Below are 57671 nucleotides of genomic sequence, written 5' to 3'. Positions count from 1 at the left end.
GCGGTGCCGTCCAGTTTCAAGAGCCCGAATTGGCTGAGCGCGGAATCCCTGCAACTTAACGAAACGTGGTCCGGGGCCGGCCTGCAAGTCAAAGTCGGCGAGCCGTTGACGCGGACGTTGACGCTGACTGCCAAAGGTTCGACAGTCGGGCAATTACCCGAGCTATTGGGTAAAACGGCTATCGACGGCATTAAAACCTATCCCGATCAACCCTTGCTAAAAGAAGATAAGCAAAGCGACGGCCTGACGGCGGTACGCGAGGAAAAAATCGCCTTCATCCCATCCAAGCCCGGCGAATACACGCTACCTGCATTGGAAGTTGCCTGGTTTAATACCAAAACCCAGAAAGTCGAAACTGCCCGCTTACCCAGTGTAAAGATTACTGCGTTGGCTAGCGGCGAATCGGCGCAGGCGGCGACGCCACAAGCCGCCATCGCGCCGCCGGCACCGGCAAGCGAAGTCGGCCTCGCTTCGCCAATCACGGTCACGTCCGATGCCGATACCCGTTTTTGGCAGGCAGTTTCGGCAATGTTGGCGCTGGGCTGGTTGTTGACCGGTGTATTGTTGTACCGCCGTCCTTCAGTCAAGCCTAGTTCGGCCAAAAACAGCGGATTGTTGGCGGAAAACGCGGTGGAGAAGGCATTAAAACGCGCTTGCTGGGAAAATAAGCCGCAAGCGGCCAAGCAGGCTTTGTTGCAATGGGGGAAAGCCGAGTTTGCGGTGGACAGTCTGGCCGCGCTGGCGGGCCATTGCTCGCCGGCTTTGCATGCCGAAATTCTGGCATTGAACCGTCTGTTGTATTCCGGTCAGAACCAGGATTGGCAAGGTCAGAATCTATGGCAAGCGTTTACCGATAATCCGGCGGCGCTGGCGAATACCGGGGCAGCTGACGACGGTTTGGAGCCTTTATATAAAATCTAACACTCAAAGCCGGTAAGTATCGACTTAGCGGCGTCGCGCTATTAGCTAGGTACGATTATTTAAATGCTCCAAAGCCAAGTACAGCGCGGCAATCGAGCGGGCTTCGCTGCACTCGCCGCTGGCCAGCAAGGTATCGATGCGTTTCAGCGGCCAAGGTACCACTTGCAATTCTTCCGGTTCGTCGCCGACCAATTTTTCCGGATAGAGGTCTTCGGCCAGAATGATGTCTATGGTGTGTTCCAAATAAGCCGGTGCCAGCGATACCCGATGCAGATGGCGTAATTTGACCGCGCCGTAACCGATTTCCTCTTTCAATTCCCGGTTCGCGGCGTCCAGCATATTTTCGCCGGCATCGAGTTTGCCTTTCGGTAAACCCAATTCGTAGCGATGGATGCCGGCGGCATATTCCCTAACCAGCAGCACCGTGTCGGGGTCCAGCATCGGCACGATCAGCACTGCGCCATTGGCCGAATTGCGAGCCAAGCGTTCATATTGACGACGCTCGCCATTGCTGAACTCCAAATCCAGCGCTTCAATACAGAACTGGCGCGTTTGGGCGAGGACGGTCTGTTTGAGGATTTTCGGTCTGTTGGGCATCGGCTGTTTTGGCAACGCGGTTTATGGAAGTTTATAGCGTCGTCTAAGATATGTCGGCAGCTAGTCTGTCGCTAGTATGCCCGACTCTTCAGCCGTCCGCCAACTTGAAAAAGCCGACTATATCTTGTAGTTGTTCGGCTTGGCCGTTTAGTTCTTCCGCCGTGGCCGCCATCTCTTCGGAAGCTGCCGCGTTTTGTTGGGTTACTTTGTCTAGCTGCCGCATCGCTTGGTTGATCTGATTGATGCCGGCGGACTGTTCGGCGGAAGCGGTATTGATCTTCTGCACTAACTCAGCGGTTTTAACGATATCGGGTAACACATTGCTGATTAGTCCTCCCGCTTTCTCGGCAATTGCCACGCTATTGGATGCCAGTGTGTTGATTTCTTCGGCCGTGGTGCGGCTGCTTTCCGCCAGTTTGCGCACTTCCGCGGCGACTACCGCGAAACCTTTGCCGTGTTCGCCGGCCGAGGCGGCTTCGATGGCGGCATTTAAGGACAATAGATTGGTTTTGTAGGCGATGTCTTCGATCAAACCGATTTTTTTGGCGATATGTTTCATGGCCTTGACGGTTTCGATCACCGCTTCGCCGCCTTGCTTGGCTTCGCTCGCTGATTTGCCTGCCATCTGTTCCGTAATATGGGCGTTTTCGGCGTTGTGCTGAACCGAAGCGCTAAGCTGTTCGATGGAGCTGGTAGTCTCGTCGACACTGGCGGCTTGCTGGGTAGTAGCTTGGCTGATCGATTGGGCAGTGGCGCTGACTTCTTTGGACGCCGAGCTCAATACATCGGCATTTCCCAACACTTGCCTGACCACGTCGCTCAGTTGATCGCGCATGGTTTTTAAATCATATAGCAAGCTGGATTGGTCGCCGTCCCGCAGTTCGATAGCGACGGCAAGATCGCCGGCCGACATGGTTTTCACCGCATCGGCGGCATATCCTGGTTCGCCGCCAAGCTGCTTCATCAAACCGCGGGTTATCAGATATCCGGCCATGCTACCGATAATGACTGATATAACCGCCAACAGGGCAATTAGGTTCACGCTTTGCTTAACGGTTTGTTTGGCCTCCACCCCGGATTTTTCCATAAGTACGGTTTGAAATGCAATCAACGCAGTTACCGAATTTAGATAAGTGGTTTGTAGTTTGCGGACTTCAGTCAGCAGAAATTCCGCGGCTTCTTGCTGCTTCCCTTCGTCGGCCAGTTTGATAAATTGGTCTTGCGCGGCAATGTAAGGCGTGCGGGCTTCCATGACTTTGCTTAGCGCGGCTTTGCCTTCGACGCTGCTGATAGTCTGGTCGAGTTTGTCCAGGTTTTCCTTGATAACCTTACGAGCATCCCGGATGCGGCCCAATTCCTTTTCTATGGTGGCTTTATCTTTTACAATCAGCGTGTTGCGCATGGATCGGGCAATGATATTAATGTTATCGATGACATTATTGGCCCAAACCGTTTTCGGAAATTTGTCGTTGACCATGTTATCGATATTGGCCAAAAGATTGTTCATGCCATAGATACTTATGCCGGAGATAATTGCCAACAGCAGCAGTACTCCGCCAAACCCCAGGCCCAAACGGGTCCTAACTTTCAAGGTGCTCATTGTTAACTCCTAGCTACGGGATGTCATAACGAAAACGCGGTAAAACTTTTAAACTTTCTCCCATTAGACATTAAGCCTAGCTTAACTTCCGGGTTTTCCGGTTAGAATTAAAACGATACCGGCCTGTGTATGCCCACGCTCGATGCGATGCATATGTTTCGCGATGGTGGCCTGGTCAGTGTGGATAGTTGCGACTCGGCGATATGTCGAGCTTTTACAAGGAAAAACGGCGATGCTCGACTGGAACCAAATCGATACCGTGCTGCTGGATATGGATGGCACCTTACTGGATTTGAATTTCGATAATCATTTTTGGCAGGAGTTTGTGCCGTTGCGCTTTGCCGAGTTGCACGGCCTGTTGCTCGATGAAGCCAAACGGCAGTTGGCGCCGCGGTTTAAAGCGATGGAGGGCAAATTGGAGTGGTATTGCCTGGATTTTTGGAGTACGGAGCTAGCGTTGAATATCGCCGGATTGAAGCAGGAATTGGCCGGTTTGATTGCGGTGCACCCCCATGTCACCGAATTCTTGGATGCGGTGCGAGCCAGCGGCAAGCGCTTATTACTGGTGACGAACGCGCATCGCGACAGCTTGAATCTTAAGATGGAAAAAACCTGTCTACATCAATTTTTCGACGAAATTATTTCGTCGCACGATTTTGGTTTTGCCAAGGAGCAGCAAGGTTTTTGGCAGATCCTGCAAGACAAACATCTGTTTGAAAAGGATAGAACGCTGCTGGTGGACGATAGCGCTGCCGTATTGACGTCCGCTCGGACTTTCGGCATTGCTTATCTGGTGTCGATCAGCAAGCCGGATAGTCAGCGGCCGGTCAGGCAGGTTGCTGAGTTTGCGGCGGTGGAGGATTTTCGGGCGTTGATGCCTGGTTTGTAGCGGGTGCGGGACGCGGCGCCCTGTGTTCTCTGGGTTTGTGCTCAGAACGCGGCGGGCGTTTGTCACGCTGCATGACCCGTTCACGCGGTTCGCGGCGTTCCGGTTTTATCACGTCTTCCACCATCAATTCCGGGGTGATGGTTTGCACCGGCACTTTTTCGCCGATGTAGTCTTCGATGTCCGGCATCGAGTAAGCGTATTCCTCGCAAATGAAGCTGATAGCCTCGCCGCTGGCGCCGAAACGGGCGGTACGGCCGATGCGATGCACGTAATCCTCGACATCCTGCGGCAAGTCGTAGTTGAACACATGCGACACATCGGGGATGTGCAAACCACGCGCGGCGACGTCGGTAGCAATTAATAGCGTTACCCGGTTTTCTTGGAAATCGTTGAGCAGGCGCTGGCGTTTTTCCTGCGGTACGTCGCCGCTGAGCATAGCGGTTTTATGGCCGTTGGCTTGCAGATAATCGTCCAGCTGTTCAGCGCAACGTTTGGTGTTGACGAAGACGATGCTGCGCTGCGGTTGATGCTGCTTCAGCAAGCCCAGTAACAGCGGGATTTTTTGTTCGTTGGCCGGGCAGTAAGCTACCTGATTGATGGCTTTGGATGTGACTTCCTCGGATTCGATGCGAATCAGTACCGGATTGTTCATGTGCTCGTAGGCCAGTTCGGTGACTTTGTAGGACAGTGTGGCCGAAAACAGCATGTTTAAACGTTTTTCCGCGGGCGGCATGCGGCGCAGCAGGAAGCGGATGTCTTTAATGAAGCCCAAATCGAACATGCGGTCGGCTTCGTCCATCACGGTGACTTGAATATTGTCCAGCGTAAAAGCGCCCTGCCGGTAAAAATCAATGATGCGGCCCGGCGTGCCGATGATAATGTCGACATTGCCTTTGATTTTATCCAACTGTTTTTGGTAGTCGGTGCCGCCGTAGATCAGCGCAAACTTCAGGTTCAGATACTTGCTCAAGGCCACTGCGTCTTTGTGTATCTGGATCGCCAGCTCGCGGGTCGGTGCCAGGATTAAAGCGCGCGGATTCTTGATTTTTTCGCTTTCGTCGTTGATCAGATGCTGAAAGGTCGCCAGCAGAAACGTGGCGGTTTTGCCGGTGCCTGTTTGGGCCTGGCCGGCAATGTCTTTGCCCCTTAACGACAAGGGCAAGGATTTATCCTGAATGGGTGTGCAGTTGATGAATCCTGCTTCTTTCAGACCTTTGATGATGGAGTCGGACAGCTCCAAATTGCTAAAACGCGTTTCCGTCAAATGTGTTTTCTTCATAGCGCGATAGGATAAACTAAAAAGCCGCGCGGTTGAAATCGATTGACAATTAAAGCGCGGCGAAACTATAGTCTTGACTTTGTAAACTAATGGAGAATGGCGTGAGCGACCTAGTCCTTCATGTATCAGATGCTGATTTTAATGAAACTGTGTTGAAATCCGGTGCGCCGGTGTTGGTCGATTATTGGGCGGAGTGGTGCGGGCCCTGCAAGATGATTGCCCCGGTTTTGGATGAAATTGCATCCGAATATCAAGGCAAACTCACTGTTGCCAAATTGAATATCGACGAGAATCCTAAAACTCCGCAACACTACGGTGTGCGTGGCATTCCGACCTTGATGATTTTCAAGGGCGGCGAAGTGGAAGCGACCAAAGTCGGTGCGTTAACCAAATCTCAGTTGGCTGCGTTTATCGATAGCAACATCTAAATCAGCTGAATCAACCGGATTTATTAAAAATGTTTTTGATAAGTCCGGTTATTGCGCTAAAATTTTCTCCGCTTGCTTCTTCGCATCCTGAACATCCCTAATTTATCCAACAACCACCTTCCGCTGTAAACGGCTTTCTGCTGTTTTGCATTTCTTTCATTTCCCTTAATCAACATGAATCTTACCGAGTTAAAACTTAAACAAGTTACTGAAATTATCGCGATTGCCGAGTCCTTGGGGCTGGAAAATATCGACAGAGCCCGAAAGCAGGAACTGATTTTTGCAATCCTGAAAAAACAGGCGAAAAGCGGCGAAGATATTTTTGGCGATGGTGTTTTGGAAATACTGGCGGACGGTTTCGGTTTTTTAAGGACTCCGGGGTGTTCGTATCTGGCGGGACCGGACGACATCTACGTATCGCCCAGTCAAATCAGACGGTTTGGCTTGCGCACCGGCGATACCGTCAGCGGTAAAATTCGCCCACCGAAGGAAGGCGAACGTTATTTTGCGATGTTGAAGGTGGAAAGTATCAACTTCGAATCGCCCGAACAATCCAAAAATAAGATTTCCTTTTCCAACCTTACCCCGCTGTTTGCCAATAAACGTTTCCGATTGGAACAAGGCAACGGTACCAGCGAAGATTTAACTGCCCGCATCATCGACTTGATTGCCCCTATTGGTAAAGGCCAGCGCGGCCTGATCGTTTCGCCGCCGAAAGCCGGTAAAACCATGATCATGCAAAGCATCGCCCACGCGATCGCCGAGAATAATCCCGAATGTTATCTGATCGTGTTGTTGATCGACGAGCGTCCGGAAGAGGTCACCGAGATGGAGCGTTGCGTGCGCGGCGAAGTGGTTTCCAGTACCTTCGACGAGCCGGCGACCCGCCACGTGCAAGTAGCCGATATGGTGATCGAAAAAGCCCGCAGGATGGTGGAGCACAAGCACGACGTGGTTATCCTGTTAGACTCGATTACCCGTCTGGCCCGCGCGTACAACATGGTAGTGCCGTCTTCCGGCAAATTGCTGTCCGGCGGTGTTGACGCCAATGCGCTGGAAAAACCCAAACGCTTTTTCGGTGCGGCGCGGAATATCGAAGAAGGCGGCAGTTTGACCATCATCGCCACCGCACTGGTGGAAACCGGCTCGCGGATGGACGAGGTGATCTTCGAAGAGTTCAAAGGTACCGGTAACATGGAACTGCATCTGGAGCGGAAAATTGCCGAAAAACGGATTTACCCCGCGATCAATATCAACCGTTCCGGCACGCGTCGTGAGGAATATCTGGTCGATCCCGACGAGCTGCAAAAAACCTGGATTTTGCGCAAAATTCTGCAACCAATGGACGAGTTGGCGGCATCCGAGTTTTTGTTGGGCAAACTCAAAGACTTTAAAACCAACGCTGCATTTTTTGATTCGATGAAGCGCTAAGCGCAAAACGCCTGTACCGACGAGCGTTTTAGCGCTCGTCGCAAACTCGTCAAACATCTCCACCTCTGTTTTTTCTCTTTTTTGTTATAAAACACAAAAGCCTAGCCTTAGTCTGATGCGCGGGCAGCAGCGCATCAGCACATTTGATGGTTATCGATGCGATTAATTTTGTTATATTGCGCGACGACCTTAAATGAGGAGTATGGCCTTGCGCACAACCAGCAAATTTTTTATGCAATTCGTCCGATTGGCGGGCCCTTTCTGGTGCTCGGAAAATAAGACCACTATCCGGACTTTATCGGCGTTTTTGGTTGCGTTGACAGTGGCGCAGATTGCGGTGTCGGTCATTATTACCGAGTGGAGCGCCGACTTATTCGATGCGCTGGAACAGCGCTCGATGTCGAGGCTGTTTACGCAAGTAGGACTAATCGTATTGATTTTTATCGCCAACATGGCGATTACCGCGAGTCATCTGGTTGTCAAACGCCGTCTGCAATTGAGTTGGCGCGGTTGGCTAACCGACAAATTGATCGGTCAATGGATGCGCGACGGCCGTCATTATCTGGTTACGCACATTCCGGGGCAGCATGACAATCCCGACGGTCGGATTGCGGAAGATATCCGGATTTCCACGGAATATGCCATCGATTTATTACATACCTTCTTTTATTGCCTGTTATTGCTAACCAGTTTCACCGAAATTTTGTGGACTCTATCCGGCACGGTCACCCTGAATCTGGGCGTACTTGAAGTACCGATTCAGGGCCATTTGGTCTGGTTGGCGCTGATTTATGCGGCGAGTGCATCGACTTTGGGTTGGTGGATAGGCCGGCCCCTGACCATGGCTACCGACAACAGGCAGACCGTGGAAGCCAATTTCCGTTTTGCGTTAGTCAAGGCCCGCGAAAATGCGCAAGCAATTGCCTTGATCCACGGCGAGCGCCATGAGAATCCACATTTTCACCGCTTGTTCGGAAATATTGTCGATGCCTGGAATCAGCAAACTCATGCCTGGCAGCGTATAACCATGTTTAGCTCCGGGTACTCGATATTGTCGATGGCGTTTCCGATTCTGGTGTCGGCGCCGCGCTATATTTTGGGGACTATCAGTCTGGGCGCGTTGATGCAATCGGCACAGGCTTTTCAGCAAATGGTCGCGGCCCTGTCCTGGCCGGTTGACAACATGGGGAAGGTGGCGGAATGGCGCGCCTCCGTCGAGCGGGTATTGGGCTTGAGCAAGGCTTTGGAGCAACTGGAACGCGAAATAGCCAAGCCCGATCCGTATCGGATTCGTTTGGTGAAAAGCGACAAATCTGTATTGGCATTTCGCGATTTATGCATTTCGCGTTTGGACAGAATCGTCTGCGTGTCTACCCTCAACGAAGAAATCAAGGCTGGAGAGCGTGTATTGATTGCCGGTAATGCGTTTTCCGGCAATAAGCTGTTCAAAGCGATTGCCGGCCTGTGGCCATGGGGAGAGGGCGCAATCGAATTGCCGGATGATGAGACTATGTTTTTTATGCCGCCGCGGCCCTATTTACCGACCGGTACCTTGCGCGCTTCGATTTGTTACCCTTCCGACCCCTCGGCCTTCGATCAGCAGGTATTGGAAAATACGTTGGAATTGGCCGGTGTGAAAGAGCTGAAAGAACAGCTCGATCAAGTTGCGGATTGGGAGAAGAACCTTGAGCGCGAACAGAAACAGCGTTTGGGCTTGGTGCGCTTGTTGTTGCACAAACCTAAGTGGATTTTAATGCAAGAAGCTTTCGATTCGCTTGATCCCGAAGGCGAAGTGGATATGGTCAACCTTATCCATAGAAAACTTTCGGATTCTGCGGTGCTGACCATTACCAAGCAGCCTAATATACAAGCTTTGTATAAGCGCCGGATTACGCTCTGTTAAGCGGTAGCCGGGTCGATGCTCATACCCCCGGCATGGCTCGGGTGAGCTGGGTTATTCACGACGGCTTTGTCATTCAATGATTCCATCGTGGAGAGGGGCAGTTTTCAATTCGATATCATGTGCGTCGGCTACGCGGCTGCTCACTTGGCGGTATTCGAGAAGTTTTTGGTCTGGTTTTTCTGGGGCAATGAAGCCGCATTCATGCCGCAACGGGGTCTGCGGACCGGTATTGAACAAGTGTGGTTGCCGAACAAGTTTGCTTGAAAACCTTTGGCAACGAAATTTTTTCGTACTGTAAGTGGGGATTTTCAATTCTGAATCGTCTTATAGATAAGGGCGGAATGGCTGTCGCTTTAGCGAGGCATGAGTTAGCCTAAAGTAATGATCTCAGGTGCATTATGAAAACAAGACGATCTCGATCCAAAGCGAACAGCATGTCTCAGGAAGCGTTAGACGCCAGCTTCCCCTCGGCACGCTATTTCCAGGTTCACTTCGAATATCTACATGAAACCATTAACGATTTGAAGCAGCAGGTTAATCAGGCCAACCAACAAATTACCGAACTCCGGCAGCAACTGCACGCCGGTGCATTAGGCGATATTGGCGCGGCAAACTATGTCGTCGATAGTCAATCGGTGAGCAATCTGCGCCAATCCTAACGCATCAGTTTTGCTGTTTGTAACCATCGCTATTTTTCTCGACCCAGCGTGCGCTACCTGACTCTAAGGTTTCTCGCTTCCAAAACGGCGCCTGACTCTTCAAATTTTCCATAATAAAACGACTGGCGTCAAAAGCGTCGCCGCGATGTTCAGACCATACCGCGACCAGCACCAGCGTATCGTTGGGCCATACCTGACCGAGGCGATGAATGACCAGCGCATCCAAAAACTGCCACTGACTTCGCGCCTGTTCAATGATGTGTAGTAATTGCTTTTCGGTCATGCCTGGATAATGTTCCAGATACATGCTGCGGACGTTATCGCCCTGATTGAAATCGCGCATACTGCCGACGAATACGCTAGTGGCGCCGTATTTTCCGGCCATACCATCGGCTTGCGATTGGTAGTCGGTGAGTTCTCGCCAGGGGTCGAAGGTTTCGGTATATAGCTTGATAGTCATCTCAGCCTCCGGTAACAGGCGGGAAAAAAGCCACCTCGTCGCCATCGTTAGCCTCGGCGTCTAAGCCGACATATTCCATATTGATAGCCGCCAATACGGCATCCGGCAGCGGTGTATTCGGATTGGCCCGCCGCCATATGTCCCTTGCGGGGAGCGGCGCTTCAATGTTTAGCTCGTCGCAGTCGCGGCCAACCGAATCCTTCAAACTTGCAAAGTAAAGTACTTTAATCGACATCTTTATTCACCCGGTAATACAATGCGTGGAATTTCCACTCGCTCAGTATGCCATGTCCGAATCGTCGCTCACTCATTTTAATGCCGCCGGTGAAGCCCATATGGTTGATGTCGGCGACAAAGCTGTCACGCAACGGCAGGCCGTTTGCGAGGGTTATATTGAAATGCAGCCGGAAACGCTGGCTCTGATTGTGGCAGGTAATCACAAAAAGGGGGATGTATTGGGCATTGCGCGGATTGCCGGCATTATGGCCAGTAAAAAAACCGCCGATCTGATTCCTTTATGTCATCCCTTGCCGATTACTCACGTCGAGATTAACTTGCAGCCGCATACCGAGTTGCATCGGGTATATTGTCGAACAACGGTGAAAACTGCCGGCCAAACCGGCGTGGAAATGGAAGCACTCACTGCGACTCAGATTGCCTTGTTGACCGTGTACGATATGTGCAAGGCCGTTGATCGCGGTATGGTGATACAAGGTGTTAGGGTATTGGAAAAGCGCGGCGGCAAATCGGGGCATTGGAAAATATAGTAAAAATTAGGTATTCAATTTTGCCGGGAAAATAGTTTCTACCAATTCTATGCCGGCTTAACGCGTGTATCTTAGAGTTTTTATGGTGCCGAATATAAATACGGCATTTAAAATTCTTTTGTTATCATCATACTTTTATTCAACCTATGCCATTGCTATGAAACATTTACATCTTTTATTTGTAACGCTCGTTATTATCAGTTTTATTTGGCGAGTGTATTTGGCCGAGAAAAAGCCTGAGTTGTTGGCGGAAAAGTGGCTGAAAATTTTGCCGCATGGTTTAGCTACCGGCTTATTGCTGTCCGGAATAGTCTTGGTAGTGCAGGGCAATTGGTTGTCCACTTCCTATGCTTGGATTGTCGGCAAATTGTTCTTAATGCTTGTATTTATTGGCCTGGGTATTTTCACAATGCGAGAACAAGGTAAGCGGCGTTGGATATTCTTTGCGGGTGCGATATTTTGTTTTGCGTACATTATAAAAGTCGCTTTTGCCAAACAATTTCTATTTTTTCTTTAAACCAATTCGGCATAGAGCCCAGGTGTGCCCAATTCTGTGTTGTAAATTAGGCGGCGCGCCGATTCCAAGGATTATAAGTATGGGTTTAGCAAGCCCGTGTAACCAGCCAACGATCGTCAGGTGACAATTGATGATCAAGTTTGAATAATATAAAGCTCTACCGAATATCCAGAAATAATCTGTCCGCGGAATTGTCGTAACTTGAAGGGTGCGGTAATTTTAAAAGTGCCGTGCTCGCCGCATATCTTTAAAGCTTTGGGATCTTATTGATAGTGCGTCACGGTAATTTTTTAATAAAAAGCGTATGGTATTTCCACTGCAAAATACCGGAGAACAACATGAAAGCCTTAATTAGCTCAAAAAACTACATGCCATTGTCGCAGCAGATTCATCATTCCTTCTTTTCCGCAAAAGGCTATGATCCGTTCGGCAATTTAAAATCGCATGACGGGTACGCAATGCACGACTCGTATTTTCAATATAATAAGCACATTGCGTCGGCGATAACTCATCAAAATTGCCAAATTACCTTTCTCAGTAAATTTACCAATTTCTGAATATACTTGACGTATTGGCTAAATCGGCCGATTAATAGGGGCGGATTCAAAACCGAAGTGCAACACCACGCTATTAATGAATGAGATTTGACGGTTGTGAGCTGTTCAGCAGTAATTCCCTGTAGACAGCAAGCGGGCAGCGTACCCCAAGACCTTTTCGAGGGCGAGCGTTAATTTGATCGGCAATCGTATCCAGTTGTTGCTGGGTGTAGCCTGATAGATCGGTGCCCTTAGGTAAATACTGACGGATCAAGCCGTTCATATTTTCGTTGGAGCCGCGCTGCCAAGGGCTATGGGGATCGCAGAAGTACACGGCAATGCCGGTATTCGCAGTTAACTGCTTGTGTAAAGCCATCTCGCGGCCTTGGTCATAGGTCATGCTCAACCGCATTGGTTGAGCAATGCGGTTGAGCATGTCGGTAAAGGCTTGCAGCACGTTAGCGGCACTGGCAGGCTGCGGATGGGGTAGTTTGATCAACATTAGCAAGCGACTGGTCCGCTCCACCAAGGTACCCACCGCACTGGCGTTGGCCGCGCCTTTGATGAGGTCGCCTTCCCAATGTCCCGGAAACTGGCGATCTTCGATGTCGGGTGGTCTTAGATGGATGCTGAGCATGTCGGGTATCTGGCCGCGACGGTCTTGTCCTTTGCTGCGGGGGACACGTCTGTTTTTAGCCTGGCGCAGGCAGGCAATCAGGTCACGTTTTAGTTCGCCGACCGGTTGCGCATAGATGCAGTTGTAAATGGTTTCGTGTGACACGCGATACTCATGGCCTTTGGGATAAAGCTGTGCCAGCACCAGTGCGATCTGCTCCGGCGACCAGCGAAGTTGCAGAAAATACTGGACGACGCCAAACAGCAGTCCCTCAGCATGCAGCTTCTCTCGTGGACGCGATTGACGCCGACGACGTTGACAGGTTTGCTGTGCCTGGACACTGATGTAATGATCGCCCGCACCATTACGACGAAGCTCTCGGCTAATGGTACTGGCGGACCGTTGCAGAACCCGTGCTATCGCCCGAAGACTGTAGTTTTGTTGCTTCAGGCTGCTGATCGTGATGCGATCTTCAGGCTGAAGCTGTTGATAATGTTTTGAGGTGGATTCCATGTGCATACCTTACTGGTGTTTGGGGTGTTGCACTTCGGTTTTGAATCCTCCAGGTTTTTGCCTGAAATGCGAGGCCAAATCAGGCGCGGTCTGTTTATTTTTCCGGTTTCTGTTCCGGTTCGCGGTTGATAATTTTTTCGTCAATGATTTTGTGTAGTAAGCGGATCAGTTCTGCGGAACCGTCTGAATCGGCATCTACCGCATCCGGCTTACTAAGTGCGGCATTGACCGCGATGCCGGCGATCTCTTCCTTCAGGGTGATGTTGTATTCGGCCTCGTCGTAGTGATTGCTGATTAGCGACCGCAGCAAGCCCACGTCTTTACCGCTGGTATCCGGATCGTAACGGACCTGAAAGCGGTTCTCGTCCTGATTTTTATCCAGTACCTCGATGTCGCTGATTTTCAGCGCGGTAGAGATCATCTCCCAAGCGCGATCTCGACGGGTTTTCAAGGTTAGTAAGGGTTTGCCCGCATTGTCGGTAAATGCCATCAAATTAGCCAAGGCCGACTTGGGTTTCAAATCGTCCGCTGCCACCGCCGGTTGTGGATTAGTGTGTTCTATCGGCAAAACCGGCGGCAATTCTAGATGATGGGTATCGCGATATTTGTCCGGTGCGTCCGCGCAAGCCGCCAGCAACAAACAAGGCAGGCCGTAAGTCAAGGTTCTAAACAACATAAGGCTTACTCGCAAAAAAAACGTCTATGTTCCAGCACCGGGAAAGACAGACGGGTTTTTTCCAGACGGCTTTTATCGATTTCGGCGCTGACGAAGCCGGGGCCGGTTTTATAACAATCCAGCACCACGCCCCAAGGATCGATCACCATGCTATGACCATAGGTTTGCCGGCCGTTCATATGAAAGCCGCCCTGATTCGGCGCAATCACATAGCAGAGGTTTTCGATCGCGCGGGCTCGCAACAATACTTCCCAATGCGCGGCGCCGGTTTTGGCGGTAAATGCCGAAGGAATGACCAATATATCCAAGCCTTGCCGGGTCATTGGCCGAAAAAATTCCGGAAAACGCAAATCGTAGCAAACCGCGACGCCCAGACGGCCGAACGGAGTATCGATTACACAGGATGTGTCGCCCGCTTCCACCGAATCGGATTCGCGGTATTCCTCGGCGGTATCCGGCACGCTGACATCGAACAAATGCACTTTGTCGTAACGCGCGACTCGTTCGCCCTGCTCGTTGTAAATCAGGCAGGCGGCGCGAACCTTGTTGGGTGCGACGGCCTGCATCGGCATTGTGCCGCCGACCACCCAAACGCCGTATCTTTTCGCGGTAGCGGCCAAAAAATCCTGAATCGGCCCTGAGCCGTCCGGTTCGCTGACTTTAACCTTGTCGTACTCGTTAAGCCCCATGATGGCAAAATTTTCCGGCAAGGCCACCAGTTTCGCGCCGGCTTTCACTGCTTCGGCGATTTGTCTCTCGGCTTCGAGCAAATTGGCGCTGACTTGCGGTCCTGAGGCCATCTGGATGGCGGCACATATGGTCATGAAATGTCCCTGTTTATAATTGTTGTCGATAACGTAAACTAAGGGGAGGCTTGGCCGTAGCCGCCGTTCAAAGTAAGGCCGCTACCGCTCACTTACTCAGTGAATCCAGCCAGCCGCCGGTTAAACCGCGCCAAGCTTTTTGCACCAAGCCATCCTGATCGTGCAGCGGCGTGACCTCGACATTTCCCCAAGGCCCGGCAAGTTTGTATTGCGAGCCGAAAAAATAACCTTCTTTGTAATCGTCCGTTACTACCTGCGTAATGATAGTGGCGATACCGCCCACGATTGTACCAGCAATAGGCACCGCCCCGGAACTCTTGGGCACCACCGCGACCCGGTGGTCCATGGTCTTTTTCACCAGATCCGCGGTTCCGGCTATGCTAAGTTTCGCCGACACAGCGTCGATCAATAAATTGTCGGTATAGGCCAGACCGTTGCTGATTTTAAAGTCTCCGGTAATCTGGTCGAAGGCCAAACCCTGCCGATAGACGTCGGTAAAATCCAAGCTTAAGCGTTTGGCCCATTGTTCCATCGCGATTAGTCCCAGCAGGCGGCCGAAGCCCGGTTCGATACTGGAAATGCGGCCGTCACTGAATTTTAGCTGCATTTGCCCGGTGAGATTGGCCATGGAAAATTGCTGCGGCGCGCCGCGCCAACCGCCGTTGAAATTGATCTCGGCGTGCGTGCCTCTCAAGTCGTCGGTAAAACCCAGTTGCGACAGAAACAAGCCAAAACCGTTCATGTTGAGTTTGCCGGTCAATTGTGTCGAACTGCCGCCAACCAGTTTGATCCAATCCGCGCTGAAATCCATCGTGCCGGCGACGCTGGCCAGTTGTACGTGTTTGAAGTGGATGCCGTTGATCAGCCTTTCGGTATTCAACTTTAAACTGCCTAAATCCACGCCGCGCCATAATAACTGTTTGCTGTCGACATCGATTAATGGCAAATCGGTGACAACTTCTTCCGCGGCATCGAAATTCAGATTATCCATCGCCGATAGATTCAGATAGTCCATCTGCAACTTGATGATGTTGGAGCCGCCGCGTTGATCCGGCAGCGTCAGCTTGCCGCGAGCCATCGCACTGTCCAGCGTGGCTTGCCAAGCCTGATTCACATGCTGTAGCCGGCATTTTAACGCGCCTATGTTTTGGCCTTGCCAGATCAGTGCGTCGGTATCCAGAATGACTTCTTTTAACGGCGGCAAACGCTGCTGAGTTTCGTTGTCGGTGAAGGCGGCTAGTGCGTCCGACAATTTGAATTGCGGCTGGGTGATTTGCAGTTTCAAGCCCGCCGGTTCAAAAAAATCAGCCTGTTCGTGGCCGAATACGATATGTCCCGAATGCAGCTGATTTTGTTTGCCGTCGACGAGTAGTGCCGCGTTCAATTCCTTGCCGTAATGAATTTGTAGCGGTAAATAGCTGCTGTCATCGAATTGGAAACGTAAATTCAACGCCTGTTCTTGGTCGGCGGATTTGGCAAGTTCGTCATGAGTATTGATTGTCACACCTTGTAAGTTGCTGCTTATGTTCAGCGTAGACGGTTGGGTCGCGGTGTAAGGCAGCGTCAGTACCGCCTGATAGTTTAAGCGGCCGTCCGCGACTTGGTTTTTCAGGAAACTGAATTGCTTTTCCAGGCGATCGATGTCGGTTACGCCGTCTAGCAGCAATTTCGTGGCGCTGGTGTCGCTTTGAAGCAAGCCGTGAATTGGATAACCCAGGGTGTTGGCTTCGATACGGTTACTGCTCACGCGGTCTTCGGTAAACCGCAGAACGCCGGTAATATCGCTAACGGCAAGATCGACCGGTTTGACAGTCAAGCGGGCTTTGTCCAAATGCGCGTCTACTTTAACCGTGGTCGGTAGAGTCTCGTAATAGGCGATTTTTAAATCCAGATCGACTTGAGTATCGCCGTCCGGCGCCAGGACTTTTGCCAGCGGCTCGACCTTGGCTCGTAACGGAGTTTTTTGCAAATACTGCAAGCTTTGCGGCAACTTGCTTTGTACTTGGCCCAGCACGTAAACATAATTGCTTTCGGCCAGATCGGGAATCGATACCACGGCTTGATTAATATCGACATTTTCGCTGCGGCCGCCGTCGATCGCAACTTGCAAGTCTGCGCCGAGGAACTGTACGTCGGCATGCACAGCGCGCAAATGCGGCCATAAGGCGTTGAACTGGATTTCGCCCTCGTCTATCGCAAACACCACTTCGAATTGCCCTGGACTTTTGCTGAACGGAAAGTCGTCCAACTTGCCGTTCAGCAGCATTTCGCCCTTGTCGATGCGGCCGCCGACGAAGGCGTCGTCCAGCCACGCTACCGCATCCTTGCCCATGATTTTGGCCGGCAGGTACTGCGGCACTTTGCTGATGTCCTTGAAATTGCCGAAGCGGGTATGCATATCGATAACAGCGCTGTCGTTATTTTTCGGAATGCTGAGCTGCAGACGGGTTTGGGTTTGAAAGGCTTCGCTGTCCAGCTGCATATTTTCGCTGGAAATTTGCCAGTCGCTATCGGTTTGCCGCCAATCTAGGCGACCTTGCAGGCGGGGAATCTCCAGGCTGCTTCTGAACATTTGCGCGGCATTAAACTTGGCGTTTTTACTGTCGAATATCAGTTGCCCTCCCCGATCGCTGGCACTGATGGATCCGCTCAGCTCCTGTATTTGCGGCATATCGCCTTGCGCATCGTTGCCAAGCTGGCTGAAACGTCCGCTAAGCGCATAGCGCTGTGAGCTGCTGTCAAGATAAAACGCCAGATCTTGCAAAATGCCGCGCGGATTGAATTGTAGCCATTTGCTCAAATCGCTATGCTCTGCCGGCAAAAACGGCGGAACTAAATGCATCAAGGCTTGTAAATTCAACTGCTTGATTACGCCGCCCAGCTTGCCTTGCGCGTCCTGTTGCAGATATACCTCGCCATCCCGCCAGCGCTGATGATTCGCAAATATATTGACATTGTAAGCGCTCCAGCGTTGCCGGCCATCTTGCTCGCTCCAGCCCAGATTGCCTTCGAAGGTGTCCAATTGCAGCATTTTGCTCTGCTGTCCGGCGATTTTAATCTGCTGGGCTTGCAGATAGCCGCTGACTTGGTAAGGCACGGAATCTCGCCATTGGCTCCAGATGCGGATGTCGCCGGAGCCGGATTCCAAGCGCAAACCCAGCGGCAATTCCTCTATCAGCCAAGCCGGGCCCTGCAGATTGCTGCCTTCGACATACAGGTCGCCGTTAATGGCGTTGGCCTGGAAGATATTGCCGTTGAGTATGGCGGAAATCCGCAAGCTATCGCCGTATTGCTCTGGTAAGCTGCTAAGCAGATGGATCTCGTGGCTTTGATCCAAATAGTGGTTTTTGATCACCAAATCGAATTGTTCGACGGTGACCGGCTGCCGATGCCGTTTCAGATCCTGCCAAGCCACCTGGCTTTGCAGAATTTCGTATTTACCGCCCTGCAACAGCCAAAGCGGTTGCTCGTCGCTGCTTTGCAGGCCTTTGATGCTCAGGCTGCCGTCCTCGTTGCGCAAAATATCCAGTTTGGCGCCAACCAGCGTTACCCAGCTGGCGGCCATCGGGTCTTGAGTCAGCAGCAATTCCAGTAAATCGATGCCGATCCTAACTTCCTTAAGGCGAATGGCGGGTTTGGCCTTGGCATCCGCACCTTCGATGGCGATTTCGCGCAGCAGCAATTCCGGACTGAAGCCGCGCATATTCGCCCCCAGTCTGCCGATATGCAGCGGAATACCGGTGGTCTCGCGGACTTTTTGTTCCAGGACGGTACGGTAGTCGGCAATATCGAACAGAAAAATTCGTACCGCAGTCAAGACTAGGGCTATCGCGATTAGCGACCAAAACAGCAGATGGCGAGTGGCCCGGGTAACGTGGTGAATAACCAAAATAGCCGCCTATAACAGCACCACGTCGTAGTGCTCCTGATTGTATTCGGCTTCGGCGCGGATTTTGATGCCGACCTTCAAAAACACTTCCAGCTCTGCGAGCATGTCGGCTTCCTCGTCCAGCAACATTTCCACCACTTGCTCGGAAGCTAGTACCAGGATCTGTTGGACGCTGTATTGTCTGACCACCCGAATAATCTCCCGGAAAATTTCCAGGCAAATCGATTCCGGGGTTTTCAGCACGCCACGGCCGCCGCAGGTCGAGCACGGCTCACACAGAATGTGTTCCAAGCTCTCGCGCGTGCGTTTACGGGTCATTTCCACCAGACCCAGCGCCGAAACCTCGGTGATCTTGGTCTTAGCGTGATCCTTGTCCAGATTGCGTTGCAATGCAGTCAATACTTGCTTCTTGTGATCCTCGCTTTGCATATCGATGAAATCGATAATGATGATGCCGCCCAAATTCCGCAGCCGCAGCTGGCGGGAAATAGTCTGTGCCGCTTCCAGATTGGTCTTGAAAATGGTTTCTTCCAGATTGCGGCCACCGACGTAGCCGCCAGTATTGACGTCCACGGTGGTCATCGATTCGGTCTGGTCGAACACCAGATGGCCGCCGGATTTGAGTTTGACTTTGCGGTCCAGCGCCTTGCTGATCTCGTCCTCGACATTGTAAATGTCGAACACCGGCCGTTCGCCGGAATAATGTTCGATCACCGAAACGATTTCTGGGACAAAGGTTTCGGCAAATTCGACCAGCCGTAAAAAAGTTTCTTTGGAATCGACCCGGATTTTCTCGATGCCGTCTTTATATAAATCCCGCAAGGTGCGAATGCTGAGAGGCAAATCTTCGTGAATCAGGGACTTGACCTTGGCCTTTTTGCTTTTATCCAGGATGGACTCCCAGAGTTTATGCAAAAAAGTCATGTCCGAGTACAGAATCACGTCTTCCACGCACTCGGCGGCGGTGCGGGCGATGAAGCCGCCCGGTACCTGATGCTTTTGTTGATAGGCTTCGATGCAAGCACGCAAGCGGGTACGTTCGGCTTCGCATTCGATGCGTTGCGAAACTCCGGAGTTGCCGGCGTAGGGCATGTAAACCTGGTAGCGGGAGGGGATGGAGATGTCGGTGGTCAGACGGGCGCCTTTGTTGCCGAGCGGATCCTTGGTGACTTGCACCACCAATTTTTGGCCTTCCTTCAAATAATGTTCGATATTTTCAGAGGCTTTTTCGGCCAGTTCCTGGCTGCTGAAATCGGATAAATGTAAAAACGCCGCTTTGTCCAGGCCAATGTCGACAAAGGCCGCCTGCATCCCAGGCAATACCCGGCATACCTCGCCTTTGTAAATGTTACCGACCAAGCCTTTTTGCCGCACCCGCTCGATAATCAGTTCTTGCAGTACGCCGTTTTCGATCACCGCCACCCTGGTTTCCGGCGGCGTGACGTTGATTAATATTTCTTCGCTCATTGGATTACATCTATGCCTGCTAGGCTTAATAATTGCGCTGTTTCGTAGAGCGGCAAGCCCATCACCCCGGAAAAACTGCCGGTGATCGATTCGATAAACACGCTGGCCAGGCCTTGAATTGCATAGGCTCCGGCCTTGTCACAAGGTTCACCGGTTTGCCAATAGCTGACGATTTCCTGATGGCTCAAGGGTCTGAAGCGCACTTCGCTAATGCTGAGTGCCTGCCAGTGTTGCTCTCCGCGTAAGGATACCGCGCTATACACTTGATGGTTGCGGCCGGATAAATGGCTCAGCATTTCAATAGCATGTTGTAAATCGTCGGGTTTGCCGAGGATGCGGCCGTTGCAAATCACGCTGGTGTCCGCAGCCAGTACCGGTAAATCAGTAGCGGTTGTCGCCAGACAGAGCGCGGATTTTTCCGCAGCCACCCGCTCGACGTAAGCCGCCGGCGTTTCGCCCGGCCACGGTGTTTCGTCGATGTCGACCGCCATGATACTGTGACGGATGCCGATTTGCTTGAGCAATTCACTGCGGCGCGGCGAGGCGGAAGCCAGGATCAGTTGTGGGTGCATGCGCTTAACGATGATAAGGGTGATTGTTCAATAGACTCCAGGCCCGGTAGATTTGTTCAGCGACAATGACGCGGACCAAAGGATGCGGGAAGGTCAGCGGCGATAAACTCCAGGATTCCTGCGCCAGGTCGCGTACCTGCTGAGATAAGCCTTCCGGCCCGCCTATCATCAACGCGACCGGCTGACCGTTACCTAGCCAGCGTTGCAGCGCTTGCGCCAGATTCGGGGTGGTCCATGGCTTACCGGGAATATCCAGCGTCACCACGTGCGCCCGGCTCGGCAATGCCGCTATCATGCGTCCTCCTTCGTCCTTGGTTATCCGGGCAATGTCGCCGCTACGGCGTTTGTCCGGGGCGACTTCCTTGAGCAGCAACTCGCATTCGCGCGGTAGCCGCTTGGCATATTCATTATAACCTTGCTGCACCCAGTCCGGCATCTTGTTGCCAACGGCGATCATGTGTATTTGCATGGTAGTTAAAGGCTATCAGCTCGCGGGAAACCGGGATGAAGAACTCGGGCGGAATTCATGCGTTTGGCTTTTATGAGGTCTTCCGAGCTATTGTCGTTATGCAACAGCATGACGATGTTGCGCATATTAAGGATCTCCAAGATCCTGTTATTTTTTGAAGCGCGTAGGGTACACGAAGCATTCGGCTTTGCGAAATCGGACGCTAAGGTTCAAGGCGTGAGCGTTAGAGCTTGCTTCGGTTTATTTAAACCAATTTTTTGCCGAATTGGCTTTTTTCAACCAAATGTCGTTAGAATGTTTGCTGTATTGAACTTAAACGATAACAATGGTGATGCTAAGCGCGCTGTTATGGACCCCGGCGCTGGGGGCAATATTGCTGGTACTGGTCTCAGGCCGGAACAGCCGATTGATCAGAATTGTAGCTAATGTATTCAGCTTGGCGGCTTTGCTGCTGGCTGGTTTGCTATTGGCCGAGTTCGACGCCGCCGACACCGCGCTGCAATTTAGCGAGTTCTATCCGCTTAATCCCAAGCTCGGCAGCGCTTACGCGCTGGGTGTGGACGGTCTGTCTATGCCGATGCTGGTCCTGGCGACCTTATTAACTTGTATTTCCCTGCTGGCCTCCTTCTCCCTGTCCGATAGCATCAAGGGCTATCACATTTCCATTCTATTGTTGGAATTCGGCATGCTCGGCGTATTCATGGCGCAGGACTGGGCGCTGTTTTACATCTTCTGGGAAGTCACCTTAATCCCACTGTTTTTCCTGATCGACCGCTGGGGCGGCAAACGCCGGCATGCCGCCAGTTTGAATTTTGTGTTGTACACCATGGGCGGCTCGGTGTTCATGTTGCTGAGTCTGCTGGCGATCAGTCAATACGATTTGGAAAACCAGGGTTCCTTGATGGCCTCGATGGGCCAAGCCGCGCAAAACATGCCGGAGGTCGAACAAGTGCTGGTGCTGCTGGGGTTTCTGATTGGGTTCGGCGTGAAAATGCCGATCTTTCCCTTGCATGGCTGGCTGCCGCTGGCTCACGTCGAAGCGCCCAGTCCGATCAGTATCCTGCTATCCGGCATTCTTTTGAAAATGGGTGCCTACGGCTTGTTGCGCTGCGCGGTGATGCTGCCGGTGGCCGCCAAATTGATTCAACCATTGTTGGTGTTTCTCGCCTTGTTCGGCATGATCTACGGCGGCTTGCTGGCCTGGCGGCAGCGCGATCTGAAAGCCATGGTGGCTTACTCGTCCTTGAGCCATATGGGCGTGGTGTTGCTGGGCATCGCCGCGCTGAATGAAACCGGCTTCACCGGCGCGATATTGCAAATGACCGCGCACGGCCTGATCGCCGGCGCCTTGTTTTTGTTGGTGGGCCTGCTTTACGAACGCACCCATACCCGCAATATCCAGGATTACAGTTCGCTGGTGCAGGTTATGCCGCGCTTCGCCACCTTGACCACCTTGACTTTGCTGGCAGCCATGGGCCTACCCGGTTCCGTGGGTTTTATCGCCGAACTGCACACTTTGATAGGCGGCTTTCAACAATGGGGCGGCTTGATGGTGTTTTTTAGTTTAAGCATTTTGATCAGCGCGGCTTATGCGATGCGCACTATCGGTTTGCTGTTCACCGGGCCGGTCAAACCACAGATGCGGGACATTGCCGATTTAAAATCGCTGGAATTGATGGCATCCGGGGTGTTAGTCGGCAGCATTGTGTTGTTCGGTTTATTGCCGGCGCCTTTGATTGAGTTGTCTACGGCGACGGTGGGGAAGATGTTGTTGGTGATGGGGGAAAGATTGCCGTGAATACAACCCTTGCCGCTGGAAGGGCTTCGTTCCCGTATGCCGCGCCGAGCACCGAAGCTTTTGCCGAGAATAGCCCGTTAGGGGAGCGGCAGGGATGCCGCTCGTTTTCGGAGGGGCTGGGAAGCCCCTTCCGAAAACCCTCGGCAAAAGCTTTGGCGCGCAGGAGTCAAGCGGCATTCGGGTCGCCTTTTCTTTGGATACTTTCTTTTGGCGATGCAAAAGAAAGTATCTCGGCTGTCGGTCCGAGAACCGGCATTAAAACAGCCGTCGCGCTAGCGACACCGTTCAGAGGCTGAAAGTATTATGGCATCCTCTACAAACGCTCTATCCCCCCGGCAAATCATCATAGACGCGATCAATCACCTGGATCATGTGTTGCCGGGACAAGCGCCGATTCACGATTTCGTGCATCACAATACCTTGCATGGTTTTCAACACCTGCCGTTCGAACAAGCGCTGGCGGAATTTACCCAGCTAACCGGTATTAGTTGTTATCTGTCCGCCGAACAGTTTCGGGAGTTTTATGCGCAGGGCCGGATAGCCGATGAAGATATTGATGCCGCGTTGGCGCAGCAATTTGCGGATGCGCTGGACACCGAGATTTGCAATGTCAATGGCAAGACCATTACTCAAAAAATGCTTTACCGGCTGGCATTGTTAAACGAGTTGCTGGCGCTGACGCCCGGGCAATTCGATTGGCAAGTGCTGGAGTTAGGTGTTTTGGATAGGCCGGCTGCCGCTGGCGAAACCTCTCGCGAATTGTGGAATGCCCTGCTTGCCAAGCTTGGCTTACACATGCCTGATTTGCATCCGGAAGATTTTCTGGATCTGTCCGCCGAGCAAATCCGGCAATGGCTGCCGGATATGGCGAATGCCGGTGCGGAGCAGCATCTGCGCCAATACAGCGAGGAGAGTGTGGCAAAGCTGTTTTCGCGGGTCGGCGACAGTTTGACCGTGCGCGGTTTGCTACTGGCTTTGACCGGTAAGGATATTCTTGACTCGGTGCGCCCGCAATTGATTCGTTTGTGCGCGTCCTTGCTGGACGAAGGGCTGGCGGCCTGGCGTTTGCCTAAGCGGGAAGATCTGGGTTTGTATCAGGCCTGGCGCGAGAGTTTAATCTACGATGCCCAGCCGGTTTTTCAGGAACTGAATGATTGGCAAGCGGTTACCGCAGCGTTGCCGGCCGAGGCTATCGACGCCATCGCGCAACAGTTGACTGCGCTTGCTGTCCCGGAACAACGCTGGGCAGGGTATTTGCAAAGACTGGCCTTGGAATTACCGGGTTGGTCCGGCTTGATCAACTGGCGTCAGACCCACCCGGATTATCAAGCAGACGACGACACGAAGCCCTTATTGGCCGATTACCTGGCGATACGCTTGACCCTGGACCGGCTTTACGCCGAACAGCTTTGCCGTCGGCAATGGCATTGCGAGGCGCAACTGGACAAGCTGCGCGGCTATTTTTCGAAAAACCTGGCGGAGTTTTCAGTCAGGCAGGCCTTATTTCAGGGCCAATTGCCGGAGTATCTGGCACTGGCGGCGCAATCGTTATTAAACGAGGCATCGCGAGACAAGCAGGCCTGGCAGACCTTGGCCGAACGGATCTGGACTTGGCAACTCAGCCCGCTGGCGCCCTCGGCCCTGAGTATTTATAACCAGGGTTGGCGGCTGTTTCGCGTCTGCCAATTGCTCGGCTTGACCGCAGGTGCGATACAGCATTTGGAACAGGCGCGACTGTTGGAATGCTTGGGCATTATCGATGCTTTCAGCGAAGCGGATCGCAGCACTATCTGGCTGAACGCTTACGAACGCCACTATCAGCAAGCGCTACTGCAGGCATTGCATGCCAATCATGATAGAGGGCGTTGGGCGCAACGCGACAGACGGCCCGAGGCGCAAATCGTGTTTTGTATGGACGACCGCGAGGAAGGTATCCGCCGCCACTTGGAAGAACTCAATCCGGCCATCGAAACGCTGGGGGCCGCTGGGTTTTTCGGCGTGCCGATGAATTATCAAGGCCTGGATGACAGCAAATTGACGGCGCTGTGTCCGGTAGTCGTGGTGCCGGCGCACAATGTTCAGGAGTGCAGTCAACCCGGCCAGGAAAAAGCCTTGGCCCGGCACCGGCAAGGCCGTAATCTGAAGCAACGGCTTGCTGATTTGCTTCATCATGGCTTGCGCCACGATGCGCTGCTGGCGTATCCGGTGATTAACGCCATGGCGCCGTTTACCTTGCTTGGTCTACTGGCGAAAAGTTTCATTCCGAAAACTCAGCATCAGTTGCTGGCTGCGGCAGCGAAAAGGATCGCGCCCGATGTGGCCTCGCAATTGAGTTTTACTGCTACCGACAGCACTACTCCGGCTACATCGCAACAGCCGCGCCAGGGTTTTACCGACCAGGAACAAGCCGACCGGATCGCCGGGTTTTTGCGAAATACCGGTTTGACCTATGGCTTTGCCGAATTGGTGGTGCTAATGGGCCACGGCTCGATGAGCCAAAACAATCCGCATTTATCCGCTTACGATTGCGGAGCCTGCAGCGGGCGGCATGGCGGGCCGAATGCGCGGCTGTTCGCTGCGATGGCCAATCGCCCAGAAGTCCGACAGTTGTTAGCTGAGAGAGGTATTAAAATACCGGACGATACCTGGTTTATTGGCGCCGAACACAACACCTGCGACGAAGACATCACGTGGTATGACAGCATTGCCGTGCCAACCGAGCGGCAAGCGGCTTTCAATAAATTTATGCAGCAGATGCAACACGCACAGCGTATGTCTGCTCACGAACGTTGCCGGCGTCTGGCTTCTGCGCCGCGCCGGCCAGAACCGCAACAGGCTTTGCGGCATTTTCTGGAGCGCGCGACCGACTTTTCGCAAGCCCGCCCGGAGTTAGGCCACGCCACCAATGCCGCCGCGTTGGTCGGCAGACGCGCTTTGACGCAAGGCGCATTTTTCGACCGCCGCCTGTTTTTGATCTCCTACGATCCTAGCCAGGACCCGGACAGCACGGTGTTGGAAGGCATCCTGCTGGCGGTGGGTCCGGTCGGTGCCGGCATTAATCTGGAATATTATTTTTCCACCGTGAATAACGAGAGGCTGGGTTGCGGTTCGAAAGTACCGCACAATCTGACCGGTTTTTGCGCTGTGATGGAAGGTGCCGGTAGTGATCTGCGTACTGGCTTACCCAGGCAGATGATCGAGATTCACGAAGCGATGCGCCTGCAAATCATCGTCGAGGCTAACACCTCGGTGTTAGAAGAAATTTATGGTCGACAAGAAAGCTTGCGGGAATTGATCGGCGGCGGTTGGGTGCATCTCAGTGCCAAAGATCCGGACAGCGGCGAGATATTTGTTTTCCAACGCGGCGTCGGCTTTGTACGCTGGCAACCCGGCGACGTCGATCTGCCGCTGCGGGACAACTCTCCGGATTGTTATCGCGAGGAAACCCAGCCGGTGGCGCCGATGCTGATCAAACAGCCCGATTTAATGGGAGTTGTTTGAATATGGCAGCTTATGCAACCCTGATTCCCTTGTTTCCGCTACTGGCCGCGCTGCTGATTGGCGGCCTGCACTTTTGCCGGATTATCGACGGCGAGGCCGGCGAGAAAACCACCGCCAGGCTGGCTTTGACGGCTATCAGCCTGTCGGCGCTGACGGCCTTAGGTTTGTTGATAGCCGATTTATCCGGCCTGCTTCCCGATTCGGTGTCCTACGGCACCTGGCTGCGTAGCGGTACGCTGACCGTAGACTGCACGCTAATCACCCACGGCTTTAATCTGGTTTTGGCGAGTTTGTTTTCCTTGCTGCTGCTGGTGGCGATACGTTTCTCGGTGAATTACCTGCACCGCGAGGCCGGCTTCCACCGCTTCTTTTTCATCCTGACTCTATTTGCGGCGGCGATGCTGCTGTTGGTGTTGTCCGGCAACGCGGTGTTTACCTTTATCGCCTGGGAAATCGCCGGGGTTTGTTCGTATTGGCTGATTGCGTATGCCTACGACAGGCCAATCGCCGCACATAACGCCACACGCGTGTTTGTCACCAATCGCATCGGTGACGGCGGCTTTATTCTGGCCATTGGCCTGGCTTTGGCTTGGCTGGAAAATACCGACTGGCAAACGATCAATAACAGCGCGGTCGATCTGGAATCGGGCGATGCCACCTTGCTGGCGTTGGGTTTTACCTTGGCGGCATTTGCCAAATCCGCGCAGATTCCGTTCACACCCTGGCTGGCGCGGGCGATGGAAGGGCCGACGCCATCTAGTGCCATTTTTTATGGCGGGGCGATGATTCATGCCGGGGTATTTTTAATTATCCAATTGCAGCCCTTATTTATGCAGGCGCCGCTGGCGATGCTGTTGTTGACCGTGATCGGCACACTGACGGCGATTTATAGCTATTGGGTGGGTTTGAGTCAGACCGACATTAAAAGCTCGCAGATTTTTGCCACGTCCGCGCAACTGGGCTTGATGTTCGTCGAATGCGGGCTGGGGTTTTGGAGCTTAGCGGCCTGGCATCTGTGCGCGCATGCCGTGGTGCGCTGCTATTTGCTATTAACCGCCCCATCTATTCTGCACAATACCCACGGTCAACCGACCCAGCCAGTGGCACCAGCGCTGGCGAATTGCCGCTGGGCATTTATCGCTTCCTTGCAGCGCGGCTGGCTGGAGCCGGCTATTGATTGGCTGGTGGTCAAACCGGTTTTGCGCTTGGCCAAGGATGCGCGTTACATCGACGCGCACATCGTCGATCCTGCTCTGGGCGCACCGGCGCCGGCTATCAGGGCGGTGTCGTCCTTGGCGCAATGGGAAGAACAAAAAATGGGTGCCAACCTGGATAGCCAGGAAGATAGTTTCGCACAAGGCAGCGGTTTGGCCGGCAAGCTGGCGCAATGGACGGCAGCCTTACTTAATTGGTTTGAATATCACTTTATTCTGCGCGGCATCGGTCGCGATTCAATCCGATTCGGCCGGCGACTGGGTCAGGCCGCAAACCGCTTCGAGCAATTGTTGTTACAGCCGCGCTATCTGGCCTTGTTCGTGTTGATCACCTTGATGGTAGCGCTGGGATACCGATGAATACCCCTATTGTTTTCTGGCACGTAGTGGCGGCGGTGCCGCTGTTGACGGTGTTGACCCTGGTGCCGCTGCTGGCCATGTTGGCGGTAGTTTTCGCAAAGCCCATTTACAGCGTGCGGCTGGCCTTCGGTGGCGCCTTGCTGAATGTGTTGCTGAGTATTTATCTATTGCTGATATTCGATTCCGAAACGCCCGGCATCCATCTTGCCGAACATTTCCATTTTCTCGGCATGAGCTACCGGGTAGGAGTAGACGGCACCAACATTCTGTTTATTCCACTGACAGCGATTTTAGGCTTGCTGGCATTGGTCTATACCTTGATCACCCGGCATCGCAACGACCGCCTGTTCATTGCCTGCCTGTTGGCCTATCAAGGCATTTTAATCGGCGCGTTTGCCGCGCTAAACACCCTACAATTCTGGTTCTGGTGTTTGCTGGAACTGGTGCCAGTGGTGTTATTAACGGTATTCGCCGGCACTGGCAAACAGCGCAACCAGGTGGTTAAAACAGTATTGCAATACTGGCTGTCCGGTTTGGCGATGAGTTTGGCCGGTTTTGTGTTACTGAGCTTTGGACTGGCGCAAAACGGCATGGAATTAAGCTTCGATTGGTTGACCTTGAAGCACCACAACCTGGCAATTCCCAATGAAACCCTGATATTTATCCTGCTGTTTTTCGGCTTTGCGATCCGTATGCCCTTGTTTCCGTTTCATGCATGGCTGCCCCTGTTAGCCGAGCACGGCACCGCCGCCAGCGCGGCCATGTTTCTGACCGGCTTGAAGTTGGGAATTTACGCCTTGATTCGTTTCATTCTGCCGCTGGTGCCGGGCGCCGCCGAGCAGTGGGTGCATTTTGTGGTCGATCTGGGCTTGATCGGCATTTTTTACGGTGCCTTGCTGGCGCTGATGCAAATCAATATGCGCCGATTGCTGGCGTTTGCGGTGATCAGTCATACCGGCATGTTGACGATTGGGGTGTTTTCCTTCAACGATTTTGCCCTGGAAGGCAGCATTCTATTGTCGATAGCGTATGGTCTGGCGACGGCCGGTATGTTGTTCAGTATCGGTTTGATTTACGAACGCACCCGCACCTCGTTCTTGCCGCGCATGGGTGGATTGTTCGAAACCAACTCGACCATTGCCTTGCTGTTTCTGATTTCCGCGCTCAGCACCATGGTCATGCCCGGCACGCCGGGTTTCGACGCGGCGCATTTGCTGATCGAAGGCGCTATAGAAGAGCACGGCTGGTACCTTGCTATTGCCATTTTATTGGGTAACGTGTTGGGTGCGGCATTCTTGCTCTGGGCGTTTCAGCGGCTGTTCATCGCTCATCCCAAACGCTTTGTGCAGCCCTACGGCAGCATTCATCATCCGGTAGTTAAGGAACGCATTATCGCCGTGACCATTTGCGGTTTGCTGATCGGCACCGGCTTTTACACCACGCCCTGGCTGAAATATATCGATCGGGAAGCCAAGGAAATTGGCGAACATTATCCAAAACATCACAGCCACCACATGAACGGCCCGCACCATGATTGATAGTTTCCCCTTACTGTCCTTGTGTCTGGCCTGGCCGCTATTGGGAGCGTTGTCGCTGGTATTTATCCAGGATAGCGAATCAGCCAAGCGCGGCGCATTGCTGGTTGCCGCGGTAGAATTAGTGTTTACCATTGCCGTGGCTTGGGTTTTCGATACTGCGCGCGGCGATTTTCAGTTGCAGGAAGACTATCCCTGGATACCCGGCCTGAATATCCATTATCAACTCGGCGTAGACGGTATCTCGATATTGTTTTTACCGATGACGGCCCTGCTGACCCTGATGGCCCTGCTGGCAAGCTGGAATAGCGTGCGGCATTTAAACCGCTTTCAGTTGGCGCTGATGCTGGCGCTGGAAAGCGCGACTATCGGCGTGTTTACCGCGTTGGATTTAGCCTTGTTCTTTCTGTTTTGGGAACTGACCTTGCCGCCGATTTTTTTCTTGATTGGTTTGTGGGGAATCGGCGCCGAACGGCGGTACGCGGCGATGAAATATACCTTATATATGCTGTTCGGCGGCGTGCCCTTGCTGTTCGGGGTTATTTTGCTGGCAATCAATCACGCGCAATTCGCCGGGGGGACAGTCCCGCAGGGTTTGGCTTTCAGTCTGCCGGTACTGCTGAATACGCCGCTAGCCGAGTCGGCGCAGGGTTTGATCTTTCTATTGCTGGTTTTGGGTTTTTCGGTAAAAGCGCCTCTGCTGCCGTTTCACACCTGGTTACCGACGACGGCGATGGAAGCGCCGACTTTTCTGAGTGCCTTGCTGGTGGGTTTAAAACTCGGCGTTTACGGCATTATTCGTTTTGCGATACCGCTGGCGCCGCAAGCGGCGCTGGAGCATCGCTGGCTGTTGGCGATACTCGGTGCGGTGACCCTGATTTACGGGGCTTTGATCGCGTTGCAACAAACCAATCTGCGCCGCCTGCTCGCTTATTCCAGCATAAGCCACGTTGGGTTGGTGATTGTCGGCATCGCCGCTTTTAATTTGCAAGCCCTGCAGGGTGCTACGGTGCAGCTGCTGAATTTCGGCATCGTCGCCGGCAGCCTGATGCTGATTGCCGGTATGATCCAGCAACGCCTGGGCAGTACCGATTTGGTCCATCTCGGTGGCTTAGCCAAACCCATGCCGCGTATGACCGTCTTGTTTTTTATGTTCGCGCTGTCCAGCATCGGCGTGCCCGGCACGAATGGTTTTCCCGCCGAATTGCTGATGATTCTGGGCGTATTGCAAACCTATCCGGCGCTGGCGGTGGTGGCTTTGTTCGGGGCTGTATTGGGCGCGGCGTATCTGCTGGGCTTTGTCAGGCGCGCGTTTTTTGGCCCGGTCGTTTACGACAGTGTGGCCGGAGCACAGGATCTACGCCCGCGCGAGCTGGCGCTGCTGGCCGTGCCGGTGTTGCTGGTATTGATGATAGGTCTGTATCCCCAATGGCTGTTGTCCTGGCAAGAAACCAGTTTGCAGTTGTGGTGCCAGCGGCTAAACGCGGCCACGCAGTTGATAACCGATTCGAAACAGACGTATCGTGCCACGGTCGTAGGAGTGCCGGGCGACGGCTCGATTTAACTTTCATACGCCGGTTAGTTCGGGCTTGGATCGCAAAGCGATTGCCATATAGTTTCGATTCGATATAGTATTGCTCGTAAAGATATTCTCTTTTGAACAAACAGTTCCGGATACGCTCTAGAACACTTAGTTAATCAATAAGGATGCCAATTATGCTTACACCTGCGAAATTATTGCTTGAAAACAAAGCCTGGTCGGAAGAGATCAGTAGAAAAGACCCGGAGTTTTTCGTCCAGCTGGCCAAGGAACAAAAGCCTGATTTTTTGTGGATAGGCTGCGCGGATAGCCGCGTGCCTGCCGAAACCGTGGTCAACGCCAAGCCCGGCGAAATTTTTGTGCATCGCAATATTGCGAATCAGGTCATCATCACCGATTTCAATTGCTTAAGCGTACTGCAATACGCCATTTCGGTCTTAAAAGTTAAGCATGTCATCGTTTGCGGCCATTATGGCTGCGGCGGCGTGAAGGCGGCCCTTCAACCGCAGAAAGCCGATTTGGTGATCGCCAACAAATGGTTGCTGCACATCAAAGACGTGTACCGCTTGCACCAGGAGGAGCTGGAGTCGATAGATCCTTCGAAGAAGACCGATCGCTTGATAGAGTTGAACATCATCGAACAAGTTTATCGCTTGGCCCATACCTCGATTATTCAGTCAGCCTGGAAACATGGGCACAAACCTACGCTGCACGGCTGGGTATACGGCCTGAATGACGGCCTGATTAGTGAATTGATCAAACTCGACCACAACACCCAAATCAATCCGATCTACCGTTACGCCGATTAGCATTCGGTTTTTCGTAATTACTGAGTAAACCCATGACATCTCAACTGAATTATTATTTGAAACATCTGCACCAGGATGTACCGGCCAGCATCGTGGTGTTCCTGGTGGCTTTACCGCTTTGCTTGGGCGTGGCGTTGGCATCCGGCGCGCCGCTGTTCTCCGGCATTATCGCGGGCTTGGTTGGCGGTATTCTGGTTTCCTGGGCTAGTGGGTCTCAGCTCAGTGTGTCCGGACCGGCAGCAGGTCTCACGGTAATCGTGTTTGATGCCATCGAAACCCTGGGCGGCTTTGGCGGCTTTTTGCTGAGCGTGGTGATGGCCGGCGGTTTGCAAATCATCCTGGGTTTTTTAAAAGCCGGGGTGATCGGCGCATTTTTTCCGGCATCGGTGATTAAAGGCATGCTGGCGGCAATAGGCGTGATTCTGATCATCAAACAAACCCCGCATGCCACCGGTTACGACACCAGCTTTGAAGGCGACGAAAGCTATATGCAGGAAACCGCCGAATCGAGCTTCTTCGAATTTTCCGAGGCGTTGGAGGGGATTACCCCCGGCGTCACCTTGGTCAGCGTCGTGGCCCTGTTGATTCTGATTGTTTGGGATAGCGGCTTCATTAAACAATTCAAACCTTTAAGATTGATTCCGGGCCCGCTATTAGCGGTCGTTTGGGGGATCAGTTTCAATACCTTGGCGATGTATTTCGCCCCGGAGCTGGCGATAGGCGAAAAACATCTGGTTTCGCTGCCGGAATTGGGCAGCGCCGCTAATTTTATCGACCAATTACGGCTGCCGGATTTCAGCTACTTTACCAACCCCAAGGCCTACAGCATTGCTGCAACCATCGCTATCATTGCCAGTCTGGAAACATTGCTCAGCATAGAAGCGGTCGATAAGCTGGATCCGCATAAACGGGTGGCGCCGACCAACCGCGAGCTTAAAGCCCAAGGTCTGGGCAATATGATCAGCGGCTTGATGGGCGGTCTGCCGATTACCGCCGTGATCGTGCGTAGTTCGGCCAATATCAATGCCGGCGGCCAAACCAGGCTATCGTGTTTCTTCCATGGCGTTTTGCTGATGGTCAGCGTGTTGTTTTTTGCGAAATATTTGAACATGATTCCGCTGGCCTGTTTGGCGGCAATTTTGCTGCAAACCGGTTACAAACTGGCTAAGCCGGCATTGTTCGTGGAGTTTTACCGCAAGGGTTGGAACCAGTTCGCGCCGTTTGCCATTACCGTTACCGCGATTTTGCTCACCGACTTATTGCAGGGCATTGTCATTGGTATGGCCTGCGGTTTCTTTTTCGTATTGAAAGCCAATTTCCACGCGGCTATCACCTTGACCCAGCACGGCTCTCATTTCCTGTTGCGCTTGCACAAGGATGTCTCGTTTTTGAACAAGGCTCTGCTGCGTAAATACCTGGATGAAGTGCCCAATGACAGCGAGTTATTAATCGACGGCACCAAAGCTCAATTTATCGATCTGGATATTATGGAAACCATAGCCGACTTCTTGCAGGCGGCGGCGGACCGGAATATCGGGGTTGAAACTCAGGGCTTCAGCGTTTCCTGCGAGACATCGTCTTCCAGTCACTAATCACGCCAGCGCCAGGCAGGCCTGATTGGCGCTTTAAAGCTCGGCGGAGGAGGTCATGGTGTTTGGCTGGAGAGCGCCTTTGCGTCTTTAACGGCAGATAGAATCTTTAGTCCTTCCGGTTTTGGGTATCAACCCGCTTAAAGCTGTCGGGCGTGCGTCCGGTCTTTAATTTGTCTGTGGGCGACAACCCGGCGGTTTTCAACCGTGCCGGATTTAACTGCTAAAATCCTACGGTGAATGATGAAAATGATTGATATGGCGAATATGAGCGGCGTTGCCGGCAAAGAGCGATTTATAACAACCAGAGAAACCGCCAAACGGCTGGGCGTGGCGCTGTCGGCGGTGCAAGTTTCGGCGGAGGCCGGTGTGTTGCGGGCCGAGATGCTGCTTTACCCAAAACCGGTTGCGTTTTTTGCGCTACGCCCGGTTGTGGAATTTAATCTGCGCTGGTCAAAAATCGCCTAGATGTCCGCCGCTCATGCTCCGGATACGGCTGGACGGATTCGCCAGGTGTTGGCCAAAATTAGCCTGTTCGGTTGGCAGCGCCGCTACGGTCGGCAATTGCGTCAGGCGGTCAGCGCAATACAGACAGGCAATACGCGTTATTCTCCGGAAATCGTCGCCCGCGCGAAAGTGTTGGGACATATACTTGACGAGTTGACGGAAGACCTCGGCGGTAAAAACAGATTTGCCGCGATCCGAGACAATATCGAAGGTTTGGCGAGACTGCTGGACGGTGGTCATGTAGCGAATGATGCCGTTTCGAACGCCCCTCCAGCTAATGCGATAAATCGTAAACTGATGCGGCGGAGGGTTCTGGGTAGCCCAGTACGTGCAAGCGGCACCGGCCAAGCAGCATGGAATATTAAATCGCTCGCCCAATCAGACGCAATGCACATTGTGCAGCACGCGACGCACCAGCTTTTGCAAGATTCCAATTTGGCTTGCGAGGCGCGGCAAGCGCTTCAAGAACTACTTCAGGCTGTTCAGGGGGCGATGAGCATTGCCGAACAGGGTGGCGAGCCGGTAAGCGCATTGGCTATTTCGCCATTGCCGCCAACAGATGGCTTAATAAGGTCGGGGCAAAGCGTTTTGGTGGCCGAAGACGATTTTGGCTGTCAGGCCGTGTTGAAAATGCAGCTTGCCGCCTTGGGTTACGACTGCGCATTCGCCGCGAATGGGACCACCGCGTTTGGCATGTGGCGACAAGGCAGCTTCTCAGCGGTATTGGCCGATCTCAACATGCCGGGTGCCGATGGTTTGACCTTGACCGGCGCGATACGCGCGGTCGAACGCAACAAGGGCGGCAGCATCCCTATCATTGCTATCACGGCGATCAATTGCCCGGATGAGTTGGACGCATGCCTGGCGGCCGGCATGACTGCGGTTTTACCTAAACCCATCGAGTTGGAACGGCTGCGTGAAATATTGGCGCACTGGCTAACTCGGCCCGAGCTGCCGCCCGTTAAGCAGGCCAGGGCTACTGAACTACCCGAAGCGGAAAAGTTCGGCTTGGACCTGCCTCATCTCGTCGGCGTAATCGGTAGCGAAAATCTGGTTCATGTCCGCGAATTGCTGGAGTTGTTTGTCAGAACCGCTAGGGTGGAATTGCAGATTTGCCGGCAGCAGGTCGAACGCCAGGACCACAGTCGCATCGGCAAAGCCGTCCTTAAACTCAAGGCCTCCGCGCAGACGATCGGCGCCTTGCAGTTTGCCAAACTTGCCGAGAGCCTGGAGGCTGCCATGCTAGCCGGACGGTTTGTCGACGCCGATGCCCTCATAGCCGAACTGCATGCGATTTTAACCGGGTTGGAAAAGGCCGGCGCGGAACTGCTGCTGTCCGGTTGGCAAAGCGACAGCGCGGCGGGAGGGCAAAATACCGCTGATTTTCTGATTCCGGAGCCGGTGCTGATTGTCGATGATGATGCGTTCGCGCGGCGCCAGTTAAGGCTGTTGTTAAATACCTTAGGTGTGCGCCAAATCCTCAGCAGTAGCAGCGCTTCCAGTGCGCTAATCGAGCTGCGGCAAGCGCGGCCCGCGATCGAGCTATTGATAAGCGACTTGAGTATGCCGGCCATGGCGGCACGAGATTTTATCCGGCAAGTGGCCGACAGCGATTACGACGGTTATCTGTTGTTGATTGGCGATGCCGGTCAACAGTCGTCGGATACTAACGCCGAATTCGTAAAGGCTAGGGGTTTGCGATTGTTGGGTACGCTGTCCAAGCCCGTAACCTTAGGCGATTTGGCGGATTGTTTTAAAATAACGGATGAAGCCACCAATCCCGACGCGGGAGTAAGTCCGGCCGGGTTAAGTTTGACTGATATTAGCCGGGCACTACGCGACGATGAATTCGAGGTGCATTTCCAAGCGAAATTGACTGCCGAAACCCTGACGCCGATTGGAATGGCGGCGCAATGGTGTTGGCAATATCAGGGTAGGCAGGTGGCGGCCGATATCCTGCTGGGTTTGGCCGAGCGTTACGGCTTGAGCTGCGAGTTGTTCAAGCTGCTTTTCCCCAAAGCCTTGAGCGGTGGGGTGCGTATCGCCGACGCCGGATTTTTGTTAAGTCTAACTGTCAATCTACCCGCCCGTTGCTTGAGCGATGCCCGGTTACCGGAGTTTATTCTGGCGTCGTTACGGGCTACCGGATTTAAACCCGAGAATTTGCTGCTGGAAATCGGTCAGGTTACGATTTTAAACGAGATGCCAATGGCTTGGGATAGTTTGGCCCGTTTGTGTTGGGAAGGTATTCAGCTGTCGCTGGACGATAGTGCGCCGGACGGTTCGGCGGTTCGCGCCTTGTGTCGAATACCGTTCACGGAAATCAAGCTGGATATAGGCTTTACACGAGAGGCCGTCAATTTGCGCAAGCCGGAATTTGCCGCCGATTTTATCGAATCGGCCAAGGCCTGTAATTTGAGTGTGGTCGCCGCTAACCTGCAGGCCCGGCAAGATCTGGATTTGGCCCGCGATTTTGGCTGCGATTTGCTGAGTGGCAATTTACTGGCGCCGGCCATGCCCGAGCAAAGAGCGATCGAATGGTTGCAAGCCAGGCTGTAGGGCATCGAACAGACTTTTAATTGCCGTCATTCTGCCCGTGGCGGATCGATGCCCGAGATCCTATTTATGAAGACTACGTACGAAGATGTAAGTGTTTTACGCAGCCAATTGCTGAATGCCACCCTGCTGGTTTCGGCGATAGTGGGTATCCCAAGTTTGGGAATATCCTTATCGCGAACGATATTCATGGGTTGGAAGCCGGTCATGGCTGTTCAGGTGATGGCATTACTCATGCTGTGGTCGCTATGGTTGGGGCGCAAACGCATTCCCTATATCGCTCGGGCAATATCGCTGATGCTTATATTTTGGGTGATTACCTACAGCGGGCTTTGGCAGTTCGGCCTGATCGCCAGCAGTAAATTGTTCGCACCGCTCAACACCTTATTATGCGTGTTTCTCTTCGAATTCCCGCTTGCCGGCTGGCTAATAGCGACCAATATTCTGAGCATGGCCTTGCTGGGTTTTGCCGCTACTCGGCACTGGGTCAACTTCGACGTGGATTATCAGGTGTATGCCTATAATCCGTTGCCTTGGTTGAATGTCACCTGGAATCTTTTTTCGTTCAACACCATCATTGCTTTTTTGAGCTGGCAAATGCTCACTAGATTGAAAAGCAATGCAGAGCAGGCGCGCGCTAACGCCGATTATCTGCAAAAGGTTACCGCCAATGCGCCGGGTGTGATTTATCAATATTTGCTGCGTGCCGACGGTAGCTCTTGTTTGCCCTATGCCAGTAGTAAACTCTACGATTTGATGGGTGTAACGCCGGAGCAGGTGCTGGACGATGCCGGGCCGCTATTTGCCGTTACGCACGGTGACGATTTGCCGGTCATCAAACATCTGATTGCCCAGTCCGCGCGCCAATGCGATGTGTTCCGGGCCGAGTTTCGCGTGCTGCATCCCGAGTACGGTTGCCGATGGATAGGCTGTCATGCCACGCCGGAACGGGTTGAAAACGGCGATACGCTGTGGCACGGTTTTTTTACCGATATTTCCCGGCAAAAAGCCAACGAAGCGGAGCTGGAAGAAAACAAGGTTTTGTTCCAGCGTTTGTTCGGACTGCTGCCGATGCCCTTGGCTGTGGTCAATCGCCATGGGCGTATTGTCGAGCTGAATAGCCGTTTTATTCAAACCTTCGGCTACGTCAATGCGGAAGTGGTTACCCTGGACGACTGGTGGCCGTTGGCATTTCCGGAGCCGGCTTATCGTCAACAGGCTATGACAGCCTGGAACGATGCTTTACGCAAGGCGAGGGATCATGGCAGCGATATTCAGGGGCTGGAATATCGGATAACCGACAAACGCGGCAAAATTCGCACAATGGTGGTCTCCGGCATCACACTAGACGACGGGTTTTTAGCGACTTTTTTCGATATTACCGCCCGCAAGGAAGCCGAACAAACGCTACAAGCCAGCGAAAGCCGCTTCCGGCAACTGGTGGAAAACTCGCCGGTCGCTTACTTGTGCCTGGATATTAGCGGTTACATTCTCGATACCAACGACAAATTCTGTCAAATGGCGGGGTATCGCCGGGAACAGCTATTGCAGCGGAATTTTAATGGGATCTTCGATCCTGATTGTCATGTCGAATTCATCGATCATTTTATCGACGGACAACAGATGGGCATATTGCCTGTCGCCGAGGAATTACGGCTGTTGCGTGGCGACGGCGGGGCGATTATCGTTTTGTTGGAGTGGCGGGTGCAATTGGATGTGGAAGGCCAGTTCGTGCAATGCCACTGCGTGTTGTACGACATCAGCGAACGCAAAAACATGGAAAATGCCTTATTGGAGGCGAAGATGGCGGCGGAAAGTGCCAACGCGGCTAAATCCATGTTTCTGGCCAGCATGAGCCACGAACTGCGCACCCCGTTGAATGTGATCATCGGTTTTGCCGAGCTATTAAATATCGGCGTGCCCGAGCCTTTGTTGGAGGCGCAGAAACAACCGGTCTCTCATATCTTGAAGGCAGGCAGGCAGTTGCTGACGCTGGTGGACGATGTGCTGGATTTGGCGCGTATCGAGTCCGGCAAGCTGGAATTGCGGATGGAGCCGGTGAGCTTGGACAGCATGTTGGATGAAATGCCGACAACCTTTGAGCGGCAGGCCGCGGAACGGCATATTGAATTAACGGTTAACAATGCCGCGGGCTTATCGGTATTAGCGGACGCCTTCCGGCTACGCCAAGTTCTGCAAAACCTGGTATCCAATGCCATTAAATACAATCGCGAACACGGCCGAGTCACGATTGTTTGCCAAAAAACCGAAGATAGCGTCAGGATTTGCGTGGAGGACACGGGCCAGGGCATAGCGGAACATTTGCAATCCGGGTTGTTTCAACCCTTCCGGCGCTTGGGCATGGAAACCACTCACATCGAAGGTACCGGTATCGGCTTGGTGTTGTGCCGGTATTTGATCGAGGCGATGCATGGCAGCATCGGTTTTAAGAGCGATGCGGGAGTCGGCAGTCAATTCTGGTTGGAATTGCCCGGAGCCACGCCAGCGCCGCCTGTTTTGCCGACGAGTGTCGACGATAATCAGGATTTAAGTCTCGAAGGCCAAGTGCTTTATGTGGAGGATAATCCGGTGCACATCAGTCTTATCAAACATTTGTTCCGTCGTATTCCAAAGGTCCGGCTGTATATCGCCCGGTCGGCCAGCGAAGGGTTGGCGATGCTTAAGGACGTTTCTCCGGATTTGGTATTGATGGACATATCCCTGCCGGGGATGAGCGGGTTGGAGGCATTGAAAGCGTTGAAAGCCGACCCGCTCACGGCACAAATCCCGGTGGTTGCGGTCAGTGCGGCGGCTATGGCCGATGACATAAAACAAGGGCTGGGTGCCGGATTCTCGGCTTATCTGACCAAGCCGCTGGATATAACGCAATTGTTGGATATGATAGCCAAGGTGCTGGCTAAATAACGGCGGCGTATTTAGCGGCGATGTCTTCGATTAAACGCAATAACTCGCTTTGCTGCCGCTCGATGTTGGCGCATAACGCAAATTGATCCACCGTCCTGTCTAGATTCTCTCGGGCGTTATTGACCTTAAAATATTGATTGCCCTGCAGGTAATCGCTAAAAAACCGTAGGCCCAGCTCGAACGGGATCAACAAAGTAGCCGTATACAGATAAGCGTAATCGGCTGGCTGGAAAAACTGGCCGGCTTCGGCTAAATAACCGTTCAATATGCTTGCACAGCGGGGTAAATCAAATCGATTGCCGGCTCGGATGTGGCAACAGGAACGCAGGCAGTCGCCGATGTCGTAATGCACCAGACCCGGCTTGACGGTATCCAGATCAATCAGGCTGACAATCCGGTCGCTGCCCGGTTCGAATAAAAAATTGTTCAGCTTCGGGTCGCCGTGTATCACGCGCTCTAGCAATTCGCCGCGCTGTTTGGCTTGTTCCAGCACCGCGATTCGGTCTTGAAAGCGCTCGATAAACTGTTGGCATTGTCGAAACTCGGCATCGTTTGGTACTTGTAGAGGTTGATCCAGAATGCCCAGATATATTTGATAATAAGCGGGGGCAATGTGGAAGCCGGGTAACGTGTCATTTAGCAATTCCGAGGCTAGAGTGCCGCACAGGCGATGAAAATGCGCCAGCGCAAAGCCGACTTGGCTGGCTTCCGCTCGATTGCTGAGTTGTTCCCGGCTCTCGGCCGGACTGATGAGCTCTAAAGCCCTCCAGATTTGGCCATCGTCATCACGGTAGAACGCCGTGCCATCGTTGGCCGGCAGTAGCGCCGGAATCCGTAGCTGCACGTTCGCCGGGTCTTGCTCCGCGATATGACGGTTCAGCTGCTGTAAATTGGCGACAACCTGATCCGGCTGCGGAAACACCCGGCTATTGATGCCTTGCAACACAAATGGGGTATCGCCAGCATTGACCAAGAAGGTGTCATTGATTAAGCCATTCCCAAGAGTGCTGATGTTGCCGACGCTGTGCCCTCCGGCGAAATGCCGAGCAATCTCTCGCAGTTTGTTCACAATCCGGCGATTTGCTGGCTAAGCGCCCGTAGGGCTTGAGCTCTATGGCTAAGGGCGTTTTTTAACTCTTGCGCCAATTGTGCGGAAGAGCATTGATATTGTTCGACCCAAAACACCGGATCGTAACCAAATCCGTTCTCGCCGACCGCTTCCCGCAAAATTCGGCCTTCCCAGACGCCTTGGGCGACGATAGGTGTCGGGTCATAGGCATGGCGCAAATACACCATCACGCAAATGAAGCGCGCCGAGCGTTCGGCGTCCGGTACTTCGAGCATGTCCGCCAGTAACTTGTCCAGATTGGCTTGATCCGTAGCGCCGACCCCGGCATAACGCGCTGAGATCACGCCGGGCGCGCCGCCCAGCGCATCCACCGCCAGGCCGGAGTCGTCGGCGATGGCCGGCAAGTTGCAATGCAGTGCTGCGTTGCGGGCCTTGATGATGGCGTTTTCGATAAAAGTCGCGCCGGTTTCTTCCGGTTCTACCACGTTGAATTGCGATTGCGGCAGGATGTTATCGTTTTGCAGGATGGCTTGAATCTCCCGAATCTTGCCGGGATTGCCGCTAGCTAAAACTATTGAACTCATTCTTGCGTTACAGGACGACTCGCAGAGGGGCTGGCTTTTTGGCTTCGCGCAATGCGGCTTGCTGTTTTTCCAGCAACTGATTGATACCCAATTCGGCGAGTTCCAGCATTGCGTTCAATTCGTCTTTTCTAAACGCATGGCCTTCGGCCGTACCTTGCACTTCGATAAAGTGGCCGGCCTCGTTCATCACCACGTTCATATCGGTTTCGGCTTGATGGTCTTCGGCATAGTCCAAGTCCAGCACTGGCACGCCGTTATAAATCCCCACCGACACCGAGGCGACTTGCCCATGCAGCGGGTTTTTCTTGATTTTGTGGGTTTTCAACAAATGCTCGATGGCAATCGATAGGGCCACGAAACCGCCGGTGATGGACGCGGTACGGGTGCCGCCGTCGGCTTGAATCACGTCGCAGTCGATGGTGATAGTATTTTCACCCAAGGCTTTCAAATCGATGGCGGCGCGCAAGGAGCGGCCGATCAAACGTTGAATTTCCAAGGTACGGCCGCCTTGCTTGCCGCGACCGGCTTCGCGGTCCATCCGGCTGTGGGTGGAACGCGGTAGCATGCCGTATTCGGCTGTGACCCAGCCTTCGCCCTTGCCTTTTAAAAAGCGCGGGACGCTGTTATCGACGCTGGCGGTGCATAAAACCCGGGTATCGCCAAACTCTACTAACACCGAACCTTCGGCGTGTTTGGTGTAATTACAGGTAAAGCGTATTTCTCGTAATTGATCGGGATTGCGTCCGCTTGGTCTCATATTCATCTCTTTGGTATATAAATTGCGGGCATTATACTGGCTTTACCAGGCCTGTTTTTAACTATTGCCCTGGTTTAGGGCTTGCTGCAACTCCGCGACACTCTGAGGTCTGTTCTCCGGAAAAACCGCCATGGCCCAGTCGATGGCCTTGAGTAAATATTCCGGGAAATGGCGCTTATGCGCTTTTACTGCCGGCGCTAAATCGTCCTGTTTGATACGATCCGGCGAAGGTTGCGGAATTTTATAATCCAGACAGGCGCGCATGCTGGCGCCTACCGCATAAATGTCCGACCAGGGGCCGAGATTGCCGTTATTGTCGTATTGCTCGATCGGCGAGTAGCCGTTAGTCAGCACCTTGGCGCGATTGCGTTGCGGGTCCAGCGTGATTTTGCGGATGGCGCCGAAATCCAGTAGCAAGGGGTCGTTGTCGTTACGGATCAAAATATTCGCGGGTTTGATGTCCAGATGCACCAAACCCTTTTGATGCACCGCTTCCACCCCGGTCAACAACAGTTTAAACACCGTCAGCAAAAAGGCTTCGTTAATCGGCAGGCTGCGTTTGTGCAGGATTTTGTCGAGGGTGATGCCGTAATCATAAGTCATCACCATATACACGGTGTCGTTGGCCTGGAAGAAATTGATGACATCGACAATATTGTGATGCTTAAGCATCGCCAGCACCTTGGCTTCTTCGAAGAACAAAGCCCGGCCGCGCATGAACAATATCTTGGCTTCTTCGTTATTCGGCACTACCAGATTGTTCCAGGTGCGATGCGCCAGTTTGCGCGGCAAATATTCCTTAATCGCTACCTGAATCTGATCGGCCAGCTGTCGGGCTAAATACACCGAACTGAAGCCGCCGTGCGCCAATTCCCGCTCGATCATGTACTGATCTATAATGGTTCCCGATTGCAGGTAGTTCCATTCCTTGGGATAAGTTTCTGGATCGTAGTATTCGGCCATGTGCAAAGCTGCGCGGGTTAAGCGTAACGATTATAGGTGAAAAATGATAAGAAGCATGACCGCTTTTGCGGACGGCGAAATAAGCGCCGACAATCTGACCATCCTTTGCGAATTACGTTCGGTCAACCATCGTTACAGCGATGTTAGCGTCAAGTTGCCGGAGCGACTGCGTTTTGCCGAAGCCGACGCCCGGCGCCTGATTGCGGACAAGCTGAAACGCGGCAAAATCGAATGTTCCTTAAGTTATAAAAAACAAGCCAGCGAGAACAGTTTCAATATCAATCGGGAAATTGTCGAAAAGTTATTGTCCGCCACGGCGGGTATCGAAGCCTTGATGAACAATCCGCAACCGTTTTCCGCATTAGAAGTATTGGCGTTTCCGGGAGTGCAGCAAGAAACCGAAACCGATAAAGAAGCGCTACGTGAAAAAATTGTCCAACTGTTAGACGAAACGCTGGACAAAATGCTGGAAACCCGCGCCCGCGAAGGCGCGCAATTAGCGCAATTATTGGAAGACCGCTGTCAAAAAATCAATTTGCTGGTAGAAGCCGCCCACAAACGCATGCCGGAAGTGTTACACAATCTGCGTAGTAAACTCACCAGCCGCGTGCTGGAAATGGTCGCCGAACCCAATTTCGACCGGCTGGAACAGGAACTGGTGTTGCTGGCGCAAAAACTGGATGTGGCGGAAGAGCTGGATCGCCTGGAAACCCACGTCGCCGAAGTTCAGCGCACCCTGAAACAACCGGAGCCCACCGGCCGCCGCCTGGATTTTTTAATGCAGGAAATGAACCGAGAAGCCAATACCTTGGGTTCCAAATCCGCAGACCGGGAAATGACCCAAATTTCCATCGATTTGAAAGTGCTAATCGAGCAAATGCGCGAGCAAATACAGAATATTGAATGATGTTTCAGACTGTCCCGGTCAATCCCGCGAATCAAACGAAGCCTGGTAAATCCGGGCTTTTTTATGTCTTAACCTTCCCAAGCAATCCCATAGCAGCGCATAATATGCGGGCACATAAAAGGGCACACAGTGTAAATTTTAATGAATTTTATGTGTGCCCACCCTTGGAGGCTGCTATGAGCGAATTAACCGATATTCAGATAAAGGCTTGGATTAAGAGCGGCGAGCGTTTTGAGCAACGGGGCGACGGTGGCGGCTTGTTTTTGAGCTTTCGAAAGGAAATGGCTGTGCCGGCGTGGAGGTTTCGTTATCGCTTTGCTGGTACGCGCAGAGTTATGACGCTGGGTAGTTATGCCGACTTATCTTTAGCTGAGGCCCGTAGACTTGCCAAAGAAATGAGGGCACGTGTGGCGCTAGGTTATGACGTGGCCGCAGAAAAGCAGGAAGGCAAGGCTGAAGCCCTGGAAAAGATCGAGGCCGCTAAAAATGCCTACACCGTCGGCCAATTGGCGGATGAATACTTCACCAAGACCATTCTGGGCCGCTGGAAGCACCCTAACATCGTTAGATCCCGGATCGAGAAAGATATAAAGCCCAATATCGGCAAGATACCGGTCAAGGATGTAAAGCCGATGGATATTTCCAGAATGCTGGAAGCCATCGTCGAGCGTGGCGCACCTACCATAGCTAACGACGTGTTGCGCTGGACTAAACGCATGTTCGATTTCGCCATCAAGCGCCACATCATCCAATTTAATCCGGCGTCAGCGTTTGACCTGTCCGACGCCGGCGGCAAGGAAGAAGCTAGGGATCGGGCGCTATCCCGTGATGAATTGGTAACGCTGTTCGAGGTCATGCGTAAAACCAAGGGCTTTTCATCCTTGAATGAATACGCCTTTAAGCTGCTGTTGATGCTGTGCGTAAGAAAAGGCGAACTGGTGACGGCCAAGGTTGAGCAGTTCGACCTGGATAACGCCACCTGGCGACTAACCACCAGCGACACGAAAACCAAAGCCGAAATCATCATCCCATTGCCCAAACAGGCCGTTGACTTGCTGAGGGATATTATCCGCCTGTCTGATGGCGTCTACCTGTTCCCTGCCCGGCAATATCAAGACCGGCGGCTTCCGTACATCCACGAAAACACCCTGAATGTGGCGCTGTCGAAAGTGAAAGCCAATATGTCCGGCGTCGAGCCGTTCACGATCCACGACTTTAGACGCACCGCCCGCACCCACCTGGCGGCGCTGGGCATTGAATCTCATATTGCCGAGCGTTGCCTTAACTATAAAATCAAAGGCGTCGAAGCTATCTACAATCGCCATGATTACTTTGACGAACGCAAGGCAGCCTTGCAAAAGCTGGCGAATTTTTTGGAGGCTTGCGACAAAGGCTAAAACTGGAGCGTAACGCCACTGAGAAAAGCGGCGGTATAACAGAATTTAACCGGATAGCCCGGCCAGGCAACAAGCGGGATTCGTCCCCCGCTTCCGGTTAATCCTTTCGGACGGCTGACACTTTGACGGAGTGTATTTCTCTGTTAGGCCCAACGTTTAATTATTGACGTTAAGTTTTAGCGCGCCAACGATTCCGATACCACACTACCTTTTCTAACCTACTAGGCGTCTATCGTAAATCACATGAGCATTGATTTTCTGTTTGTCTCGCTACACGACTGACCGCGCGATCCTTTGGCTTCAGGCTATCGCGAGCGGTTAGCTGCGCTAGGTGGGGGTGGGTTGCGGGAGGAGACTGTGTATTTTGTGTGTTATTCTGACCTCGTCTATTTATAGGGAGTTGGAGGCCGTATGTTTTCTTTAATGTCCTCGTCGCATAATGCCTGCCAGCGGGCTGCGCAGTTGTTTATTACGATTGCGACCGTCCTGGTCATTGGCAAGGTGGTCACGCAGGTGCCGGTGATGTCCGAGCTGGAGGTGGCCGGAGTATTTAAGGCTGCCGCGATTGTTTGGTTTCTGGCCAGATTGGCGGCCCTGATCTTGTTTTATTTTTTTGCCTGCTACGTGATAGAAGCTATTCCCGCTCGCGGCGGCGCCTTGTCGTTTGCCAAGGGCATTGCGGAGCCTTTAACGGCGCTGCTGATTGTGATTACGGTGCAGGCATTGTTCTGGGAATTGTTGTCGCCGTTTGTCGATAGCTTGGGCAAGACTATTTACCATAGTTCCGCCATCATTTTGATCGTTGCCGTCAGCATTTGGTTTGTACTCAGAGCGTATCGTCATGCGACTTATTTGGTCGATACGGTTGCCAAACTGGCCGGCGTCATAACCGGGCTTATCCCGCGGCAAAAACACGATTGTCCGCAGTGCGGCGCGCAAATCGCTGCTGACGCGCGTTTTTGCAATAAATGCGGCTATCAAGCACGGGAAGCGAATGCCTGTGCGGCATGTGGGGCGGCGGTGCAGGATCAGAAGTATTGCCAGAATTGCGGAGCAACCCTTGGCAATTCGACAGCGGCGGATAATTAAAGCTGTTAGCGCATTTTCGATGACAATTCGATGATGTCGCCATCGACTATAAAGCGGCCATAACCTTGGTGATGCAGAGTCTTGGGGTTCTGTTGCGTTGGGTCTATCCAAGCTTGGACTACCTCCATGACGAACAGATTGTATTTATTGACCAGGCGGCTATCGACCACCTTGCATTCCAGATTGGCGAAGCATTCGGCGATCAGCGGGGCGGCGACTCGTAGCGCCGGGAGCGGCGTCAGTCCGACTAAGGCAAATTTATCGATATTGCGGCCGGAAACGTTTCCGGCTTGCACCACTTTAGTTGCAAGTGCCGATGCCGGTAACGCGATCACGCATTCCCGGCTGGCTCGAAGAGCGGCAAAACTGTAATCGTCGCTACTGACGACGCATGCCAGCAATGGCGGCTCGAATTCCACCATCATATGCCAGGACAAGGTCATAAGATTGAGCTTGCCCTGATCTGCGGTGGTCAGTAACACCACCGGTCCCGGCTCCAGCAAGCTATAAACGTCCGAGAGCTGCAATTCTTGCACAAGGCTTTGCGGCACGGCGTTTGTTTGCCGATTACTCGGAAAGGCGGGCGGCGACTCTTTGATAAGCGGCTTTCAATTCTTCGCCAACGATTTTGGCTTTGGCAATATAGTCTTCGGAGGTTTCAATCGAGTCGTCGGCAATTTCAGAGGCTTTGCTTTTTATTTGTTGCCACTGATTTTCCGCCGCTTCGAACTCATCCTTTGCATCCATTGACGCCAGATGCAGCTTTAACTGAAGCTCTTCGCGAACAGACTCCAGATTGCCCAGCAGACTTTCAAACTCGTTTTTTACTGACATGATTCGCTCCTTAGCTTATGTGAGAACCGTTGATATCAGACTAGACTCTTGCAAACCATTAAAGTTTAACGAAAGGCCTGATAGCTTTGGCCGAAGTTCTCGTGCCTTGAAAAAACGCCGGTGTGGCGCAGTCGGCGAATCATCGGTAGTGTCGGCATCTGGCTTGTCGGCTTGGCGTTGGCGAAGACTAATAAGTCCATTCGCCGGCTTCCTCCACTAGTACGTCATTACTGCCTTTAACCACGCGCAGTGCTCCGGATTCCAAAACCAAGTAGCTGATATTGCCGGTTTTGAATTGATAGCCGATAAATTGGCAGGGTGTTACCCCGTCGGCGCACATCGTGTGTTTGGTACTGCCTTGCAGGGTGATCGACTTGCCGGTTTTCTTGGACACGCCGTGATAACTGACGTTATTGCAACTGACTTCGCCCTCTTCGCAGTGGCGCGTAATCGTCACAACGTAATTAGCGGTAGTCAGCGTATCGGCATAGCAAAGCGCGGAACAAAAAATTAAACAGGATATGGCGATAGATTGGCGAATGCTGGATAAACGCATGGAGTTTCCCGAAACTGAATCAGTGGTGATCGCGACTGCGAAGTATGAACACAGTTTAGTCAAGTTAAGGATTTTTGTTTGGCGCTGGCAAATCCCTGCCATCGTAAGCGGTGATTTGACGGGGCACTAGCCCTTTACGTCTATACTTTGACGGCGAAACGCCGCACACCCGCTTCGCGGGTAGTTTAATTTTCGTTTCTTTCCGTAATCGCCGGTCCCGTCGCAAAATTTTCCGGCTCTTTGTTGTTTACTCTATTACCAGAATTACTTGGCTGTGCCCACGGAATTGGAGATCGGCACAGTGACTTTACATTGCACGGGAGTCCATTATGAACAGACAGACATTTATCGCGTCCGCACTACTAACAACTTTGGTAGGTTGCGCAATCTCGCCTGAACCAACAGCCTCGATTGAAAACGACTTAAGTACGACATTGCCGGCCTCGGCCGCCGGTCTTTATGCCGAACCGCTGTACTTTGCCTCGCCTGAAGACGCACAAAAAGCGCTGATAGGATACAACTACGGTTTAACGTTACTTGCCGACGGTAGGGTGCAAGCCTTCGTTTCCGGTTTAAACGGCTCCGGACTAGAGAATCCGTTCGAAGTGGTTAAGGCAAAGTCGCAAAGCGCCTCCGGGTTGGTCGCCGATCTGTCTCAAGGAGAAGCGGAAAGTCCGTTCCCGCAAATTAGCTTGCCACAGAAAAAGAACGGTCAGGCGGCTGTGAATGCCTTGGGCGATAAGCTAGGCGAAGTAGCTAGCGCCTACGATATGACGCCAGAGCGCTTGCAGGAAATATTGCAAACCGATTCGACTGCCTGGATCGACGAAAGCGGCCGTCTGCTCTATATCGATGAGCATCCACAGGTTCCGGAAGGTCAAGGCAAACAAGAAACCGCCACGGCGACCGGCGGCGGCAATAGCATGACTGTCGCGGCAACGACCAACGCGTTCGCATTGCACAGTAAACCAGGTTCGAATCGGGTGATCTATCTGGACTTTAATGGGTATGAGGCCGTAAATACGGCGTGGTATGCCGGTACGCTGACTGCCCAAGCCTATGATGTCGATGGCAATCCAAAGGCCTTTAGCGAAACCGAGTTGAATAATATTCGCGAAATCTGGCAACGGGTGGCGGAAGACTATGCGCCTTTCGATGTCGATATTACTACCGAGGAACCGGCAGCTGATGTGTTAAGGCGTACCAGTAGCGGCGATGCCCAGTTCGGGACTCGCGCGGTCATAACCCGCTCCATGCCGCAATTATGCAGCCAGACCTGCGGCGGCGTAGCTTATGTCAATGTGTTCTCGTACTATTCGTCTACTACGCCGGATCGTTACCAACCAGCTTGGGCTTTCTTCGACAAACTGGGCAACGGTTATCCCAAGTATGTCGCGGAGGCCATTTCGCATGAGGTTGGGCATAACTTAAATCTGAACCACGACGGTAATGCCTCTACCGGTTACTATGCCGGCCAAGGTAGCGGAACTACCGGTTGGGCGCCGATTATGGGCGTGGGCTACTACAAGCCTGTCACCCAATGGAGCCGTGGAGAATATCCGGGTGCCAATAACTTGCAGGATGATATTGCCGTTATCAATGCGGCGGGTACGATGTTACGCCCGGATGACTTTCCCAGCACTACGGCTACTGCTGCGCCGTTGGCAGGCGATCCTGGCGCGGTTTTACAGGACGGAATCATCGAACGAAGTACCGATGTAGATGTATTCGCCTTTTCTACCAGCGGCGGTAATGTCCAATTCAATGTCGCACCTGACCAGATTGCCCCCAATCTGGATATTTTGCTTAAACTGATCGACGCTAAAGGCAACACGGTCGCTCAATCCAATCCAATAGATAGCTTGTCGGCAACTCTGGACACGACACTGGCCGCCGGACAATATTATCTTCAAGTTGAAGGGGTGGGAAAGGGTGATTTAACTACCGGTTATTCTGATTACGGCAGCGTCGGCCGCTACCGTATTACCGGCAGCTACCCTGCTCTGGCTCTGCTGCCACCCGCCGCAGTGATTTCGGCATTGCCGACTGTGGGCAATGCACCTTTGAATGTTTCTCTTAACGGTAGCGGATCAAGCGATAGAGACGGTACCATCGCCTCCTACCTCTGGAATTTTGGGGATGGTACGACTGCGAGCGGCAGCGCTAATGTCAGTCATGTTTACAATACTCCCGGCGCATATACCGCAACGTTGACAGTGACGGACAATAGCGGTTTGAAAAGTAGTGCAAACCAAAGCGTACAGGCATCGCAAAGCCCTGTCGCAGTTAATATGAAGGCTTATAGCACCAGCGTTACCCGCAAAACCTTGAGCGGCGGAAAGCTGCAATGCACCGCTAATGTAACGGTGAAATCCGGCGCCTCGGTTATTATTGGCGCAGGTGTATACGGTGTTTGGAGCGGTTCGGTCACTTCCGGTAGTACCAAAACCGCAGTGACCGGAGCCACATACTTGATTACCAATACCAAAGGTATTGTGAATTTAGGTAGCGCGGTCTTGCCTGGCAATAGCAAAGGTACCTGTGGCTTTACTGTCACCAACGTCGTGAAAAATGGTTATGCATATGATGGCAGTGGAGTTGTAACGGGTAGTTTGTCCTGGTAACAGGGGGCTTTTGGGAAGACTTTTTAGGAGTCTTCCCGCCTCGACGAATAAAAAAGATCAGCTTCGGCGGCAGGTGTATATGCCGCCGGAGAAAGCTCGAAACGTTTTTTGCCTCTTGCACCACAGTTCCCTCCAGCGTGCAATTTGTCGGCAGCCAGTTAAAAGGTGCAACGAAAATAAAGCGTTACGCAGTTGGTTAAACAGCGAAAGACGTCATCCGCTCTCCCGCGTTAAAATTGCCGTATTGTGCGGCGATCGCACCCGGCTACCTTCCACCACCATGCTCAATTTCAAAAATATCGCCATCCGTCGCGGCAGCCGTTTGCTGTTTAGCGAGGCCTCTTTCACGATCCATAAAGGGCAAAAAATCGGCTTGACCGGTGCCAATGGCGCTGGTAAATCGAGTCTTTTTGCCTTGTTGCGCGGTGAACTGCATGCCGACGAAGGCGAGTTCTCAATGCCGCCGAATCTGGAAATCGCCCACGTTGCCCAAGAAACGCCGGCCTTGGAATGCTCAGCCATCGACTATGTGCTGGACGGCGACCGCGAATTGCGCGCGTTGCAAGCAAAATTGTGGGCGGCGGAGCAAGCTCACGACGGCCTGAAACTCGCGGAATTGCACGCTGCTCTGGATCACGTCGGCGGGTACACGGCACAGGCGCGGGCGTCACGGTTACTGAACGGGCTTGGCTTTACTACCGAGCAGGAAAGCCGGCCTGTCAGCTCGTTTTCCGGCGGTTGGCGCATGCGTTTGAATCTGGCGCAAGCGCTGATGTGTCGCTCGGATGTGTTATTGCTCGACGAACCAACCAACCATCTGGATTTGGATGCGGTGATTTATCTGCAGGATTGGCTGTGCAAATATCCCGGCACCTTGTTACTGATTTCCCATGACCGGGACTTTCTGGATACCATCACCGACCATATCGTCCATATCGAACAAAACAAGGCCGAAATATACACCGGCAATTATTCCGACTTCGAACGTATGCGCGCCGAAAAACTGGCCCAGCAACAAACCGCCTACGAGAAGCAACAGCGCGAGATTGCGCATATCCAAAGCTTTGTCGACCGTTTTAAAGCCCAAGCTACCAAAGCCAGGCAGGCGCAAAGCCGGATCAAGGCCCTGGAGCGCATGGAATTAATCGCTCAGGCCCATGTCGATTCGCCGTTCGGCTTCAGCTTTCCACCGCCGAAAAAAATGCCCAATCCGTTGTTGAAAATCGAAGAGGCCGACATTGGCTACGGCGATAAAGTGGTGATTAAAAACGCCAATCTGTCGATTGCGCCGGGTGATCGTATCGGCCTGCTCGGGCCCAATGGCGCCGGTAAATCCAGCTTGATCAAAGTACTTTCCGGGCAAATGCCGGCATTGACTGGTAAGCTACAGACCGCTCAGGATTTGCATATCGGCTATTTCGCCCAACATCAACTGGAATTGCTGAACCTGGAAGAAAGCCCGTTGTGGCATCTGCAAAAACTGGACAAACAAGCTACCGAGAAGGATTTGCGCAACTTTTTGGGCGGCTTCGATTTTCGCGGCGATAAGGTCAACGATCCGGTCGGGCCGTTTTCCGGCGGCGAAAAAGCCCGCTTGGTACTGGCTATGCTGGTTTATCAAAACCCGAATTTGTTGCTGTTGGACGAACCGACCAACCATCTGGATTTGGAGATGCGCCATGCCTTGAGCGTGGCCTTGCAGGAATATCAAGGCGCCATCGTCGTGGTTTCGCATGACAGGCACTTACTGCGCTCAGTGACCGACCAACTGTTATTGGTGGCCGGCGGCAAGATGCAGCCGTTCGACGGCGATCTGGACGATTACAAGCAATGGTTGGCCGAACAAAAGAAAGCGGGCGACGAACCGGCGCCGGCCGACAACGCCGGCGGCGTGTCCCGAAAAGATCAGCGTAAACTGGATGCGGAGCGCCGGCAGCGTTTAAAACCGTTGTTGGACGCTGTGAAAAAAGCGGAGGCGGCGGTGGAAAAATTTCATCAGCAACAGCGCGATCTGGAAGAACAATTGGCCGATCCGGCCATTTATGCCGAGGAATATAAGGAACAATTAAAGCAGTTATTGAGTCGGAAAGGCCAAATCGATAGTGCGCTGGAACAGGCCGAGATGGATTGGCTGGCAGCGGAGGAAAACCTACAACAAGCGGAGTGAACATGTACCAACTGATGGTGTTGTTTTTTGAGATTTGCATTCTGCGCAAAGGGCCGCAGGATGTGCCGGCATCGCCTTGGCTGTTGCGGTTGATGTTCATACCCTATTTGCTGGTTAATCTGCTGATTTTACTGTTGGACAGCGATTGGTCGCATGCCTTGTTGCAGATCGCCGCGGAAACCGTATTGATGGTGGGTTTCTGCTATCCGTTATTATATTTTTCCGGAAAAACCGCCCGTTTTCCACAAACCCTGACCGCTTTATTGGGGGCCGATGTGGTGATCAGTCTTTGCGCTATTCCAGCGGTCGCCAGCCTGAATACCCAGATTAGTCAGGTGGCCTATATCGCGGTGATCGTGCTGATGGGTTGGCACTGGCTGGTTAACGGCAATATTTTCCGGCACGCTCTGGATAGGCCGTTAATGTTCGGCTTGGCCTTGGCGTTTTTATACATATTGATTTCCACGCAAGTAATGACTTTGTTGTTTACCGAGATCGCCGTTAGCGATTAGGAGGAAGTATGACGATTTATAAACATGTTTTATTAGCCGCCGATTTTTTTGAACACGGCGAGCAAGTGGCGAAAAAAGCCGAGCAAATCGCCGCGCAAAACAATGCTGAGCTGAGTCTGGTGCATGTGGTGGATAACTTACCTATTACCGATCCTGCTTATGGCCCTATCATTCCGTTCGACGTGGATTTGACTCAGGAATTGATGGAAGCCACGAAAAAACGGCTGCGCGAATTGGGTGAGAAACTGAGGGTGCCGGTAGAAAGACAGTATTTGGAAATGGGTAGTCCCAAATTGGAAATCGTCCGGGTTGCCGAAGAAAATCAAGCCGACTTGATCGTAGTGGGTTCGCATGGCAGGCATGGTTTTGCATTGTTGCTCGGCTCCACCGCTAACGGCGTTTTGCATCACGCCAAATGCGACGTGCTGGCAGTGCGTTTAGCGGATGATTGAACTGGTTTTGGGCGGTGCCCGTTCCGGTAAAAGCCGCTATGCCGAGCAACAAGCTTTGGCCTCCGGTTTGCCAGTCGTGTACATCGCCACCGCCGAAGCCGGCGATGACGAGATGCACCGTCGCATCCAACATCATCAACAGCGCCGTCCGCAGCACTGGTTAACCGTTGAAGAGCCTATCGCATTGGCGGATGTGATTAGCGAATACGCCGGCAAACAGCATTGCTTGCTGGTCGATTGCCTGACGCTTTGGTTGTGCAATGCATTATTCGATAAACAAGGCAGGCTACAAGAACAGCGCTACCGGCAACAGGCCGACGCCCTGTGCACGGCACTGACAGCTAGCCGGCAACATATCATAATGGTCAGCAATGAAGTTGGTCTGGGCGTTGTCGCCGCCGATGCGATGACCCGCCGCTTCGTGGACGAAGCCGGTTTTTTACATCAAAGACTCGCGCAACTAAGCGACAAGGTGGTACTGGTAACCGCCGGTTTGCCGCAAATCCTCAAAAACGCCTAATTCAATTTATGAACAGCTTATCCGCGCCGATTGCCGCGCCCGATGTACGCTATTACCAACAAGCTCTGGACAGACAAGCGCAGTTGACCAAGCCGCCCGGTTCGTTGGGCTTACTGGAAGATTGCGCGGTGAGGCTGGCAGCGATGCAGCGTCGCGAACAGCCGCGTCTGGAAAAAGTCCATGTCAGCGTATTTGCCGCCGATCACGGCATCGCCGAAGAAGGTGTCTCGGCATTTCCGCAAGTGGTGACAATGGAAATGGTGAAAAATTTTGCAGCCGGCGGCGCGGCGGTAAATGTATTGGCGCGCCACATTGCCGCGCATTTTGAAGTTGTCGATGTTGGGCTATTACAAGCCTTGGATTTGCCCAACATAATTAGCCATCGAGCCGGCGCGGGCACTGCCAATTTCAAGCGGACGGCGGCGATGAACGACGCGCAATTAACTATCGCATTCGCCGCCGGCCATGCTGCTGTCGAAAGAGCCTTGGTCAACGAGGCTGATTTATTTATTGGCGGCGAAATGGGCATTGCCAATACCACCAGCGCCAGCGCACTGGCCGCCGCCAGCTTGCGGATACCGGCCGCCGAAATGACCGGTGCCGGCACCGGTTTGAATGCCGGACAAATCGAATGCAAAGCAGGCATTATCGATGCGGCCTTGCAGTACCACCAAGCTGCGTTGCATTCGCCTTTGGCTATTTTAAAAAACCTGGGCGGTTTCGAAATCGCCGCGTTGACCTCCGCTTACATCCGCGCCGCTCAGCGCGGCCTGCCGGTGTTGGTCGATGGCTTTATCAGTAGCGTCGCGGCTTTATTGGCTGTTGCCGTCAATCCCGGCTGCGCGGATTGGTTTTTTTATGGTCATTGCTCGGCGGAAAAAGGCCACGCGCGGGTACTGCAAGCGCTGAATGCCAGGCCGCTATTAAATCTGGATATGCGCTTGGGCGAGGGTAGCGGTGCGGTATTGGCGGTGCCTTTGCTGCAAATGGCCTGCCGGTTGCACAATGAAATGGCCACTTTCACTCAGGCTCAAGTCTCCACCCATTAAAAGGTTTTGCCGGCGGTAATCTGTTTCCAGAGGGCAATAGCCGGGACTCCGGCTTTCCCGTATCATGGGCCGCGAAAAATAACCGTGGATGCTCTTGGGCATCGTTCGGTTTACTTTCACGCTGGAAACGGCCGATTTGACGGCTGTCAATAATAATAAAAAGCATACAACGACGATTTGGTAAACAACATGCTAGGACATATAGAAAGTTACGATGAAAGATGCCAAACCGGCGTCATCAAATACGAAGGGCAATTCTACGAATTTCATCTCGATCAATGGACCTCGGAAGCGCCACCGAAACCGGGCGACGATGTCGATTTCGATCATGAAGACGACAAGGTCACCGATGTTAGTCTGGTCGGCGCTTATCTGATGGAGGCCAAGCCGGTTAAAAGTAAGATCGTGGCAGCCTTGTTGGGTATCGCCTTCGGCGCGATCGGTTTGCACCGTATCTATTTGGGTTTTTATTTTCTCGGCCTTACCCAGGCGGTAGTGACGCTGCTTACCGGCGGCTTCGGTGTGATGTGGGGTTTCATCGAAGGCGTATTGATCGCCACCGGCCATATCTACAAAGATGCCAAGGGCCGTCATTTAAAATAATCGTGGATGCGTTTTTCATCGCGCTACAGTTTTTAACGCGCATCCCGATCCATTATCGTCACCTCGGCAGCGATGCCGTGTTGGGCCGTTCCGTGTTGTATTACCCGGCCGTCGGATTGCTGCTGGGCATTATGTTGGCTATTCCGGCAAGCCTGTTATCCGATACCGCGCCGCTAATGCTTGCGGCGCTGATACTCGGCGCGTGGGTTTTGTTGACCGGCGGGCTACACCTGGATGGCTTGGCCGATTGCGCGGATGCCTGGGTGGGTGGCTACGGCGATAGGCAACGTAGTCTGCAAATCATGAAAGACCCGGCTTCCGGACCGATTGCGGTCTGTTTGCTGGTTGTGGTTTTAATCTTGAAATTCGCCGCCCTGACCACGATGCTTGAGCAAGGCCGCCTCGCACCGCTGCTGTTGGCGCCGGTATTGGGCCGCGCGGCGATCCTGGTCTTGATGTTGACCACTGCTTACGTTCGCCCGCGCGGATTGGCCGAAACCCTGTTACAGCAATTGCCTATATCGGCGGCATATCAGGTGGTTGCTGTCTGCGCATTGCTCGGATTAACGATTTTAGGTTTGCCGACTATATTGGCGACCGGTTTGTTGCTGTGGTGGGTGCGGCAAACCGCCGTATCTCGACTTGGCGGGGTGACCGGCGATGTGTACGGTGCGGCGGTGGAGTTGGTGGAGGTTGTTGTGCTAAGTACCGCCTTGCTGCGATGACAGCAAAATCTCCACAGCCGGAAGCCATGTCCGCAGATGAATTGAAACCGGAGCATTCCGCCGTTGAGCATCGCTTTTCGGATCAACAACTAGCCGGTGTTTACCGAGCCATAGCCGAACGCCGCGATATGCGGCATTTCCTGCCCGATCCAGTCAATGCGGAGACGTTGGCGCGCCTATTACAAGCCGCGCATCAGGCCGGCAGCGTCGGCTTGATGCAGCCGTGGCGTTTTATTCGGATTACCGAGCGAAATCTGCGGGCTAGGATTCATGAGTTGGTGGAACAGGAACGCCGGCAAACCGCCGAAGTTTTGCAGGAACGTCACGATGAATTCATGAAGCTAAAAGTGGAAGGCATACTCGATTGCGGCGAACTATTGGTCGTGGCCTTGCCGGACCGGCGCGAGCGCCACGTATTCGGCCGCCGCACCTTGCCGGAAATGGATCTAGCTTCGGCGGCTTGCGCGATTCAAAATCTGTGGCTGGCGGCCAGAGCCGAAGGCTTGGGATTGGGCTGGGTCTCGCTGTTCGACCCCGATGCGCTGGCCGAATTGTTGCGGATGCCGCCGGGCAGTCGGCCGATTGCGATCCTCTGCCTAGGCCATGTCGCCGAGTTTTACGCCAAGCCGATGTTGGAATTGGAAAACTGGGCAACGCCGCAACCCTTGTCGGCCTTTGTTTACGAAAACGGCTGGCCCGATGAAAGCTAATTCGCCGTTCCAAGCGTTGATGGTGCAAGGCACCACTTCCGATGCCGGCAAAAGCACGCTGGTGACGGCTTTGTGTCGTTATTACCGGCGCCAAGGCGTTGCCGTCGCGCCGTTCAAGCCGCAAAACATGGCGTTGAATAGCGCAGTGACTATTGATGGCGGCGAAATCGGCCGCGCCCAAGCGGCACAAGCGGCGGCCTGCGGTTTGCCGCCGCATAGCGATATGAATCCGGTGCTGCTGAAACCGAATACGGATACTACCGCACAGGTGATCATTCACGGCAAGGTCCTGCAAAATCAATCGGCGACGGAATATCACGATTATAAAAAAGTCGCCAAGCAAGCAGTATTGGCGTCCTGGCAACGCTTGAGCGATCAATATCAGATGTTGATCGTCGAGGGTGCCGGCAGTCCGGCCGAGATCAATTTGCGCGCTGGCGACATCGCCAATATGGGCTTTGCGGAAGCCGTCGATTGTCCGGTAGTTTTGATTGCCGACATCGATCGCGGCGGCGTATTCGCGCATTTGATCGGTACTCTGGAGTTGTTGTCCGCCAGCGAACGGCAACGGGTAGTCGGTTTTGTGATCAACCGCTTCCGCGGCGATATGGCCTTGTTGCAGCCCGGACTGGATTGGCTGGAAGCGAAAACCGGCAAGCCGGTACTGGCGGTACTGCCGTATTTGCACGATTTGTATCTGGAAGCCGAAGACGCTTTGTCCACCCGGCATGCACGGCCGGGACGGCCCGACGCTTTTCATATCGTGGTGCCGCATCTGCCCAGTTTCAGCAATCACACCGATTTCG

The 57671-nt window shown here is 53.0% G+C and carries 51 protein-coding genes (2 of these 51 only partly in view); 32 read left to right on the top strand and 19 right to left on the bottom strand.

Features of this window, described 5'->3' with window-relative positions; all coding sequences use genetic code 11:
• A protein-coding gene (locus ACH50O_RS17740) for a BatD family protein (RefSeq protein ID WP_446809078.1) crosses the window boundary here: on the top strand, positions 1–921 show its 3' portion. It extends 765 nt beyond the left edge of the window; only the last 921 of its 1686 coding nucleotides appear in the window; the start codon falls outside the window, past its left edge; the stop codon is at positions 919–921.
• Between the two features lie 45 nt (positions 922–966).
• Here the strand turns inward: ACH50O_RS17740 and nudE are convergent, their stop codons facing one another.
• Together nudE and ACH50O_RS17730 are read right to left on the bottom strand one after the other, a co-directional pair.
• Positions 967–1518, bottom strand: coding sequence for an ADP compounds hydrolase NudE (gene nudE / locus ACH50O_RS17735; RefSeq protein WP_446809077.1), 552 nt, complete (start codon positions 1516–1518; stop codon positions 967–969).
• A gap of 88 nt (positions 1519–1606) precedes the next feature.
• Positions 1607–3118: a methyl-accepting chemotaxis protein gene (locus ACH50O_RS17730; protein WP_446809076.1), complete on the bottom strand. Its 1512-nt coding sequence runs from the start codon at positions 3116–3118 to the stop codon at positions 1607–1609.
• Between the two features lie 232 nt (positions 3119–3350).
• Between ACH50O_RS17730 and yrfG the strand changes: the two genes are divergently transcribed.
• Positions 3351–4007, top strand: a complete 657-nt coding sequence (gene yrfG / locus ACH50O_RS17725; protein ID WP_446809075.1) for a GMP/IMP nucleotidase — start codon at positions 3351–3353, stop codon at positions 4005–4007.
• Here yrfG and rhlB read toward each other — a convergent pair.
• Entirely contained in the window at positions 3946–5286 is a 1341-nt protein-coding gene (gene rhlB, locus ACH50O_RS17720; RefSeq protein WP_446809074.1) for an ATP-dependent RNA helicase RhlB, read from the bottom strand. The two genes, yrfG and rhlB, sit on opposite strands and share 62 nt — an antisense overlap.
• A gap of 101 nt (positions 5287–5387) precedes the next feature.
• Here rhlB and trxA point away from each other — a divergent pair, with 101 nt between their 5' ends.
• The 5 genes from trxA (at position 5388) to ACH50O_RS17695 (ending at position 9707) form a co-directional block, all read left to right on the top strand.
• The gene (trxA, locus tag ACH50O_RS17715) at positions 5388–5714 is read left to right on the top strand and encodes a thioredoxin TrxA (RefSeq protein ID WP_446809073.1); all 327 of its coding nucleotides are present in this window, start codon (positions 5388–5390) and stop codon (positions 5712–5714) included.
• Between the two features lie 174 nt (positions 5715–5888).
• Positions 5889–7145, top strand: a complete 1257-nt coding sequence (rho, locus tag ACH50O_RS17710) for a transcription termination factor Rho (protein ID WP_036275080.1) — start codon at positions 5889–5891, stop codon at positions 7143–7145.
• 232 nt (positions 7146–7377) lie between these two features.
• On the top strand, positions 7378–9048 hold the full coding sequence (locus tag ACH50O_RS17705) for an ABC transporter ATP-binding protein/permease (RefSeq protein WP_446809072.1): 1671 nt from the start codon (positions 7378–7380) through the stop codon (positions 9046–9048).
• A gap of 66 nt (positions 9049–9114) precedes the next feature.
• Positions 9115–9312 (top strand): hypothetical protein, encoded by a 198-nt coding sequence (locus tag ACH50O_RS17700; protein WP_446809071.1) that lies wholly within the window; start codon positions 9115–9117, stop codon positions 9310–9312.
• Positions 9313–9482: 170 nt separating this feature from the next.
• Positions 9483–9707, top strand: coding sequence for a hypothetical protein (locus ACH50O_RS17695; protein WP_446809070.1), 225 nt, complete (start codon positions 9483–9485; stop codon positions 9705–9707).
• A gap of 4 nt (positions 9708–9711) precedes the next feature.
• Here ACH50O_RS17695 and ACH50O_RS17690 read toward each other — a convergent pair whose 3' ends face one another.
• Positions 9712–10167 (bottom strand): molybdenum cofactor biosynthesis protein MoaE, encoded by a 456-nt coding sequence (locus ACH50O_RS17690; RefSeq protein ID WP_446809069.1) that lies wholly within the window; start codon positions 10165–10167, stop codon positions 9712–9714.
• 1 nt (position 10168) lies between these two features.
• The gene (locus ACH50O_RS17685; protein WP_446809068.1) at positions 10169–10402 is read right to left on the bottom strand and encodes a MoaD/ThiS family protein; all 234 of its coding nucleotides are present in this window, start codon (positions 10400–10402) and stop codon (positions 10169–10171) included.
• A gap of 52 nt (positions 10403–10454) precedes the next feature.
• Here ACH50O_RS17685 and moaC point away from each other — a divergent pair, with 52 nt between their 5' ends.
• Complete coding sequence (moaC, locus tag ACH50O_RS17680) at positions 10455–10934, top strand: cyclic pyranopterin monophosphate synthase MoaC (RefSeq protein ID WP_446809067.1); 480 nt, start codon at positions 10455–10457, stop codon at positions 10932–10934.
• 82 nt (positions 10935–11016) lie between these two features.
• The gene (locus tag ACH50O_RS17675; protein WP_446809066.1) at positions 11017–11451 is read left to right on the top strand and encodes a SirB2 family protein; all 435 of its coding nucleotides are present in this window, start codon (positions 11017–11019) and stop codon (positions 11449–11451) included.
• A gap of 630 nt (positions 11452–12081) precedes the next feature.
• Here the strand turns inward: ACH50O_RS17675 and ACH50O_RS17670 are convergent.
• The 7 genes from ACH50O_RS17670 to rlmH form a co-directional block, all read right to left on the bottom strand.
• Positions 12082–13116 (bottom strand): IS30 family transposase, encoded by a 1035-nt coding sequence (locus tag ACH50O_RS17670; protein ID WP_446809065.1) that lies wholly within the window; start codon positions 13114–13116, stop codon positions 12082–12084.
• Positions 13117–13210: 94 nt separating this feature from the next.
• On the bottom strand, positions 13211–13792 hold the full coding sequence (locus tag ACH50O_RS17665; protein ID WP_446809064.1) for a hypothetical protein: 582 nt from the start codon (positions 13790–13792) through the stop codon (positions 13211–13213).
• Positions 13793–13797: 5 nt separating this feature from the next.
• The gene (locus ACH50O_RS17660) at positions 13798–14616 is read right to left on the bottom strand and encodes a carbon-nitrogen hydrolase family protein (protein ID WP_446809063.1); all 819 of its coding nucleotides are present in this window, start codon (positions 14614–14616) and stop codon (positions 13798–13800) included.
• Between the two features lie 88 nt (positions 14617–14704).
• Complete coding sequence (locus ACH50O_RS17655; protein ID WP_446809062.1) at positions 14705–18505, bottom strand: YhdP family protein; 3801 nt, start codon at positions 18503–18505, stop codon at positions 14705–14707.
• A 9-nt stretch (positions 18506–18514) separates the two neighbouring features.
• On the bottom strand, positions 18515–19972 hold the full coding sequence (rng, locus tag ACH50O_RS17650) for a ribonuclease G (RefSeq protein WP_446809061.1): 1458 nt from the start codon (positions 19970–19972) through the stop codon (positions 18515–18517).
• The gene (locus ACH50O_RS17645; RefSeq protein WP_446809060.1) at positions 19969–20544 is read right to left on the bottom strand and encodes a Maf family protein; all 576 of its coding nucleotides are present in this window, start codon (positions 20542–20544) and stop codon (positions 19969–19971) included. Before ACH50O_RS17645 ends, rng begins: the two co-directional genes overlap by 4 nt.
• A gap of 4 nt (positions 20545–20548) precedes the next feature.
• A complete protein-coding gene (gene rlmH, locus ACH50O_RS17640) occupies positions 20549–21013 on the bottom strand; it encodes a 23S rRNA (pseudouridine(1915)-N(3))-methyltransferase RlmH (protein ID WP_446809059.1) in 465 nt (154 codons plus the stop codon).
• A gap of 325 nt (positions 21014–21338) precedes the next feature.
• Here rlmH and ACH50O_RS17635 point away from each other — a divergent pair, with 325 nt between their 5' ends.
• The 10 genes from ACH50O_RS17635 (at position 21339) to ACH50O_RS17590 (ending at position 39347) form a co-directional block, all read left to right on the top strand.
• On the top strand, positions 21339–22811 hold the full coding sequence (locus tag ACH50O_RS17635; RefSeq protein WP_446809058.1) for a complex I subunit 4 family protein: 1473 nt from the start codon (positions 21339–21341) through the stop codon (positions 22809–22811).
• A gap of 303 nt (positions 22812–23114) precedes the next feature.
• On the top strand, positions 23115–26312 hold the full coding sequence (locus tag ACH50O_RS17630; protein WP_446809057.1) for a DUF2309 domain-containing protein: 3198 nt from the start codon (positions 23115–23117) through the stop codon (positions 26310–26312).
• 2 nt (positions 26313–26314) lie between these two features.
• Entirely contained in the window at positions 26315–27886 is a 1572-nt protein-coding gene (locus ACH50O_RS17625; protein WP_446809056.1) for a proton-conducting transporter transmembrane domain-containing protein, read from the top strand.
• Positions 27883–29424, top strand: a complete 1542-nt coding sequence (locus ACH50O_RS17620; protein ID WP_446809055.1) for a complex I subunit 4 family protein — start codon at positions 27883–27885, stop codon at positions 29422–29424. The genes ACH50O_RS17625 and ACH50O_RS17620 overlap by 4 nt, the downstream gene beginning before the upstream one ends.
• Positions 29417–30985, top strand: coding sequence for a complex I subunit 4 family protein (locus ACH50O_RS17615; protein ID WP_446809054.1), 1569 nt, complete (start codon positions 29417–29419; stop codon positions 30983–30985). The genes ACH50O_RS17620 and ACH50O_RS17615 overlap by 8 nt, the downstream gene beginning before the upstream one ends.
• Positions 30986–31137: 152 nt before the next feature.
• The gene (gene can / locus ACH50O_RS17610; RefSeq protein WP_446809053.1) at positions 31138–31770 is read left to right on the top strand and encodes a carbonate dehydratase; all 633 of its coding nucleotides are present in this window, start codon (positions 31138–31140) and stop codon (positions 31768–31770) included.
• Between the two features lie 32 nt (positions 31771–31802).
• Entirely contained in the window at positions 31803–33362 is a 1560-nt protein-coding gene (locus tag ACH50O_RS17605; protein ID WP_446809052.1) for a SulP family inorganic anion transporter, read from the top strand.
• Positions 33363–33599: 237 nt separating this feature from the next.
• Positions 33600–33827 (top strand): hypothetical protein, encoded by a 228-nt coding sequence (locus ACH50O_RS17600; RefSeq protein WP_446809051.1) that lies wholly within the window; start codon positions 33600–33602, stop codon positions 33825–33827.
• Complete coding sequence (locus tag ACH50O_RS17595; protein ID WP_446809050.1) at positions 33828–36425, top strand: EAL domain-containing protein; 2598 nt, start codon at positions 33828–33830, stop codon at positions 36423–36425. It begins immediately after the preceding gene.
• 66 nt (positions 36426–36491) lie between these two features.
• Positions 36492–39347, top strand: coding sequence for a PAS domain S-box protein (locus tag ACH50O_RS17590; protein WP_446809049.1), 2856 nt, complete (start codon positions 36492–36494; stop codon positions 39345–39347).
• Here the strand turns inward: ACH50O_RS17590 and ACH50O_RS17585 are convergent.
• From ACH50O_RS17585 to ACH50O_RS17570, 4 genes are read right to left on the bottom strand one after another with little or no spacing between them, the layout of a single operon-like run.
• Positions 39340–40416, bottom strand: a complete 1077-nt coding sequence (locus ACH50O_RS17585) for a phosphotransferase enzyme family protein (protein WP_446809048.1) — start codon at positions 40414–40416, stop codon at positions 39340–39342. The two genes, ACH50O_RS17590 and ACH50O_RS17585, sit on opposite strands and share 8 nt — an antisense overlap.
• The gene (gene rdgB, locus ACH50O_RS17580; RefSeq protein WP_446809047.1) at positions 40413–41000 is read right to left on the bottom strand and encodes an RdgB/HAM1 family non-canonical purine NTP pyrophosphatase; all 588 of its coding nucleotides are present in this window, start codon (positions 40998–41000) and stop codon (positions 40413–40415) included. The genes ACH50O_RS17585 and rdgB overlap by 4 nt, the downstream gene beginning before the upstream one ends.
• A 7-nt stretch (positions 41001–41007) precedes the next feature.
• On the bottom strand, positions 41008–41757 hold the full coding sequence (gene rph, locus ACH50O_RS17575; RefSeq protein ID WP_033157559.1) for a ribonuclease PH: 750 nt from the start codon (positions 41755–41757) through the stop codon (positions 41008–41010).
• A gap of 57 nt (positions 41758–41814) precedes the next feature.
• Positions 41815–42720 carry a serine/threonine protein kinase gene (locus ACH50O_RS17570; protein ID WP_446809046.1) on the bottom strand — a complete coding sequence of 302 codons (906 nt, stop codon included), beginning with the start codon at positions 42718–42720 and terminating at the stop codon, positions 41815–41817.
• Positions 42721–42775: 55 nt separating this feature from the next.
• Between ACH50O_RS17570 and ACH50O_RS17565 the strand changes: the two genes are divergently transcribed.
• The 3 genes from ACH50O_RS17565 to ACH50O_RS17555 all read left to right on the top strand — a co-directional run bounded on the left by ACH50O_RS17565 (position 42776) and on the right by ACH50O_RS17555 (position 46113).
• A complete protein-coding gene (locus ACH50O_RS17565; protein WP_446809045.1) occupies positions 42776–43627 on the top strand; it encodes a YicC/YloC family endoribonuclease in 852 nt (283 codons plus the stop codon).
• A 176-nt stretch (positions 43628–43803) separates the two neighbouring features.
• On the top strand, positions 43804–45024 hold the full coding sequence (locus ACH50O_RS17560) for a tyrosine-type recombinase/integrase (RefSeq protein WP_446809044.1): 1221 nt from the start codon (positions 43804–43806) through the stop codon (positions 45022–45024).
• A gap of 411 nt (positions 45025–45435) precedes the next feature.
• On the top strand, positions 45436–46113 hold the full coding sequence (locus tag ACH50O_RS17555; protein WP_446809043.1) for a zinc ribbon domain-containing protein: 678 nt from the start codon (positions 45436–45438) through the stop codon (positions 46111–46113).
• 5 nt (positions 46114–46118) lie between these two features.
• Here the strand turns inward: ACH50O_RS17555 and ACH50O_RS17550 are convergent, their stop codons facing one another.
• The 3 genes from ACH50O_RS17550 to ACH50O_RS17540 all read right to left on the bottom strand — a co-directional run bounded on the left by ACH50O_RS17550 (position 46119) and on the right by ACH50O_RS17540 (position 47503).
• Complete coding sequence (locus tag ACH50O_RS17550) at positions 46119–46649, bottom strand: flavin reductase family protein (RefSeq protein WP_446809042.1); 531 nt, start codon at positions 46647–46649, stop codon at positions 46119–46121.
• A 31-nt stretch (positions 46650–46680) separates the two neighbouring features.
• On the bottom strand, positions 46681–46947 hold the full coding sequence (locus ACH50O_RS17545; RefSeq protein WP_446809041.1) for a hypothetical protein: 267 nt from the start codon (positions 46945–46947) through the stop codon (positions 46681–46683).
• 187 nt (positions 46948–47134) lie between these two features.
• Positions 47135–47503, bottom strand: a complete 369-nt coding sequence (locus tag ACH50O_RS17540) for a hypothetical protein (RefSeq protein ID WP_446809040.1) — start codon at positions 47501–47503, stop codon at positions 47135–47137.
• A 329-nt stretch (positions 47504–47832) separates the two neighbouring features.
• Here ACH50O_RS17540 and ACH50O_RS17535 point away from each other — a divergent pair, with 329 nt between their 5' ends.
• The 10 genes from ACH50O_RS17535 to ACH50O_RS17490 all read left to right on the top strand — a co-directional run.
• Positions 47833–50127, top strand: coding sequence for a PKD domain-containing protein (locus ACH50O_RS17535; protein WP_446809039.1), 2295 nt, complete (start codon positions 47833–47835; stop codon positions 50125–50127).
• A 280-nt stretch (positions 50128–50407) separates the two neighbouring features.
• On the top strand, positions 50408–52294 hold the full coding sequence (locus ACH50O_RS17530; protein ID WP_446809038.1) for an ATP-binding cassette domain-containing protein: 1887 nt from the start codon (positions 50408–50410) through the stop codon (positions 52292–52294).
• Positions 52295–52296: 2 nt separating this feature from the next.
• Positions 52297–52806 carry a hypothetical protein gene (locus ACH50O_RS17525; RefSeq protein ID WP_446809037.1) on the top strand — a complete coding sequence of 170 codons (510 nt, stop codon included), beginning with the start codon at positions 52297–52299 and terminating at the stop codon, positions 52804–52806.
• Between the two features lie 8 nt (positions 52807–52814).
• The gene (locus tag ACH50O_RS17520; protein ID WP_446809036.1) at positions 52815–53258 is read left to right on the top strand and encodes a universal stress protein; all 444 of its coding nucleotides are present in this window, start codon (positions 52815–52817) and stop codon (positions 53256–53258) included.
• Positions 53251–53778, top strand: coding sequence for a bifunctional adenosylcobinamide kinase/adenosylcobinamide-phosphate guanylyltransferase (gene cobU / locus ACH50O_RS17515; protein ID WP_446809035.1), 528 nt, complete (start codon positions 53251–53253; stop codon positions 53776–53778). The genes ACH50O_RS17520 and cobU overlap by 8 nt, the downstream gene beginning before the upstream one ends.
• Before the next feature lie 8 nt (positions 53779–53786).
• A complete protein-coding gene (gene cobT / locus ACH50O_RS17510) occupies positions 53787–54827 on the top strand; it encodes a nicotinate-nucleotide--dimethylbenzimidazole phosphoribosyltransferase (RefSeq protein ID WP_446809034.1) in 1041 nt (346 codons plus the stop codon).
• Between the two features lie 189 nt (positions 54828–55016).
• A complete protein-coding gene (locus ACH50O_RS17505) occupies positions 55017–55430 on the top strand; it encodes a TM2 domain-containing protein (RefSeq protein ID WP_446809033.1) in 414 nt (137 codons plus the stop codon).
• A gap of 2 nt (positions 55431–55432) precedes the next feature.
• Positions 55433–56155 (top strand): adenosylcobinamide-GDP ribazoletransferase, encoded by a 723-nt coding sequence (locus tag ACH50O_RS17500; protein WP_446809032.1) that lies wholly within the window; start codon positions 55433–55435, stop codon positions 56153–56155.
• A gap of 26 nt (positions 56156–56181) precedes the next feature.
• Positions 56182–56865: a 5,6-dimethylbenzimidazole synthase gene (bluB, locus tag ACH50O_RS17495; RefSeq protein ID WP_446809031.1), complete on the top strand. Its 684-nt coding sequence runs from the start codon at positions 56182–56184 to the stop codon at positions 56863–56865.
• A protein-coding gene (locus tag ACH50O_RS17490) for a cobyric acid synthase (protein WP_446809030.1) crosses the window boundary here: on the top strand, positions 56855–57671 show its 5' portion. The gene runs 674 nt beyond the window's last position; the window shows 817 of its 1491 coding nt (coding positions 1–817); its start codon is at positions 56855–56857; its stop codon lies off the right edge, out of view. The genes bluB and ACH50O_RS17490 overlap by 11 nt, the downstream gene beginning before the upstream one ends.

The sequence above is a fragment of the Methylomonas sp. 2BW1-5-20 genome (genome assembly GCF_052474515.1).
Note: the sequence above shows the minus strand (reverse complement) of the source record. Positions and strands in the feature narration are given on the sequence as shown.

What these genes read in the sequence shown, in the direction of transcription:
- nudE (WP_446809077.1), bottom strand. Translation starts at nt 1,518, where the DNA reads ATGCCCAACAGACCGAAAATCCTCAAACAGACCGTCCTCGCCCAAACG.
- ACH50O_RS17730 (WP_446809076.1), bottom strand. Translation starts at nt 3,118, where the DNA reads ATGAGCACCTTGAAAGTTAGGACCCGTTTGGGCCTGGGGTTTGGCGGA.
- yrfG (WP_446809075.1), top strand. Translation starts at nt 3,351, where the DNA reads ATGCTCGACTGGAACCAAATCGATACCGTGCTGCTGGATATGGATGGC.
- rhlB (WP_446809074.1), bottom strand. Translation starts at nt 5,286, where the DNA reads ATGAAGAAAACACATTTGACGGAAACGCGTTTTAGCAATTTGGAGCTG.
- rho (WP_036275080.1), top strand. Translation starts at nt 5,889, where the DNA reads ATGAATCTTACCGAGTTAAAACTTAAACAAGTTACTGAAATTATCGCG.
- ACH50O_RS17705 (WP_446809072.1), top strand. Translation starts at nt 7,378, where the DNA reads ATGCAATTCGTCCGATTGGCGGGCCCTTTCTGGTGCTCGGAAAATAAG.
- ACH50O_RS17695 (WP_446809070.1), top strand. Translation starts at nt 9,483, where the DNA reads ATGTCTCAGGAAGCGTTAGACGCCAGCTTCCCCTCGGCACGCTATTTC.
- ACH50O_RS17690 (WP_446809069.1), bottom strand. Translation starts at nt 10,167, where the DNA reads ATGACTATCAAGCTATATACCGAAACCTTCGACCCCTGGCGAGAACTC.
- ACH50O_RS17685 (WP_446809068.1), bottom strand. Translation starts at nt 10,402, where the DNA reads ATGTCGATTAAAGTACTTTACTTTGCAAGTTTGAAGGATTCGGTTGGC.
- moaC (WP_446809067.1), top strand. Translation starts at nt 10,455, where the DNA reads ATGTCCGAATCGTCGCTCACTCATTTTAATGCCGCCGGTGAAGCCCAT.
- ACH50O_RS17675 (WP_446809066.1), top strand. Translation starts at nt 11,017, where the DNA reads ATGGTGCCGAATATAAATACGGCATTTAAAATTCTTTTGTTATCATCA.
- ACH50O_RS17670 (WP_446809065.1), bottom strand. Translation starts at nt 13,116, where the DNA reads ATGGAATCCACCTCAAAACATTATCAACAGCTTCAGCCTGAAGATCGC.
- ACH50O_RS17665 (WP_446809064.1), bottom strand. Translation starts at nt 13,792, where the DNA reads ATGTTGTTTAGAACCTTGACTTACGGCCTGCCTTGTTTGTTGCTGGCG.
- ACH50O_RS17660 (WP_446809063.1), bottom strand. Translation starts at nt 14,616, where the DNA reads ATGACCATATGTGCCGCCATCCAGATGGCCTCAGGACCGCAAGTCAGC.
- rng (WP_446809061.1), bottom strand. Translation starts at nt 19,972, where the DNA reads ATGAGCGAAGAAATATTAATCAACGTCACGCCGCCGGAAACCAGGGTG.
- ACH50O_RS17645 (WP_446809060.1), bottom strand. Translation starts at nt 20,544, where the DNA reads ATGCACCCACAACTGATCCTGGCTTCCGCCTCGCCGCGCCGCAGTGAA.
- rlmH (WP_446809059.1), bottom strand. Translation starts at nt 21,013, where the DNA reads ATGCAAATACACATGATCGCCGTTGGCAACAAGATGCCGGACTGGGTG.
- ACH50O_RS17635 (WP_446809058.1), top strand. Translation starts at nt 21,339, where the DNA reads ATGGTGATGCTAAGCGCGCTGTTATGGACCCCGGCGCTGGGGGCAATA.
- ACH50O_RS17630 (WP_446809057.1), top strand. Translation starts at nt 23,115, where the DNA reads ATGGCATCCTCTACAAACGCTCTATCCCCCCGGCAAATCATCATAGAC.
- ACH50O_RS17625 (WP_446809056.1), top strand. Translation starts at nt 26,315, where the DNA reads ATGGCAGCTTATGCAACCCTGATTCCCTTGTTTCCGCTACTGGCCGCG.
- ACH50O_RS17620 (WP_446809055.1), top strand. Translation starts at nt 27,883, where the DNA reads ATGAATACCCCTATTGTTTTCTGGCACGTAGTGGCGGCGGTGCCGCTG.
- ACH50O_RS17615 (WP_446809054.1), top strand. Translation starts at nt 29,417, where the DNA reads ATGATTGATAGTTTCCCCTTACTGTCCTTGTGTCTGGCCTGGCCGCTA.
- can (WP_446809053.1), top strand. Translation starts at nt 31,138, where the DNA reads ATGCTTACACCTGCGAAATTATTGCTTGAAAACAAAGCCTGGTCGGAA.
- ACH50O_RS17605 (WP_446809052.1), top strand. Translation starts at nt 31,803, where the DNA reads ATGACATCTCAACTGAATTATTATTTGAAACATCTGCACCAGGATGTA.
- ACH50O_RS17600 (WP_446809051.1), top strand. Translation starts at nt 33,600, where the DNA reads ATGATGAAAATGATTGATATGGCGAATATGAGCGGCGTTGCCGGCAAA.
- ACH50O_RS17595 (WP_446809050.1), top strand. Translation starts at nt 33,828, where the DNA reads ATGTCCGCCGCTCATGCTCCGGATACGGCTGGACGGATTCGCCAGGTG.
- ACH50O_RS17590 (WP_446809049.1), top strand. Translation starts at nt 36,492, where the DNA reads ATGAAGACTACGTACGAAGATGTAAGTGTTTTACGCAGCCAATTGCTG.
- rdgB (WP_446809047.1), bottom strand. Translation starts at nt 41,000, where the DNA reads ATGAGTTCAATAGTTTTAGCTAGCGGCAATCCCGGCAAGATTCGGGAG.
- rph (WP_033157559.1), bottom strand. Translation starts at nt 41,757, where the DNA reads ATGAGACCAAGCGGACGCAATCCCGATCAATTACGAGAAATACGCTTT.
- ACH50O_RS17570 (WP_446809046.1), bottom strand. Translation starts at nt 42,720, where the DNA reads ATGGCCGAATACTACGATCCAGAAACTTATCCCAAGGAATGGAACTAC.
- ACH50O_RS17565 (WP_446809045.1), top strand. Translation starts at nt 42,776, where the DNA reads ATGACCGCTTTTGCGGACGGCGAAATAAGCGCCGACAATCTGACCATC.
- ACH50O_RS17560 (WP_446809044.1), top strand. Translation starts at nt 43,804, where the DNA reads ATGAGCGAATTAACCGATATTCAGATAAAGGCTTGGATTAAGAGCGGC.
- ACH50O_RS17555 (WP_446809043.1), top strand. Translation starts at nt 45,436, where the DNA reads ATGTTTTCTTTAATGTCCTCGTCGCATAATGCCTGCCAGCGGGCTGCG.
- ACH50O_RS17545 (WP_446809041.1), bottom strand. Translation starts at nt 46,947, where the DNA reads ATGTCAGTAAAAAACGAGTTTGAAAGTCTGCTGGGCAATCTGGAGTCT.
- ACH50O_RS17540 (WP_446809040.1), bottom strand. Translation starts at nt 47,503, where the DNA reads ATGCGTTTATCCAGCATTCGCCAATCTATCGCCATATCCTGTTTAATT.
- ACH50O_RS17535 (WP_446809039.1), top strand. Translation starts at nt 47,833, where the DNA reads ATGAACAGACAGACATTTATCGCGTCCGCACTACTAACAACTTTGGTA.
- ACH50O_RS17530 (WP_446809038.1), top strand. Translation starts at nt 50,408, where the DNA reads ATGCTCAATTTCAAAAATATCGCCATCCGTCGCGGCAGCCGTTTGCTG.
- ACH50O_RS17525 (WP_446809037.1), top strand. Translation starts at nt 52,297, where the DNA reads ATGTACCAACTGATGGTGTTGTTTTTTGAGATTTGCATTCTGCGCAAA.
- ACH50O_RS17520 (WP_446809036.1), top strand. Translation starts at nt 52,815, where the DNA reads ATGACGATTTATAAACATGTTTTATTAGCCGCCGATTTTTTTGAACAC.
- cobU (WP_446809035.1), top strand. Translation starts at nt 53,251, where the DNA reads ATGATTGAACTGGTTTTGGGCGGTGCCCGTTCCGGTAAAAGCCGCTAT.
- cobT (WP_446809034.1), top strand. Translation starts at nt 53,787, where the DNA reads ATGAACAGCTTATCCGCGCCGATTGCCGCGCCCGATGTACGCTATTAC.
- ACH50O_RS17505 (WP_446809033.1), top strand. Translation starts at nt 55,017, where the DNA reads ATGCTAGGACATATAGAAAGTTACGATGAAAGATGCCAAACCGGCGTC.
- bluB (WP_446809031.1), top strand. Translation starts at nt 56,182, where the DNA reads ATGTCCGCAGATGAATTGAAACCGGAGCATTCCGCCGTTGAGCATCGC.